56 protein-coding genes (1 of these 56 running past the window's edge) are annotated in these 57,671 nt (G+C 45.2%); 8 read left to right on the plus strand and 48 right to left on the minus strand.

What is annotated here, in order from left to right; all coding sequences use genetic code 11:
• Window positions 1-86 precede the first annotated feature (86 nt).
• The 5 genes from hypD to BKD12_RS02010 form a co-directional block, all read right to left on the minus strand.
• A complete protein-coding gene (gene hypD / locus BKD12_RS01990) occupies window positions 87-2,465 on the minus strand; it encodes a trans-4-hydroxy-L-proline dehydratase (RefSeq protein ID WP_070087659.1) in 2,379 nt (792 codons plus the stop codon).
• Window positions 2,466-2,469: 4 nt separating this feature from the next.
• Window positions 2,470-3,381 carry a trans-4-hydroxy-L-proline dehydratase activase gene (locus BKD12_RS01995; RefSeq protein ID WP_070087660.1) on the minus strand — a complete coding sequence of 304 codons (912 nt, stop codon included), beginning with the start codon at window positions 3,379-3,381 and terminating at the stop codon, window positions 2,470-2,472.
• A 257-nt stretch (window positions 3,382-3,638) separates the two neighbouring features.
• Window positions 3,639-5,420, minus strand: a complete 1,782-nt coding sequence (locus tag BKD12_RS02000) for a nuclear transport factor 2 family protein (protein WP_176730904.1) — start codon at window positions 5,418-5,420, stop codon at window positions 3,639-3,641.
• Window positions 5,371-5,952 (minus strand): hypothetical protein, encoded by a 582-nt coding sequence (locus tag BKD12_RS02005; RefSeq protein WP_141736922.1) that lies wholly within the window; start codon window positions 5,950-5,952, stop codon window positions 5,371-5,373. Before BKD12_RS02005 ends, BKD12_RS02000 begins: the two co-directional genes overlap by 50 nt.
• 10 nt (window positions 5,953-5,962) lie before the next feature.
• Entirely contained in the window at window positions 5,963-6,559 is a 597-nt protein-coding gene (locus tag BKD12_RS02010) for a zinc-ribbon domain-containing protein (RefSeq protein ID WP_070087663.1), read from the minus strand.
• Between the two features lie 157 nt (window positions 6,560-6,716).
• On the opposite strand from BKD12_RS02010, the gene BKD12_RS02015 reads away from it, so the two are divergent.
• Window positions 6,717-8,189, plus strand: a complete 1,473-nt coding sequence (locus tag BKD12_RS02015; RefSeq protein WP_083262791.1) for an IS1182 family transposase — start codon at window positions 6,717-6,719, stop codon at window positions 8,187-8,189.
• A gap of 140 nt (window positions 8,190-8,329) precedes the next feature.
• Here BKD12_RS02015 and BKD12_RS02020 read toward each other — a convergent pair whose 3' ends face one another.
• The 9 genes from BKD12_RS02020 to BKD12_RS02060 all read right to left on the minus strand — a co-directional run bounded on the left by BKD12_RS02020 (window position 8,330) and on the right by BKD12_RS02060 (window position 16,115).
• Entirely contained in the window at window positions 8,330-8,605 is a 276-nt protein-coding gene (locus tag BKD12_RS02020) for a metal-sensing transcriptional repressor (protein ID WP_070087664.1), read from the minus strand.
• A gap of 57 nt (window positions 8,606-8,662) precedes the next feature.
• Window positions 8,663-9,286, minus strand: a complete 624-nt coding sequence (locus BKD12_RS02025) for a YesL family protein (RefSeq protein ID WP_070087665.1) — start codon at window positions 9,284-9,286, stop codon at window positions 8,663-8,665.
• 83 nt (window positions 9,287-9,369) lie between these two features.
• Entirely contained in the window at window positions 9,370-10,350 is a 981-nt protein-coding gene (locus BKD12_RS02030; protein WP_070087666.1) for a sugar isomerase, read from the minus strand.
• A gap of 3 nt (window positions 10,351-10,353) precedes the next feature.
• Window positions 10,354-11,190, minus strand: coding sequence for a sugar phosphate isomerase/epimerase family protein (locus BKD12_RS02035; RefSeq protein ID WP_070087667.1), 837 nt, complete (start codon window positions 11,188-11,190; stop codon window positions 10,354-10,356).
• Between the two features lie 6 nt (window positions 11,191-11,196).
• Window positions 11,197-12,018 carry a carbohydrate ABC transporter permease gene (locus tag BKD12_RS02040; protein ID WP_070087668.1) on the minus strand — a complete coding sequence of 274 codons (822 nt, stop codon included), beginning with the start codon at window positions 12,016-12,018 and terminating at the stop codon, window positions 11,197-11,199.
• A 9-nt stretch (window positions 12,019-12,027) separates the two neighbouring features.
• Window positions 12,028-12,924, minus strand: a complete 897-nt coding sequence (locus BKD12_RS02045) for a carbohydrate ABC transporter permease (RefSeq protein ID WP_083262804.1) — start codon at window positions 12,922-12,924, stop codon at window positions 12,028-12,030.
• Between the two features lie 42 nt (window positions 12,925-12,966).
• Window positions 12,967-14,265 (minus strand): ABC transporter substrate-binding protein, encoded by a 1,299-nt coding sequence (locus tag BKD12_RS02050; RefSeq protein ID WP_070087669.1) that lies wholly within the window; start codon window positions 14,263-14,265, stop codon window positions 12,967-12,969.
• A gap of 19 nt (window positions 14,266-14,284) precedes the next feature.
• Window positions 14,285-15,175 (minus strand): PfkB family carbohydrate kinase, encoded by an 891-nt coding sequence (locus tag BKD12_RS02055; RefSeq protein WP_083262793.1) that lies wholly within the window; start codon window positions 15,173-15,175, stop codon window positions 14,285-14,287.
• Between the two features lie 211 nt (window positions 15,176-15,386).
• Window positions 15,387-16,115 (minus strand): GntR family transcriptional regulator, encoded by a 729-nt coding sequence (locus BKD12_RS02060; protein WP_070087670.1) that lies wholly within the window; start codon window positions 16,113-16,115, stop codon window positions 15,387-15,389.
• Between the two features lie 161 nt (window positions 16,116-16,276).
• Between BKD12_RS02060 and BKD12_RS02065 the strand changes: the two genes are divergently transcribed.
• On the plus strand, window positions 16,277-17,464 hold the full coding sequence (locus BKD12_RS02065; protein ID WP_070087671.1) for an MFS transporter: 1,188 nt from the start codon (window positions 16,277-16,279) through the stop codon (window positions 17,462-17,464).
• Window positions 17,465-17,505: 41 nt separating this feature from the next.
• Here BKD12_RS02065 and BKD12_RS02070 read toward each other — a convergent pair whose 3' ends face one another.
• The 15 genes from BKD12_RS02070 to BKD12_RS02140 form a co-directional block, all read right to left on the minus strand.
• Window positions 17,506-19,722 carry an InlB B-repeat-containing protein gene (locus BKD12_RS02070; protein WP_070087672.1) on the minus strand — a complete coding sequence of 739 codons (2,217 nt, stop codon included), beginning with the start codon at window positions 19,720-19,722 and terminating at the stop codon, window positions 17,506-17,508.
• Window positions 19,723-19,916: 194 nt separating this feature from the next.
• Window positions 19,917-20,762 (minus strand): nucleotidyl transferase AbiEii/AbiGii toxin family protein, encoded by an 846-nt coding sequence (locus tag BKD12_RS02075; RefSeq protein ID WP_070087673.1) that lies wholly within the window; start codon window positions 20,760-20,762, stop codon window positions 19,917-19,919.
• Window positions 20,759-21,349: a type IV toxin-antitoxin system AbiEi family antitoxin domain-containing protein gene (locus tag BKD12_RS02080; RefSeq protein ID WP_083262795.1), complete on the minus strand. Its 591-nt coding sequence runs from the start codon at window positions 21,347-21,349 to the stop codon at window positions 20,759-20,761. The genes BKD12_RS02075 and BKD12_RS02080 overlap by 4 nt, the downstream gene beginning before the upstream one ends.
• A gap of 162 nt (window positions 21,350-21,511) precedes the next feature.
• Complete coding sequence (gene lysS / locus BKD12_RS02085; protein WP_070087675.1) at window positions 21,512-23,446, minus strand: lysine--tRNA ligase; 1,935 nt, start codon at window positions 23,444-23,446, stop codon at window positions 21,512-21,514.
• Between the two features lie 65 nt (window positions 23,447-23,511).
• A complete protein-coding gene (gene greA / locus BKD12_RS02090) occupies window positions 23,512-23,994 on the minus strand; it encodes a transcription elongation factor GreA (RefSeq protein WP_070087676.1) in 483 nt (160 codons plus the stop codon).
• 210 nt (window positions 23,995-24,204) lie between these two features.
• The gene (gene dusB / locus BKD12_RS02095) at window positions 24,205-25,161 is read right to left on the minus strand and encodes a tRNA dihydrouridine synthase DusB (RefSeq protein WP_070087677.1); all 957 of its coding nucleotides are present in this window, start codon (window positions 25,159-25,161) and stop codon (window positions 24,205-24,207) included.
• Window positions 25,162-25,229: 68 nt separating this feature from the next.
• Window positions 25,230-26,000 carry a type III pantothenate kinase gene (locus BKD12_RS02100; protein ID WP_070087678.1) on the minus strand — a complete coding sequence of 257 codons (771 nt, stop codon included), beginning with the start codon at window positions 25,998-26,000 and terminating at the stop codon, window positions 25,230-25,232.
• Between the two features lie 7 nt (window positions 26,001-26,007).
• Window positions 26,008-26,337, minus strand: coding sequence for a DUF6145 family protein (locus BKD12_RS02105; RefSeq protein ID WP_070087679.1), 330 nt, complete (start codon window positions 26,335-26,337; stop codon window positions 26,008-26,010).
• A gap of 11 nt (window positions 26,338-26,348) precedes the next feature.
• Entirely contained in the window at window positions 26,349-27,350 is a 1,002-nt protein-coding gene (gene argF / locus BKD12_RS02110) for an ornithine carbamoyltransferase (RefSeq protein WP_070087680.1), read from the minus strand.
• A 14-nt stretch (window positions 27,351-27,364) separates the two neighbouring features.
• Window positions 27,365-28,303, minus strand: a complete 939-nt coding sequence (locus BKD12_RS02115) for an SPFH domain-containing protein (RefSeq protein WP_070087681.1) — start codon at window positions 28,301-28,303, stop codon at window positions 27,365-27,367.
• Complete coding sequence (locus BKD12_RS02120; RefSeq protein ID WP_070087682.1) at window positions 28,297-28,740, minus strand: NfeD family protein; 444 nt, start codon at window positions 28,738-28,740, stop codon at window positions 28,297-28,299. Before BKD12_RS02120 ends, BKD12_RS02115 begins: the two co-directional genes overlap by 7 nt.
• 103 nt (window positions 28,741-28,843) lie before the next feature.
• A complete protein-coding gene (locus BKD12_RS02125; RefSeq protein WP_070087683.1) occupies window positions 28,844-29,644 on the minus strand; it encodes a TrmH family RNA methyltransferase in 801 nt (266 codons plus the stop codon).
• Window positions 29,641-30,285 (minus strand): potassium channel family protein, encoded by a 645-nt coding sequence (locus BKD12_RS02130; protein WP_070087684.1) that lies wholly within the window; start codon window positions 30,283-30,285, stop codon window positions 29,641-29,643. The genes BKD12_RS02125 and BKD12_RS02130 overlap by 4 nt, the downstream gene beginning before the upstream one ends.
• Window positions 30,286-30,318: 33 nt before the next feature.
• Window positions 30,319-31,698, minus strand: coding sequence for a TrkH family potassium uptake protein (locus BKD12_RS02135; protein WP_070087685.1), 1,380 nt, complete (start codon window positions 31,696-31,698; stop codon window positions 30,319-30,321).
• A gap of 123 nt (window positions 31,699-31,821) precedes the next feature.
• The gene (locus BKD12_RS02140) at window positions 31,822-33,099 is read right to left on the minus strand and encodes a M18 family aminopeptidase (RefSeq protein WP_070087801.1); all 1,278 of its coding nucleotides are present in this window, start codon (window positions 33,097-33,099) and stop codon (window positions 31,822-31,824) included.
• A 222-nt stretch (window positions 33,100-33,321) separates the two neighbouring features.
• On the opposite strand from BKD12_RS02140, the gene BKD12_RS02145 reads away from it, so the two are divergent.
• Window positions 33,322-34,671, plus strand: coding sequence for an MATE family efflux transporter (locus BKD12_RS02145; protein WP_070087686.1), 1,350 nt, complete (start codon window positions 33,322-33,324; stop codon window positions 34,669-34,671).
• On the opposite strand, the gene BKD12_RS02150 is transcribed toward BKD12_RS02145, so the two are convergent.
• The 3 genes from BKD12_RS02150 to BKD12_RS02160 are packed head-to-tail and all read right to left on the minus strand — an operon-like array spanning window position 34,668 to window position 36,405.
• A complete protein-coding gene (locus BKD12_RS02150; protein ID WP_070087687.1) occupies window positions 34,668-34,904 on the minus strand; it encodes a hypothetical protein in 237 nt (78 codons plus the stop codon). The genes BKD12_RS02145 and BKD12_RS02150 overlap by 4 nt on opposite strands.
• A 10-nt stretch (window positions 34,905-34,914) precedes the next feature.
• Window positions 34,915-35,421 (minus strand): nitroreductase family protein, encoded by a 507-nt coding sequence (locus BKD12_RS02155; protein WP_070087688.1) that lies wholly within the window; start codon window positions 35,419-35,421, stop codon window positions 34,915-34,917.
• A gap of 48 nt (window positions 35,422-35,469) precedes the next feature.
• A complete protein-coding gene (locus BKD12_RS02160; protein ID WP_070087689.1) occupies window positions 35,470-36,405 on the minus strand; it encodes a LysR substrate-binding domain-containing protein in 936 nt (311 codons plus the stop codon).
• A 134-nt stretch (window positions 36,406-36,539) separates the two neighbouring features.
• On the opposite strand from BKD12_RS02160, the gene BKD12_RS02165 reads away from it, so the two are divergent.
• A complete protein-coding gene (locus BKD12_RS02165) occupies window positions 36,540-37,985 on the plus strand; it encodes a pyridoxal phosphate-dependent decarboxylase family protein (RefSeq protein ID WP_070087690.1) in 1,446 nt (481 codons plus the stop codon).
• On the opposite strand, the gene BKD12_RS02170 is transcribed toward BKD12_RS02165, so the two are convergent.
• The 5 genes from BKD12_RS02170 to BKD12_RS02190 are packed head-to-tail and all read right to left on the minus strand — an operon-like array spanning window position 37,970 to window position 40,543.
• Window positions 37,970-38,416: a cytidine deaminase family protein gene (locus BKD12_RS02170; protein ID WP_070087691.1), complete on the minus strand. Its 447-nt coding sequence runs from the start codon at window positions 38,414-38,416 to the stop codon at window positions 37,970-37,972. The two genes, BKD12_RS02165 and BKD12_RS02170, sit on opposite strands and share 16 nt — an antisense overlap.
• A gap of 17 nt (window positions 38,417-38,433) precedes the next feature.
• Window positions 38,434-39,093 carry a DNA-3-methyladenine glycosylase family protein gene (locus tag BKD12_RS02175; protein WP_070087692.1) on the minus strand — a complete coding sequence of 220 codons (660 nt, stop codon included), beginning with the start codon at window positions 39,091-39,093 and terminating at the stop codon, window positions 38,434-38,436.
• Between the two features lie 11 nt (window positions 39,094-39,104).
• On the minus strand, window positions 39,105-39,482 hold the full coding sequence (locus BKD12_RS02180) for a DUF6483 family protein (protein WP_070087693.1): 378 nt from the start codon (window positions 39,480-39,482) through the stop codon (window positions 39,105-39,107).
• Window positions 39,479-39,979 carry a P-loop NTPase family protein gene (locus BKD12_RS02185; RefSeq protein ID WP_070087694.1) on the minus strand — a complete coding sequence of 167 codons (501 nt, stop codon included), beginning with the start codon at window positions 39,977-39,979 and terminating at the stop codon, window positions 39,479-39,481. The genes BKD12_RS02180 and BKD12_RS02185 overlap by 4 nt, the downstream gene beginning before the upstream one ends.
• Before the next feature lie 33 nt (window positions 39,980-40,012).
• On the minus strand, window positions 40,013-40,543 hold the full coding sequence (locus BKD12_RS02190) for a flavodoxin domain-containing protein (protein ID WP_070087802.1): 531 nt from the start codon (window positions 40,541-40,543) through the stop codon (window positions 40,013-40,015).
• A 147-nt stretch (window positions 40,544-40,690) separates the two neighbouring features.
• Between BKD12_RS02190 and BKD12_RS02195 the strand changes: the two genes are divergently transcribed.
• A complete protein-coding gene (locus BKD12_RS02195; RefSeq protein WP_070087695.1) occupies window positions 40,691-41,764 on the plus strand; it encodes a M24 family metallopeptidase in 1,074 nt (357 codons plus the stop codon).
• A gap of 81 nt (window positions 41,765-41,845) precedes the next feature.
• Here BKD12_RS02195 and BKD12_RS02200 read toward each other — a convergent pair whose 3' ends face one another.
• Window positions 41,846-42,460: a MerR family transcriptional regulator gene (locus tag BKD12_RS02200; RefSeq protein WP_070087696.1), complete on the minus strand. Its 615-nt coding sequence runs from the start codon at window positions 42,458-42,460 to the stop codon at window positions 41,846-41,848.
• A gap of 165 nt (window positions 42,461-42,625) precedes the next feature.
• Window positions 42,626-43,798 (minus strand): NAD(P)-dependent malic enzyme, encoded by a 1,173-nt coding sequence (locus tag BKD12_RS02205; protein WP_070087697.1) that lies wholly within the window; start codon window positions 43,796-43,798, stop codon window positions 42,626-42,628.
• A 195-nt stretch (window positions 43,799-43,993) separates the two neighbouring features.
• Here BKD12_RS02205 and BKD12_RS02210 point away from each other — a divergent pair, with 195 nt between their 5' ends.
• Window positions 43,994-44,470 (plus strand): MarR family winged helix-turn-helix transcriptional regulator, encoded by a 477-nt coding sequence (locus BKD12_RS02210; protein WP_070087698.1) that lies wholly within the window; start codon window positions 43,994-43,996, stop codon window positions 44,468-44,470.
• Window positions 44,430-45,812, plus strand: a complete 1,383-nt coding sequence (locus BKD12_RS02215) for an MATE family efflux transporter (protein ID WP_070087699.1) — start codon at window positions 44,430-44,432, stop codon at window positions 45,810-45,812. The genes BKD12_RS02210 and BKD12_RS02215 overlap by 41 nt, the downstream gene beginning before the upstream one ends.
• A 35-nt stretch (window positions 45,813-45,847) precedes the next feature.
• On the opposite strand, the gene BKD12_RS02220 is transcribed toward BKD12_RS02215, so the two are convergent.
• The 4 genes from BKD12_RS02220 to BKD12_RS16810 all read right to left on the minus strand — a co-directional run bounded on the left by BKD12_RS02220 (window position 45,848) and on the right by BKD12_RS16810 (window position 50,215).
• On the minus strand, window positions 45,848-46,528 hold the full coding sequence (locus BKD12_RS02220; RefSeq protein ID WP_070087700.1) for a D-lyxose/D-mannose family sugar isomerase: 681 nt from the start codon (window positions 46,526-46,528) through the stop codon (window positions 45,848-45,850).
• A gap of 73 nt (window positions 46,529-46,601) precedes the next feature.
• Window positions 46,602-47,888: an MFS transporter gene (locus BKD12_RS02225; protein WP_070087701.1), complete on the minus strand. Its 1,287-nt coding sequence runs from the start codon at window positions 47,886-47,888 to the stop codon at window positions 46,602-46,604.
• 317 nt (window positions 47,889-48,205) lie between these two features.
• Entirely contained in the window at window positions 48,206-49,900 is a 1,695-nt protein-coding gene (locus tag BKD12_RS02230; RefSeq protein ID WP_242872683.1) for a recombinase family protein, read from the minus strand.
• A gap of 150 nt (window positions 49,901-50,050) precedes the next feature.
• Window positions 50,051-50,215 carry a hypothetical protein gene (locus tag BKD12_RS16810; RefSeq protein ID WP_176730905.1) on the minus strand — a complete coding sequence of 55 codons (165 nt, stop codon included), beginning with the start codon at window positions 50,213-50,215 and terminating at the stop codon, window positions 50,051-50,053.
• 419 nt (window positions 50,216-50,634) lie between these two features.
• Here BKD12_RS16810 and BKD12_RS02235 point away from each other — a divergent pair, with 419 nt between their 5' ends.
• Window positions 50,635-51,210 (plus strand): helix-turn-helix domain-containing protein, encoded by a 576-nt coding sequence (locus BKD12_RS02235; protein ID WP_070087702.1) that lies wholly within the window; start codon window positions 50,635-50,637, stop codon window positions 51,208-51,210.
• Window positions 51,211-51,360: 150 nt separating this feature from the next.
• On the opposite strand, the gene BKD12_RS02240 is transcribed toward BKD12_RS02235, so the two are convergent.
• The 5 genes from BKD12_RS02240 to BKD12_RS02260 all read right to left on the minus strand — a co-directional run.
• Entirely contained in the window at window positions 51,361-52,827 is a 1,467-nt protein-coding gene (locus BKD12_RS02240; RefSeq protein WP_070087703.1) for an RNA-binding domain-containing protein, read from the minus strand.
• Between the two features lie 15 nt (window positions 52,828-52,842).
• Window positions 52,843-54,729 carry a UvrD-helicase domain-containing protein gene (locus BKD12_RS02245; RefSeq protein ID WP_070087704.1) on the minus strand — a complete coding sequence of 629 codons (1,887 nt, stop codon included), beginning with the start codon at window positions 54,727-54,729 and terminating at the stop codon, window positions 52,843-52,845.
• Window positions 54,730-54,732: 3 nt separating this feature from the next.
• Window positions 54,733-56,613, minus strand: coding sequence for an ATP-dependent nuclease (locus BKD12_RS02250; protein WP_070087705.1), 1,881 nt, complete (start codon window positions 56,611-56,613; stop codon window positions 54,733-54,735).
• Between the two features lie 100 nt (window positions 56,614-56,713).
• Complete coding sequence (locus BKD12_RS02255) at window positions 56,714-56,950, minus strand: hypothetical protein (RefSeq protein WP_070087706.1); 237 nt, start codon at window positions 56,948-56,950, stop codon at window positions 56,714-56,716.
• A 21-nt stretch (window positions 56,951-56,971) separates the two neighbouring features.
• Window positions 56,972-57,671: the 3' portion of a restriction endonuclease subunit S gene (locus tag BKD12_RS02260; RefSeq protein ID WP_070087707.1), read on the minus strand. Its footprint extends 767 nt past the window's final position; only the last 700 of its 1,467 coding nucleotides appear in the window; its start codon lies off the right edge, out of view; the stop codon is at window positions 56,972-56,974.

Here is a 57,671-nt window from a genome sequence, read left to right on the forward strand (position 1 = left end):
GTGCGCCGCCAGGCGCACATCAAAAACAAGACCGGAACCCTTTTTAGAGTTCCGGTCTTATCTATATCATTTAAATATTCCCTCTCTTAGTTAAATGACTGCTCTGTACGGTTGATGATCTCATCCTGGAGCGGTTTGCTAAGATTGCGGAAGAAGTCGCTGTATCCAGCCACGCGGACGATCAGGTCTTTGTAATCTTCCGGATGTTTCTGCGCCTCGATCAGCGTCTGGCGGTCGATAACATTAAACTGAATGTGATGTCCGTCCATGGAGAAGTAGGAGCGGATCAGGCTTGCCATATTCTCCAGTCCTTCCTCACCGGCTACCACATCCGGAGTAAACTTCTGATTCAGAAGCGTTCCGGCTGTTGCCAGGTGATCCATCTTGGAGCAGGACTTAATCACGGCTGTCGGTCCGTTTGTATCTGCGGATTTCTCCGGAGAAATACCCTCGGATACCGGCTTATGTGCCTTTCTTCCGTTCGGTGTTGCAAGGATCACATCACCGAAATATACATGACAGGTAGTCGGCAGCATATCTACACCGTACTTTCCGCCTTTCATATTCGGACGGCCGGTGATCGTGCTTCTGTAAAGTTCAAAGATATCCTGCATGATGCTGTCTGCATAATCATCATCATTGCCGTATTTCGGGCTCTTGTCATGAACCATGCGGTAGATTGCATCGTATCCCTCATAGTCATGCTCCATTGCCTCGATCAGCTCTTCCATGGTGAAGTTCTTATTATCGTATACATTATATTTGATAGCGGCAGCACAGTCGGTAACAGTTCCGATACCTACACCCTGGATATAGTTGGTGTTGTATCTTGCTCCGCCGGCATTGTAATCCTTTGCATTGGAGATACAGTCATTTGTTACGACAGACAGGCACGGAGCCGGCATCTCCTGAGCATACAGCTGCTCGATTACGTTGTTTCCGCGGATCTTAATGTCTACGATATATTCAAGCTGTTTCTTAAATGCAGCCCACAGCTCGTCGAAGGTCTTAAAGTCTTTTGCATATCCCAGCTTCAGACCAATCTGCTTTCCGCTGTATTCATCATATCCGTTAAACAGTGTCAGCTGGAACACCTTCGGGATATTCAGATATCCTGTCAGAATGTAAGCTTCGCTTCCCCAGGCTCCAGTCTCCACACATCCGGAAGAACCGCCGCGTCTTGCATCCTCCAGAGCCTTTCCGGCATTTACCAGCTCCATGATCTGAGCCTCTGTGTTATAGAATGCAGGCTGTCCCCATCCTTTTCTGGAGATCTCGCATGCTCTCTTTAAGAACTTGGCCGGTGTCTTTCTGCTGATGGTTACGTTGGAGTTTGGCTGAACCAGCTTCATCTCATCCATGCAGTCCAGGATCAGGTAGCTGACATTGTTGACACCATTACGTCCGTCCGGAGTTACTCCACCGGTATTGATATTTGCAAAGTCTGTATAGGTTGCACTCTCTTTCAGTGTGATTCCGACTTTTACCGGAGCCGGCTGATTGTAGAATTTTACCCACAGACACTCCAGAAGCTCAAGCGCCTTCTCATCGTCAAGGATGCCGGCCTCTACGTCTCTTTCATAATATGGATACAGATGCTGATCCAGTCTTCCCGGGCTGAATGCATCCCACGGGTTCAGCTCTGTGGTTACTGCAAGGTGTGTAAACCAGTACAGCTGGATTGCCTGCCAGTAGGTCTGCGGTTTGTGTGCCGGAACGACTTCCAGGTTTGCAGCGATCTGAAGGAGTTCAGCCTTTCTGGTCTCGTCGGTTTCCTTTTCTGCCATCTCAAGCGCCAGTTTATGATAACGCTCGCCAAGGATGATCACGGCGTCACAGGAAATATCCATAGCCTTTAATTCTTCGCATTTATTTACTGCTTCCGGATCATTGATATAATCCAGTTCATCCATGGTCTTTTTGATCTTCTCTTTGTAGTCCATGTAACCGGTAGTGAATACCTGTTCTCCACCGCAGGTATGTCCCGGTCCTCTCTGCTCCATAAACTCAGTAAACATACCAGCCTCATAGCAGTCATGCCACTCCGGCGTCATTCTGGAAAGGATCTTCTCTCTCATGCTTCTTCCTGTCCAGTACGGAATGATCTCTTCTCTCTGAAGCTTTCTGTCTTCCTCTGTCGTCTTAAAGGACACCAGTTCTCTCTCGCTCATAACGACCATATCTTCTTCACTGTGGCAGCAAAGCTCCGGGAAGGTAGGAGATGCCTGCGGATCCCTTCCTTTTTCTCCGACGATCAGCTCTCCGTCGCCGAGATACAGTGTTTTTTTGGAGAAATACTCTTTCAGAGTCATCGCTCTCATAACCGGGATAGAATATTTCCCGTCATTTTCTTTGTAAAAATCTGTCTCGATCTTTGCCCTTTCCAGATCAATATGAACCGGTGTATTTACACTGATGTCTCTGAGCTTCTGAATTCTTTCATTCATGCCGCGTGATTTTCCCATTTTTTTACCCTCCTATTTTTGTGTTCGTAAAGCCTGCATTTACAAAGAGAGCGGCCAGCGCCTCCATCTCCTCTTTGTCCGGCGCATGCAGATCAGTACCTTTATATTCCATATCCAGCTTCGCATACTTTCCGCTCCCCGTATCGTGATACGGCAGCAGATTAACCCCGGCCGGATGAATATCATGTTGTTTCAGAAACGCTATGGTTTCCTTCATGTTCTCTTCATTTCCGTTTACTTCTTTAATCGTAGGAATCCGGATGTAGATCCTTGCCCCATCCTGAGAAAGGCGGATCAGATTCTCAAGGATCAGCTTGTTGTCTGTCCCCATATATTTTTTATGTAATTCCGGATCCATCACCTTTACATCATAAAGGAAGGTGTTTACATACGGAAGGATCTTCTCAAATCTCTCATAAGGAACATAGCCGCAGGTGTCTATGGTAAGCGTCACATCCTGCCGCTTCAGCTCTTTCGCCATGGCAAGGATAAAGTCCATATCCATGGACATGACCTCTCCGCCGGAAAATGTAACTCCCCCGCCGGATTCCTCATAGAACATCTGATCCTTCATAAGCTCTTTCGTTAATTCTTTCACCGTATATTCCCGTCCCACGATCTCCCGGACTCCTGCCGGGCAGAAATTCTCGCATTTTCCGCAGAATGTACATGCCTTCGGATCCCAGGACGGCCGGTGATCCTCTGTCATCCTGACCGCACCGTTCGGGCAGACGGATGCGCAGGTTCCGCATCCGGTACATTTTTCTCTGTCTACCTGCATCTCTTTTTCAAATCTCTGGGTCTCCGGGTTATGGCACCACTCACATTTCAGAGGACAGCCCTTGAAAAATACGGTAGTACGGATCCCGTCTCCGTCATGAATAGAAAATTTCTGTATATTGGTTATATTTTTCATCTCAATCTCCCGCAAGTTCTGCCGCATTTTATACTCAGGTTTGAACTTTAGTCTATTTCTTTGATAATTAATTTACAGCAATGTTATAAATTTGTCAATGGGCATCTCTACTATAAATTTCGGCAGGATTTTGTTCAATATGATAATTCATAATTTAGAGAGGCCCACGCTGGGCAAATAAAATAGAGGCAGGCTCTTCTTAATCTGAAAGAGACTGCCTCACTCTTGCATTCCCTGCATATAGAGTGGCGGATATCTTAGAATATTACATTTCCATCCAGATCGATATAATCATAATATCCTAACTCGTTCATTACCAACGCAATTTCTCCTACATATGGATACATCTTTTCATAAGACATCCCGTCAATAGGTTCCCCTGTTAACAAATCCATATATGCCATCCCCAGATTAGACGCAAAGGCATAAAATTGAGGCGCGATCGGACTAGTTATCAGGAATCGATCTCCTGTAATATATGCATATCCTCTGCCATATGACCCCCACTTTTTAGGTTCAAAAACACGTTTTCCTTCCTTATCAACAACAGTATAATATGTGTCTCCATCCGGATTTTGAACCAGCAAAAGTGCATATCCATTTGTAAAAACAGGAACATTATCTTCTACATGTGTATATTCAGAAAGATCAATAACCTTTTTCCTCTCCTTATCGACAAATGCATTCATTTCTGAATCGTAGACTAGCCCATCAGTATTCTCCTGCAGCGATTCTAACATCCAGCGTCTAAGAGGTATCTGACGGCTCTGATCATTTCCCCAGCCATCTGTTGCTGCAAATGATTCCTGTGTAAATTCTGTGTGAAAAAATGACGAATAGGCGCCTGTTAAATTATTCGAATGTGTCTCAGGCCCGGCGTCATATATTTCACCCGTATCCAGCTTCAGCGCCCGCTCGTTATCCTCTCTATCAACAATAACAGCCAACGGCCATTCCGGATACATCGTAATTTGCACTTCTTCCGGTTCCAAAAGCCAAGTACCATCAGGCTTTAAAATCCCCTGATAACAACCGCTTCCTTCATAAGTATTTACTTCCATCGTCACCTTAGAATAACCATTAAACAACTCCTCTTCACTATCACTTCGAAGAAGTTCAAAAGAATCCAGACTTCCTTCTCCAAATATCTCTTCACACTTTTTATAAATATCTTCATCCGTAAACACAACTTTTCCCTTGGTGTTTACGACAGCACTCCCATTCTCATCAGAGATAAAGCTAACCTCATTCGAAAAATTGGTCATACACGAAGGGGTTCCCGTTGATACTTTCCTCTGATATAACGATTTCCCTTTTTCATTGATGACCATAGACTGAAAGCTTTCTCCGTTGGACACAGTAAGCCACGCTGCTCCTTCACTGAAACTACGGGCGTCCGCCAAGTAGAGATTCTCTGTATCCTCCCCTTCGAAAGACTCCCAGAATTCAGCTTTTCTTTCCTGAGTGTCAGAGCTTTCTTCGCTGGTATTACTTTCAGACAATACATCCGCATCAATATACCATTCATCTTGATACTTTACGGTTGAAACCTTGATTTCCCGATCTAACTTATCATCAATATAAACTTCTACTGTTACGGTTGCCTTTGTCCCTTTATCATCCATAAATTTTACACCGGTTGCCTTGAATTCATAATTTTTATATTTCTCAGCAGCAGCGGCGCCCATAAAAGATTGTCCCAAATCAGTGACATCTCCCCCGAAAAGCTTGCCAGACAAAAGGCCAGAAAGATCCTTACCTGTTTCTATTGCCTGCTGCACTTCAGGAACATAACAGGACAATGCTTTGTCTACATCCCCCTTTTTCACTGCGTCAAAATAAGTCTGTGCTATTTCCCTGGGGCCTTCTTCAGGATTTCGTTGACATCCAGTCAGTACAACAACTATTAATACGCTCAGTAATATAGCTTTAAATAATATCCCTCGCCTCCTCATGTCATCCCTCTCCTTTCCTGTAACGCCATCGTGATTAATATGACTTTGAAAGATATTCATTTCCCAGTTCCAGAAGTTCTTCATTCGTTGGAAGCACCTGAGTCTTACTTCTGTCTTTCACTTCATTCCCCAAAATATGTATCTCATTAAGCGAACCATCCAATGCCCCCTTAAAACCCATCTTAATATCAGTATAAGAAGTAAAATCTTCTCCAAATTCCGGGGTCAGTTCAAATTCCATTGCGAGAGCGGCCTCTCCTTGTGTTTTCACCGCATCGTCATATGCAAATTTCACCACTTCATCTGTATATACTTTGCATATCAGTGAAAAAGAACCAGAATATTCCACTGTGCTCTGCTCTGAAAAGTTTTCCTGAAAATATTGTTCCAGCCCTTCTTTTGTCACAGTATACGGATCGCTGCCCTCTACGATATCCTTTTCCACTCCTTCCAAAAACTCTGCCAAGTTCAAACCACTAAAACGTACCGTATCCATATGTATCTCGGTCAAAAACCTATAAAGATGAAACGGTGTTTTTTCACCAGAAACACTTGAGCGGGCTGCCATAGAAAACGCTATCGCACATATTAGAATCAAGCTAATAAATCTCTTCATTTATATCTCCTTATTCTTCGCTATTTGATCCTTTATTTTCTCCTCTGTTCTTTTCAAACTCTTTAAACTCTTTCCAGTTTATTCCATACTTTTTCAAACTAAACAGGCATGCTCCTAGAATCCCGGCGCCTGACAGGAGCGCAAGATAAATACCTATCCCCATTTCACCTACACCAGCAACGGATGATATGACATAGTGCGTCCTCCAGGTATTGTAGATTGCATTAAGAAAATAAAGACCTCCAAAAATCAAGACATACCCAAGATACTGGTCACCAATCATTGCAAAAAGTATGCAGAGTGCTGTCACGAAAACTATAGCCCCTGTCCGCCCAAAATCTTCAAACGCAGTAAAGCTGTCGCTATAACCATACATTTCCATTTTGTAAACCGGTAAAAACTGTGCAATGACAGCTATCAGCGAAGTGATTGCTACGGGAATATTGATTTTTCCTTCTTTAATATTTTTTTGAATCGTCCCCTTCTGAATCTCATGTGCAACTTTGCTCAATGCTGTCAAAACCATATTCTTCTTAACAGGGGTATGACAATTCGGACATTCTGTTGCTTTTTCCGGAACCTGGGCTCCACATCTCTTGCAAATCACAAAAAATCCCTCCTCACAAAATTTTATCCTTTAGGCGTTTGCGAAACGCCACAAACCGTATAAATAAAAGGGCACTGAAAAAGTCTGATTCTAAAAAAGAATTGGGCTTTTTTTAGTATTTCCTTTATAATAGAAATATACGGAAGGAGCGGCTGCCATGTTAAAAGATCATTCACAGTTACAATTATCATTGTCACCATATCAGGGGCTTTACGATGCAATCATTCCTGCAGATCATCTTTTGCGGAGAATAAAAGAAAATATAGATTTCAGCTTTGTAAATCCAATGCTTCGTAAGCAATATTGTGAAAATTTCGGTCGCCCGGCGAAGGAGCCGGAGATGATGTTTAAACTGCTTTTTCTGAAAAAACTGTATGATCTTTCTGATGAAGCTCTGATTAGCAGCGCCCAGACGGACATGGCATTTAAATTTTTCCTTGATCTGGAACCGGAAGCAAAAATGATAGATCCCAGTCTTCTTACAAAATTCAGAAAAACTCGTATTACAGAAGATATCCTGGAAGAAATGCTGAAAGAAACTATTCAACAAGCGTTAGACAAAAAACTGATCAAATCGGGAACCATTATCGTTGATTCTACTCATACACTTGCGTCTGTTCGGGCAAAATCCCCAACGCAGATTCTGCGGGATATGAGCAAACAACTCCGGAAAGAGATTTATAAAACAGCTTTTGAATTATCAGAGCTATTTCCCGAGAAACCATCTTTGGAAGCAGGACTGGATGAAGAAATTGCCTACACTAAAGAACTACTCCAGACTCTGGAAGAAGGAATAGAAACCTGCGGAAATAAAAAAATACGGAAACTCTCGCAGGAGATGAAAAAACTACTAGAAGACGAACATCTCAAGGAAATCCGCTCCAAAGATGATAAAGATGCACGGTTTGGACACAAGACGGCAACCAGTACATTTTATGGGTATAAAAATCATCTTGCTATGACAGAAGAACGTTTCATTGCGGGGATCAGCGTAACAGACGGAGGAGCACCAGATGGACAGGAATTACCAAAATTGATAGAAAAAGCAAAGGAAAACGGAATACAAGTTGCAGAAGTGATAGGCGATATGGCATATGTCAGTGATGATAATCTGAAAACCTGCGGACAAGAAATAGCGCTGATAGCCCGAACGAACACAGCGGTAGCGGCTGCCGCAAATGGTGAACTTAAGGAAGGTTTCTGTTTCAATAAAGATGCAGGTATGTTGCAATGTCCTGCTGGAGAACTTTCTACACGTATAGAAAAAAGGTCGGCTTCAAATGGAAACACTTATTTAAGGTATATCCTTAGTAAAGTTAAATGCCGGAAATGTCCGCAAAAAGAGAATTGCTATGTGGGGAAATCAAAGGCAAAAATACGAAGTTACAGTATTACGCAGGCAAGCGAGAAAAACCTTGAAAGACTTAAATTTGAAGAAAGTGAATATTTCAAGGAGCGAATGAAGATCCGGCATAGAATAGAAGAAAAGAATGGAGAATTAAAAGAAGCTCACGGATTGCGCAGAGCAGATTCGAGAGGTCTATTTGCTATGCATCTGCAAATGTATTTTACGGCATTTACAGCAAATATAAAACGAATAGTAAGATTAGAGGAGCTGGCTATGGAGTAAACCATGGCTTTTTTTGTGATTTTTCTAAACAAAGAATTGAAAATAATCTAAAAGAAAAACTTCCACTTAAGAAAAAATGGAAGTTTTTCAGTGCCCTTAATAACAAGGGTTGTGGCACTTTGGTTTTCATAACCGTGCTTTTACTGCATATTGGCAAAGCGTTCCACCGCTTTGGTAAATTTCTCAATGGTCTCGTCTGCGTTGCCGTGTTCGATCCCATCGCGCACACAATGCTTGATGTGTCCTTCCAGAACAACCTGTCCTGCCTTATTGAGCGCGGATTTCGCAGCATTGATCTGAGAGAGAACATCCTCGCAGGGAACATCTTCATCGATCATCCGGTCAATGGCCTGCACCTGTCCGATGATCTTCGCAAGCCTGCGGTGCAGATTTGGGGCGTCCATACATTGTTTCATAATCCATCCTCCATACCATTAGGGGTATGTGTATTATAGCAACCAGGAGAAGAAAAGTCAATTTTCCTCCAACATAAAAGGCGCCAGCATCTTTACAAGAAGCAGTGAATTTGCATAAGAAAGAACAGAAACACCAATAGCACTCCATATAACCGCCCCTATCATGATCGTCCTCTGGTTGAGAAATGTGACTATGATCGCTGCTCCTGTCATAAAAAGAATCATCAACGCATATGGAAGGCGGGATACCGGAATCAGTAATGCATTTTTTATCATATTTCCTGTACTGTTTTCAAACTTCGCTATCAGCGGAAATACAAAGATACATTCCATAAAATAGAAGATAAGTACTGCCCCAAGAACAACTGTCCCAATCTGCCTGAATAAACCGGGGACCACACCAATAAGCGTAAGATCGAACCAAAGGCATGCTCCAAGGAACAGTAAAAGGATCCACACAACCGTGCTTTGTTTAAAATTTCGACAAAATGCTTTCCAATAGTCTTTGATAATATATCCTTCCTTCTTCTCAACAACAGACATCATCACCGAATACAGTGCAGCAGTTGCTGCGCCAAGTGTAACGATCGGAATCGAAGTTAACAGCCACAGGATATTTAGAAGAATAAAATCGAAAATATGCGTTAATATCCGAATTATAATATGTTGTTCTTGATACATCCTTGTTTTCTCCTTCCCTGGCGCGGCCAACTACGTAGAAAGGACTGCCCCTGCGAGAAGCAGTCCTTTCCGCCTCACCCATATTAATACTGGACTTTCCACATATATCTTCGGGTCAGATAGTCTATCTTCGTTGCCTCAGAAAGCTTCTTCATATATGTATTGTTGAGGATTGGTGAAAACAGCATATGATTAAAATATTCTGCCACCGAATCTTTAAACCGGTTGATTCCAAGCTCCTTCGCATCCAAAACATACACTTTGTCTCCGCCATACTCCTTAAGGAAACGCTCTGCCCTCTCATCTGCTTTTCTTGTACGCCCCTCCGCAACCAGGAGGAAGAAGGACTGATTTTTATCCAACACTTCGAACGGGCCATGGAAGAATTCACAACAGTTGATCGTCGGTGACTGAATTTGAAGCATTTCCATAATATTGCATATAGAAAAGATATATCCCGCCGCATACGCCGGTCCGCTGGCCAGAACAGATATGATATGTTCATCCTTATTCTGATATGCCCATTTTTCTGCCAATGGCATGCAATACGCTTTCGCATCATTATATACCTTATCCAGTATATCATATGCAGCCATTGCATCATCATAAAATTCATAGCCTTCCACTATGTCCACGATATCCATGGCAATCCGCATACCAAGAGCTGCGTTTGTCTGACTCTGATCCGACTCATCAAACATAATACTATCATATTTCACTTTGTAATCACATGTCTCTGTCAGTGCAGATTCCTGAACATACAAGGCAATGGTTGCAGCTCCCAGATCTTTTGCCACCTTTGCCGCCACACACGTTTCCGGGGTTCCTCTCATGGATGTCACAACCGCGATCGTATCCCGTCCAACAAATTTCGGTGGCGCATAAACAAACTCATTACTTGTGAACATCTGAGAACGGATTCCTTTCGCTTCTCTGTCCATGAAATACTGTGCAGGATAATTTCCTCCATTAGATCCGCCTGCCGCAATCCACACAACACTTTTGATTCCGCCGTCAGTTTCTCTTTCTTTTACAATTTTTTCAATAATCTCTCTAGTTCCCATTCCTTATATCTCCTTTATATATTTTTTTAACATCATCAGTGAAGTCTCCATAGCACGGTGAGGATCCCTGATATACCGGTCATTCAGGATCTCAAGGCTCAGAGGCCCATCATACTCTGCCTGCTCCAGCACCCGGAGCATCTCTGGGATATCAAGATTTCCCTCTCCCAGAATCAAATGCCCGTTTGGCACACCATCCGCCACATGTACATGTGCGAGATGCCCTTCCAGATCATGGACCGCTTCTTCCATCGTCTCTCCTGAAAATCCAAGTGTTGCTGTATCAATCATTCCTTTCACCGCCGAACAGTCAACTTCTCGGATCATCCGCAGGACATCTGCCGAATTATGAGTTGTTGTATACTCCCTTGGAGAAGTCTCCAAAACCAGTTTCACCCCACATTTCTCAGCCAATTCTCCCAGGATACCAAGAGCCTCCACGGATCTTGGCCACACATCTTTCTCCTCTTCATCCAAAGTTCCATATCCGGCAAGAACCACAACATAACGCGCTCCCAGCTCACTGCCATATAGAATAGACTTTTCAAACACTTGCAGACTTCTCTTCCGCGCAACAGGATCTTTCGCTGCGATATTAACCGGATACAAACATTGCTCTGGTGTGAAACACACTGTACAAAGATGGTGATCTTTTAATTTCCTTTTCAGCTGCCTGACATCCTTATACCCCACATCGTCCAGATGAAAATGCGGAAAACAACCATAAAACTCAATATTCTCATGCCTCATCCTCTCCAGAGAGTCAAGCGCATAGTCAAGCGAATATTTATAGTAAGGATAATTGGAAGTCAGAATCTGTTGTTCGTTCAAATGTTTCATGTTTTTCTATCCTTTCACACTTCCCGCAGTCAAGCCGCGCACAAACTGTTTCTGCAAGATCAAAAACGCTATAACAAGTGGCAGAGATGCAATAACCATACTGGCTACGACCAATGTCCAGTTTGTTGTTGTCATTCCCTGAAAATTCATCAGTCCCACCGGCACTGTCTTCTTATCCGTGCTCTGCAGCATTATATTGGCAAACATAAGCTCATTCCACACGGCCCGGAAACTGACAATGGCACTGGACGCAATGATCGGCTTGCTCAAAGGCGCTATGATCTTTCTAAAAATCTGCCATGTGGTCGCACCGTCTATGTAGGCCGATTCGTCCAGACTGTAACTGATACTTTTATAAAATGTCATGATCAAGAAAATTGCAAACGGGATTCGAAACGCTGCATTAATAAGGATCAGACTGGTTCTTGTATCGTACAGTCCCACCATCCGCACCATCTTGAAAAGAGAGATGACTGAGGACTGGGGTGCCAGCATAAGTCCTCCCATGATCAGATAGATCCAGAACTTCTTTGTTTTAAAAGGCAGTCTTGCCAATGGATAGGCCGCCAGACAGCTGACAAAGGTGGACAGAGCTGTTGCTACAACAGTAATAATGACACTGTTAGAAAGATAGACTCCCACCCCCTGATTCCAGGCGTCAATATAGTTCTGAAAATTCCACTGTTCCGGCAGCTTGAACGGCGACAGGAACAACTCCTGATTCGTCTTAAAACCGGTAATGATCATCCACAGCATTGGGAGGATAATGATCGCCGCAAAAAGAATGAATATAATATATGCAATAGCATGTATCGTTTTATTTTTCATATGCGCCTCCTACTGCTGGTCATCCAGCCGGTAACTCCTCATTTGCGCAAGCCCTATAATGAACGTAACAATGAAAATAAAGAAAGCAAGCGCAGAAGCATATCCCATCTGGTCGTTTGTGAATCCAACTTTATACAAATATGTTGCTAAAGTTTCCGATGCATTTCCGGGGCCGCCATTAGTTGTCACAAACACCTCATCATATTCCCGAATTGAACCGGTCACTGTAATGATCGTATTAATAATAATGGTATCCTTAAGCTCTGGAAGCGTGATATAAATAAATTTCTTCACTGCTCCGGCACCATCTATCTCCGCAGCCTCATATAGATCGGAAGGTATATTCTGAATCGCAACAACAAACAGAATTACTGTGTAGCCGATATACTGCCACTGAGACATCCCCGCAATAGCATAAGTTGCACTCCCGGCATTCCCCAGCAGATCGATGTTCGTCGTATCAATCCCCAGCATTTCCAGAAGAGGATTAACTATTCCGATGGATGGACTATAAATCATCTGAAAAGCAATACCGACAACCGTCACCATCAAAAGCGATGGAATAAAATATACTGTCCGGAAAAAAACTGCAGTTCGTCTTATAAACTTTGTTTCCAGGACATTCGCGATCAAAAGTGATATTCCGATCTGACAGATTACAGACATAACTGTAAAGATCAGATTATTCTTCATCGCAATATAGAAAATATCATCCTGGAACATCTTTATATAATTTTCAAATCCCACGAACTCATGCCGTGTGCTCATCGCTCCCCAGCTAAAAAAACTTTCGTACAGATTGATAAAAATCGGAAGATATAGGATGATCACTACCATGAGAACTGCAGGAAAAAGATAAAGCCATATTGTTTTTTTATTCTTTTTATTCACAATATCTTCCTCCATAAACGGGAGCGGAATATCTGCCGCTCCCGCTTTCAAATATTGCTATTCCGACGCCTCGGCTACTTCCTGAGCCGTAGCTCTCACATCTGCCATAATATCCTCGGCGGACTTACCGTCCAGTCCTTCCTGCAGACTTGTCATATAGGTGTTTACAAGGCTTCCATCAATACACTGATCCAGCCACTCTGCGATTGCCGTATAGTCCTCGGCTGTTACATACGCATCTGCAATAACAGGATCGGAATTCTCCTCGGTAATGCCATCGATCAACGCATTGGGAAGTCCTGTTTCACTGGTCTGCTTTTCTGCCTGCTCACGGGTCGTCATAAACTTCAGGAAAGCAACTGCTTCATCTGGATGCTCGCACTCTGCGGATACAGCATAGTTCTCAGATCCTCCTGTCACTGTAGTAGCCGCAGCATCTCCTTCTGCTCCGTTGGGAATCGGAATCTTGAAATAACCATATCCATCTTCTCCCATCCCATCGGTATAGAAAGAAAACTGACTTGTTGCATCCAAGATCATCCCATGCTGCCCGGCAATGAATTCCTCACGTACCTGATAGTAATCCTTGGAATTGACATTGCTCCCAAAATAACCATTGTCATTAATATCCAACAGCGTCTGTACTGACTGCTCATATCCGGGATCTGTGAATTCTCCGGAAGCCGGATTATAATCTTCGGTTCTCACTGCCTCATCTACAAAGTTGGCATTAAACTGCCCTACATACCACATGGTATACCACTTATCAGAATTCCCAAACGCAATCGGGTTTATATCCTTAGCTTTTAACGTCTCGCATACATCGATAAATTCATCCCAGGTGGTAGGAACTTCCAATCCATTGTCTGCAAAAATCTGCTTATTATAAAGCATGTACAGCACGGCACTCCGATAAGGAACAGCATAATTCTTTCCCTCATATACACTGCTGCTGAGGAAAGATGGAAGGAAACTGTCACGCCATTCCGGATCTTCATCCATGTAAGGTGTCAGGTCCAGTGTTCTTCCGGCCCTTGTAAACCGATTCAGGCATTCTCCGCCCCAGGCAAAGAAGATATCCGGCAAGTCACCGCCTGCTGCAAGTACACTAAGCTTTTCCTTGATCGCCTGGTCACTGATATTCTCATACTCAATCTCCACGCCAGGATTCTGTTCCTCAAAATCTGCAATTGCCTGCTCAAAATATCCTTTATATTCTTCCTCGGGATGTTTATCCAGGAAAGTGAGCGTAATCGTATCTCCGTCTGATCCGCTCTCTCCACCGCCCCCACAGCCCACTGCAAGCGAAGCTGTCATGGCCAGCGTCAGAATTACTGCCAGCATTCTTTTTTTCATAATCTGTTCCTCCTTTTCTCTACAATTGAAGATTGATAATTTCCGGCAGCCTGGAAGGATCGACGTCATATCCCACGCCAAGCGCGCCGTCTTTGACGATCACTGTAGCTGCAAATTGCGCAGCCTTCTGCAGCGAAATCGTTATCTTATCTCCACCGACATCCGGCTCGTCAGCCTCCGCCGCAAGATAATTCATTAAAAAAGCACTGATATAGGCATCCCCAGCCCCCATTGTATCCACAGGTTTCACCGGACAGATATCCTGCTTATAAAACCGCTTTCCGTCAAAAGCAACTGCCGGCTTACTTCCTCTTGTCCCCACAGCTATTGCACTCCCACTTGCTACACATTTTCTTAAAACCTCTTCTGTCTCGCTTTCCGTCAAATGACTGCATGAGAAGAAGCCAAAACTGATATAGGGAGAAATTTCCTTTATATCTTCTTCCAAGAAATTGTCATAAAAATCATAACAAATACGGACACCTGCAAGAGCCAGCTTCTTGATCTTCTCTCTGTTGACCCTGGCTCCCCAGCTGATACAAGCCACATCGAATTTTTTAATGTACTGTATTTCATCCTCCGTAAATACAAATGGATATAAATCTGTGACACCCTTTCGATTCCAGTCAATAAAAACCCGGTCTCCATCCTTTAGATCAACCAAGGCATATCCGCTGGAACCATGTTCGTGATGGGAATAACTAGTATCGACCCCAGCTTCTTTCAACGTCTCTTCGAGGATCTGTCCGACTCTGTCATCTGCAAAAACACCCATGAAGCCACTATCTGCACCCTGTAATTTTGCATTATAAGCAATATTGTACTCATTTCCTCCTGGATACATTCTGTTCATGTGACAATAAATATCCATTGTCGCTATTCCAATCCCTATAATTTTAATCTTTTTCATTTTCTCTCCCGATTTAACATGTATTAATACGTCTTATATTTATACTAATCCGCACTCACCTTTTTGTCAATATATTTATCCTATAATCATCTTTTTTATGCAGATTTCACAATTTACAGCTCCTTTTTTTGACAAAAATAAAAAGGAACCCGTCTGTTGTCAGACTCGTTCCTTTTGAAAATCAATCATAATTTGTATCTAGTTGTATTATCTATACATACCACCTGATATAACGGTCGTTGTCCCCCCTTACCCAGTCCTTCACCGTGTGGATAGGCTCGCCACTCATATCAAACACACACATTTCACTCTCTATCACTGGCGTACCACGAGATAAGCCCAGCGCTTCTGCAATCTCCTCATCTGCGAACGTAATCTTAATACTTCTCCTTCCTTTGTTGGAAGGCACCATGTGATATTTATTGATCAATATATCATACAAGGATCCTGTCAGATCTTCTTCCTCCAGAGTAACCAGTTCTGGCGGCAAATGATTTTCTTCCACTGTGACAGGAACCCCATCTGCTTTACGCACCCGCTTCAGCACAAAAACTTTTCCTCCTGTCTTGCTTCCAAAAAACCTGCGATCCAACTCCGACTGGATCTCCTCGACTCCTGTCTTCAGGATTGTTGATGTCAGACTTACTCCTTGCATCCTTGCATCTTCAGAAAAACTGGTAACTCCTATTGGCAGTCTAAGCATGTCTGAATTTGCAACAAAACTACCTTTTCCCTGGACTTTTATGATATAGCCTTCTGCTGCCAGTTCCTCCATCGCATTACGTACTGTAACACGGCTCATCCCATACTCCTTCTGAAGTTGCGCTTCCGATGGAAGCTTATCTCCTGCTTTTAGAAGTCCGGTTCGGATTTCCTTTTTTATCTGATTCTTCAACTGAAGATAAAGCGGCATAGGATTCACTTTCTCAATTACAGCCATAGTCCATTCTCCCGACAACATATATTATGACTTGTATTATCATAGTCTAATCATATCCCATAAATATCGGTTTTGCAACTGTCTTTTTATTGACATGCACTCTGCTTCATATTAATATGTCTTATAACGTATTATTTTTTTGTTTATGAGGAGACTATACTATGAAATTCAGGATTTTCTTCCGATTTACAACTGTTATGATCCTATATTATATTTCCTGCTGTGCAATAATGGGCTTTGCTGCTCTTTTTATGCAATCCAGAGGATTCACCAATACAGAGACCGGCTTATTCTTCACTTGCTCTTCCTTTCTGTGTATCGTTCAGCAGATGCTCTATGGGGTCGCCCTGGATCGTTTCCCCCGCCTGTCAGCCAGGCATTTTCTTCTTGGCTTTGGCGTAATTTCTATCCTACTTGGCATACTTCTCAGTTTCACAACAAAAAAAACGGTTCTTTTTATATGTTATACATTACTTAATTCCTGCATACTTACATCCTCATCCCTTATCAACACTTTTGGCATTGAATTTGTCAATGCCGGGATCCCTCTCAATTTTGGTTTGGCACGAGGCCTTGGTTCTCTTTCCTATGCCTGCTCCTCCCTGTTTCTCGGCAATATAATCAGCCACTATTCTGTATCTGTGATCCTGCCCGTACATATTGCAACGCAGTGTGTGCTTTTACTCCTTCTGTGCCTTCATACGGTCAATACTCCCGGATCATCAACTATGCCAACAGAGCTTCCTTCCGAATCATCTCATAACATGCTCTCGTTTCTGCGGGCAAATCCATTTCTTCTTCTTTTATTTACTGGAATGCTGCTTCTCTATTTCAGTTACACAGTGATCAATAATTTTCATATTAATATTATTGAAGCAACTGGTGGCGGCAGCCGCGAACTCGGCATATCCACTTCTATCGCCGCATTGTTGGAACTTCCTGCAATGGCTGCCTTCACCCCACTCTCCCGGAAAATACTTCCCCGGACTCTTCTATTAATCTCCTGTGTCTTCTTCTTTCTTAAAATATCTATGCTTTTCTTTGCCGGGAATATTATTGATGTATATGCTTCACAGATCCTCCAGTTTTTTTCTTACGGAATTTTCGTCCCTGCATCTACATATTACATCAATTCCATTCTCCCGCCATGCGACAAAATGAAAGGGCAAAGTGCATTGGGAATCTTTACTTTTGGTCTAAGCGGTTTAATTTCCAGCCTTTTATGCGGCGCGTTACTAGATCTTTTCTCAGTAAAAATCATGTTAGGCTGCTTCAGTCTGCTTGCATTAGCAGGCTTGATAATAACCATCATAGCCTGTCGAAAGTTACACGCCTATGAAACTCTTTAATTTAAGCAACAGGATAATGATTGTAATACCGTTCCCCCCTGTTAACACCTCTGCCGGCCTGCCAGCACCACCCCGCCAAGGCCCATTGCCGCCATAACAAACCACCCGGCAGCCTGCGCCCGGTCGCCTGTGTCAGGGGCCTCTCCCGAGCCATCCGGGCTACTCGAGCTGTCCGGCAAGACAGCCGCCTTTCTCTCCTTATATCGGATGGTGTAGACATTTCCACTTTTTTCTCTCACCAGCCTGACCATCTGCTGCTGATCCGGCTCTGGTTCCCCGTCTGCAGGATAGGCCGGGTCTGAGGGATCCAGCGGCTGTACGATGATCTGATCTCCTCTGGTTCCGGTTCCTCTTTCCTCATAAAACAAACTGCCGCTTTCATCTTCCACATGGCGTATGGTGTATTCTGTATCCTCCACCGGGATCCAGCCTGCATACAAGATCAGGTCCTCCTCCACCGGCTTCCCAAAGTCCCACGCAGTCATTGTATCCTCCCCGCCGGAGGGTTCTTCGAACCATCCCAGGAAAATGTATCCGGCACGGATGGGAGCCTCCGGCTCCCGGGCACATTCCCCGGCCCGGACGGATTGCTCCGCAGGAACTTTGGACACTTCTTCTTGATCCGCCTGCACATCGAACCTTACCGTCCGGTCTGCCGGCGTCCGTCCGGCATACACACGGACGTGATCCGAGGGCATAAGGAACCCCTGAAGAGGTTCGCCTGCGGACGTTAACGCCGGACTGAGATACCAGCCGGTAAACTTCTGATTTTTATGCTCCGCTTCATTCTCCGGAACATATGCCAGGGTCACCTCATCCCGGTAGGTCACTTCTTCCGTATAGAGAACCCGGCTTTCCCCCTGATCGCTGACGTCCACATAATCCAGCCGGAAGGTGTCCCGCTTCATATAAATGTAAATGTGAGAACTCACTCCACGGAACACGCATTTCCCGTCCGCCTGGATCTGAAGGGGGCTGATAGGGATACGATTTCCCTGTTCGCAGGCCTCCGGCGAAGCGCCGGTGGTATACCAGCTCTCCTCACAGGTCAGCCCCTTGGGGTGCAGGACCGTAACCTCCGCGCCGTACACAGTCGGATCCTTGTCCACCTGAACACTTTCCTGGCGGACTTTCCGGTAAGTCCCGTCACTTCGCTCCTTAAAATAAGTCAGGTAAACTGTGTAAGAATCCCGCTCCAGCCAGGGATAAGCATCGAAGGTATGATTACCAAGAGCCAGGTCCTGGAAATAAAAGCTGTCCAGATGGCGCCCGCTGGCCTCAAACTCATCCCGCACTCCCAGGAATTCCATATCCTGGTGCTGTGTCCTCTCCATGTAATGCTTCTCCATCTCATCATAGGAGGGGAAATCTTCCGGCAGCGGCGCGCCGTATTTCCCCTGCGCCGTATACCAGACCTCTTTGTTGGGGATCAGAGAATCACTGGAGTCTGATTCGTGGGCCGCTTCCTCGTGGAGACGAATGGTCCAGATCTCCCGGTCATAATACAGGTTCAGAACGGCTTTCCCATCCGCCGTCACCACCGTGTCGTCACAGCGGGCATAGTCAAACCCATAGTAATCTCCGTAATATTCCGAATCCGGGAACCAGTCCGCCATCTCCCCGGCCCGCTCCACATCCTCCCTGGAAGCCGTTACCCTGCTGCCCGTTCTGGCCGTCCGCACCTCAGTCTCCCCCAGCAGCGAGTATCTCTCGTCCTCTGCGTTTTCCATCCACCGCAGCACAGTATACTGGCTCTCCCCCGGCTCCCAGAGGGCCTTCAGTACCGTCTCCCCTTCCGGCATCACCTCCGGCAGCTCCTGATCCCATCCCTGGAAAATGTATCCTTGCCGGACCGGTTCCTCCACTGCTCCAATCTGGTCACGGATATCCTGTCCCGCCCAGCCGTACAGAGGTGGGATATAAGTCCCCTCCGTCTGAAATGTAACCCGGTCATAAAAAAGCCTTGTATAGTAGATCTTCTTCGTCCCTTTTCCATCTGCCGCTACCAGGATCGTCATATCCTGCCCCGGTTCTTTCTTACAATGATCAAAATCCCTGTGAGGAACATTTACCCTTCTTCCCGCCGGTGCCCGGTAAGTCTCCCTTGCCAGCAGGGTCTCCGCCCCCTGATCCCGCGCAATGTATTCCACTGTATACTCTGCCTGCCCGCCCCCAGCCTCCGCGCTTACATGCATAGCGGGAACGCACAGCGACAACAGAAGAAGTGCAAAAGCCGCCCGTCTTCTCATCCCTCTCATCTGCCCTTTATTCCTTTCTCTTTTGCAAAATGGCCGTATCACTACCGTTCCGCATTATACCATTTCAGGAAGGAAAAAACTGCAAGTAATATTTTCCAGAGAAGAGGTGCTGCTCTAAGTATGATTTTATTGTTCCCTTTACTTCTCCATAAGAAAGAGGTTTATTTCACAAGAGGCCAACTTAATTTTTTAATTCATTTTGAAATGTTATCCTTTATGTAAGCACATACAGCTTCGCAGACTACAGTCCATTTTATATCACCCACATAGAAATTATCATTCTTATATAGATCCCACAAATTCAATAATCCTTCATCTGTTGATATTTCATTCACGATTTTTTCTACTTGCTCCGAACCAAATGTAGTCTTTCGTTTCATGCAGGTTGCTGTAAATGCTTCTGCCAGCACCTTCTTATCGATACTGACTTTATTTCCTACTACAATCTCATACACATCATAATAATCTCGCATCCGCGTTGTTGTAATTCCCCTTGCCAGAATGGTCTGGATCTTTTCTGCAAGAAGAGTTTCCGGCGTGTAAGTCATCAGTTCGATATTCCTGTCTTCAAACATAAGAGGATAACTATAACGAATTGCTGAAGGTGTAATGACATCATCAGTAGAGAGATCTATCTTAATCCTCTGTTTCAAACGGTCAAGTCTGGCTTCCAGCACCAACCGGACCCCTGGATATTCAAAGTCGGTCATGATTTCAGATACTTTTACGATTTCAAAACTGATCCCGTCCTCAATCTGAATGTGAATGATCTCACTGACAATCTTCACAGCTTCATCTTCATTCAGGGGCAGCGCCCTGATCGTTGTATCAATATCCATGGTTGCTCTTGTGTCAATTCCAACTAACGAAGCGACAAGCATGCCGCCTTTTAATATAAAATTATTTCGATAAGGGGATATCGAAACTCTTTCCAGAAAGCGCTCCATAATAAAATTACGGATCAGCATCTGTGCAGTCTGATTATCGCCATGAGAAATATTTCTCACTTTATCTTTTAACTGTTTTGATGTATGGATCATGCCAGCACCTCCACATATTTCATAACCTCGTCACGTATTTTCAGCTTTTCTGCATAGCGAACCAGAACCTGTAACCTTTTTCCTGAGTCTGACATATATTCTTTCATTACAATCTGAAACGTCTGCACATCCATCTTTTTCCGATTAATTACCGCATCACAGATGGCGCGTTCCTTATCATAGACTACAATCTGATTCCCATATCCCGATTCAGCTACAGTTTCTCCCAATTCATACAAGTCTTCCTTTAGCGATCTTACCTGGATTTTCTTTTTTCTCAAATGAACTGCATTATACCCCTGAGGAACAGTCACTTCAATCCTACTGTATTCCCGATCTGTAAGCCCGTGGATATAAAGTGCTGTTTCCCCGGAAAAAATAATCTTAGGATTCATTTTCTGCAACAAATACAGTTCATCCGGCCAGATATCCGGCGCTGCATAGATTCCATGAGCTACTCTTTCATATCCATTTTCCTTTACAAATTTTGACAGATAAGTTTTTGAAATCTTATGGCTGAGCACCTCTGCCGTAAATAAATATCCATTATTCTCATCTGACAATTTCCATAAAATATCTTTTTTCATAATACCGCCTTGTTTACTTTTTTGTCCTAATTATATATTATTTAGACACAAAAGTAAACTTCAAATAATACGAAAAATATTTTTCCAAAAAGGGCACTTTTCTAAAATTCTCTTTTAGAAAAGTGCCCTTTTTTCGCGCATATTAACAGACTTATTATAAAACTAGTACAGCTTCGCCCCTGCCGGGATACTGTCATCCACCATCAGAAGGTTCAGCCCCTCATGGCCGTCGTACTCATACACGGCGCTGATCAGCATACCGCAGGAATCAATGCCCATCATCTTCCTGGGCGGCAGATTTGTGATGGCGATACAGGTCTTGCCCACCAGTTCCTCCGGCTCATAGTAATCGTGGATCCCGCTTAAGATCACCCGGTCCTCGCCGGATCCGTCGTCCAGAAGGAACTTCAGAAGCTTCTTGGACTTGGGAACCGCCTCACATTCTTTCACCTTCACAACCCGGAAATCCGACTTACTGAAGGTATCAAAATCAACAAACTCCTCAAACAGCGGCTCAACCTTCACCTTGGACAGGTCGATCTTCACCGCCGGCGCCTCCGCTGCCCGGACTGTGGTCTGGGCTGCGTTGTTTGCCTCGTTCTTTGCAGCGCCCTGTGACTTCATTGTGGGGAACAAAAGCACGTCACGGATCGCAGCGCTGTCTGTCAACAGCATACACATCCGGTCGATACCAAATCCGATTCCGCCTGTAGGCGGCATACCGATTTCCAATGCATTTAAGAAATCCTCATCTGTGGTATTGGCTTCCTCGTCTCCCTGTGCCAGGAGTTCTTCCTGTGCCTTAAAACGCTCTCTCTGATCGATAGGATCGTTCAGCTCGGAGTACGCGTTTGCCATCTCCCAGCCGTTCATGAAGAACTCGAAACGCTCCACGTATTCCGGATTCTCCGGTTTCTTCTTGGTCAGCGGAGAGATTTCGATCGGATGATCTGTTACAAATGTCGGCTGGATCAGGTGCTCTTCCGCAAACTCCTCGAAGAAGAGGCTTAAGATATCACCTTTCTTATGACGCTCCTCATACTCTACATGATGCTCGTCCGCCAGCTTCTTTGCATCTTCCGTGGTCTTGACTTCATTCCAGTCCACACCGACATATTTCTTTACAGCATCCACCATAGTGATCCGTTCAAACGGTTTCCCCAGATCCATTTCCACACCATTGTAGGTAATGGTGGTGGTTCCCAGAACTTCCTGCGCTACATGGCGGTACAGATTTTCGGTAAGATCCATCATTCCGTTATAGTCTGTGTATGCCTGGTACAGCTCCATCAGGGTAAATTCTGGATTATGTCTGGTATCCAGACCCTCGTTACGGAATACACGGCCGATTTCATAGACTCTTTCCAGTCCGCCTACGATCAGTCTCTTTAAGTACAGCTCCAGAGAAATACGGAGTTTAAAGTCCTCATTTAATGCATTAAAATGTGTCTCAAACGGTCTTGCGGCAGCTCCTCCTGCATTGCTTACCAGCATCGGAGTCTCTACCTCTAAGAATCCCTGCCCGTCCAGATATCTGCGGATAGAGCTTAAAATCTTTGAACGTTTGATAAAGGTATCTCTTGCATCCGGATTCATGATCAGGTCCACATATCTCTGACGGTAGCGCATATCAGTATTGGTCAGTCCGTGATATTTTTCCGGCAGGATCTGAAGACTCTTGGACAAAAGCTTCACTGCAGAGGCATGGATGGAAATCTCACCGGTCTTAGTCTTGAAAACTTCACCCTCGATTCCCACGATATCTCCGATATCCAGTTTTTTGAAATCCTTGTATGCTTCTTCGCCTACGCTGTCTCTTGCCACGTAGGACTGGATGTTTCCACTCTGATCCAGAATATTACAGAAGGAAGCCTTTCCCATCACACGCTTCTGCATGACACGTCCGGCCAGGGACACCTGCTTCCCTTCCATTTCCTCGTAATTCTCTTTCACATCCATTGCATGACAGGTCACATCATATTTCGTGATCTCAAATGGATTTTTCCCGTTTGCCTGCAGGTCTGCCAGCTTTTCCCGGCGAACCTTGCGGAGCTGATTTACATCCTGCTCCTGTCCTTTTTTCTGCTGCTCTCCCATGAATCCTCATCCTTCCTGTGCCAGCGGCCAAAAAGGCGGCGGCTGACCCTTTTACTTTTTACCTTTTACGCTGAACGGCTGATCTCCAGCACTTTATACTGGATATCTCCTGCCTGTGTCTCTACATCTACTACATCGCCCACAGATTTCCCGATCAGGGCCTGTCCTACCGGAGATTCGTTGGAAATTTTTCCTTCCAGGCTGTTGGCCTCTGTGGAGCCTACAATCTTAAATTCCATTTCCTCGTCAAAAGTCACATCAAATACCTTGACGGTACATCCTACGTTGATCTTATCGTAGTCTACTTCATCCTCTACGACAACCTCTGCATTTTTCAGGATGCCTTCCAGCTCTTCAATCCGGGCCTCTATATCACGCTGCTCGTCTTTTGCAGCATCATATTCTGCATTTTCAGACAAGTCGCCCTGCTCTCTTGCTTCTTTGATTTTGCCGGCGACTTCTTTTCGCTTTACAACCTTCAGATGCTCCAGCTCGTCCTCCAAAGCCTGTAAGCCTGCATAAGTCAATAATTTTTTCTTTGCTTCCATCGTCTTTCCCTTCCCTTTTCACACTTTCTTTTTATATGTTAACCGAAAGAAATTGGTTTTTTGTATGCTCAGACATGCATAAAATTATTGAAATTAAAGATACTTTCACAATTTCATTATTATACAGAAACACATCTGCCATGTCAACATTTTTGTGCCGATCAGCATGATAAAGTATATGTCGGACTTGCTTCTTTTATTATCGGTTCTCTAGGTTATTTTTTCATCCAGAAGCGCTTCCAGCTCTTCGTAGGATTCCACCTGGTTGATCTCATCACGCAGCTTCGCAGAACCCGGCAGGCCTTTCGTATACCAGGCCACATGCTTGCGCATTTCCCGGATTCCTAAGTAACCGCCTTTGAACTCGATCTGGAGCCTGGCGTGACGCAGCATCGTCTCCTTCAGCTCCTTTGCCGAAGGGCGGCCCGGCATCTGCCCGGTCCGTTCATATTCCAGAAGATCCCGGAATATCCAGGGATTTCCCTGGGCGCCGCGGCCGATCATAATCCCGTCGCAGCCGGTCTCCTCTTTCATTTTTAATGCCTTCTCTCCGGAGGTCACATCACCGTTGCCGATCACCGGGATGGAGACGGCCTCTTTCACCTTGCGGATAATCTCCCAGTCCGCCTGGCCCGAATAATACTGCTCTCTGGTCCGTCCATGCACCGCCACAGCCGCGCCCCCGGCTTCCTCGATCACCCGGGCGATCTCCACCGCATTGACGCAAGTTTCGTCAAAGCCCTTCCGGATCTTTACCGTCACCGGCTTTTCAATGGCCCGCGCCGTCTGGTACACGATCTCATACACCAGCTTCGGATTCTTCATCAGCGCAGATCCCTCGCCGTTTTTCACAACCTTCGGCACCGGGCAGCCCATATTGATATCCAGGATCTGGAACGGCAATTCCTCGATCGCCTTCGCCTGCTCGCTGATGATCTTAGGATCCGAGCCAAACAGCTGCAGCGACACCGGATACTCTCTGGGATCAATGGACAACAGCGCCTTTGTATTTCTATTTTTATATTGCAGTGCCTTCGCACTGATCATCTCCATACACAAAAGTCCCGCTCCCTGCTCCTTGCAGAGCAGCCGGAACGGGCGGTCAGTCACTCCCGCCATCGGGGCGAGAATGTATGGATTCGCAAGTTTTACGTTTCCTATCTTCATTTGGGGACACCCTTAGTGACGATTGGGGACGTACTCCAACGCCAAAGGTGTACGTCCCCCGTCACTTTTTACTTTCTATTTTTCTCAAATATGATCCGCAGCCCTTTCAGTGTCAGCTGTGGATCGTACACATCTACTACATCAGTTTCTGCCACGATCATCTTGCCCAGGCCTCCGGTTGCCACTACTTTTGCGTCTGTGTAGCCGGATTCCTCTTTCAGGCGCCGGATGATATACTCGGTCTGCCCCACCTGGCCGTACAAAAGGCCGCCCTGCATGCTGGCGACAGTCTCTTTTGCCAGGATGGACGATGGCTTTTTGATCTCAATGGCCGGCAGCATATCGGCCTCGCCCCACAGCGCCTGGGCTGAGGTCCGAAGGCCGGGGGCGATAAGCCCTGCCTCAAAGGTGCCGTCCGGTCCGATGATGTCATAGGTTGTGGCAGTGCCAAAGTCTACCACGATCACCGGTCCACCGTGCAGCGTGTAAGCGCCTACGGCGTCCACGATCCGGTCCGGCCCTACCTGCCTGGGATTTTCCGTGACGATCCGGATTCCGGTCCGGATCCCTGCCGATACTACGACCGGCTTGATATGAAAATATTTGATAATAGCGCTTCCCAGGGAATGCATGATATCCGGCACTACTGATGCGATGATCACATGATGGATCTCACTGCTTGGGATCCCGTGCCGCTCCACCAACTCCTGCAGCGTAATGCCGTATTCATCGGACGTGCGTGGCTGCTTGGACTTCATGCGGAAGGTGCCAAGAATCTCCTCGCCCCGGAATACGCCAAGCGTAATATTGGTATTTCCTACGTCTATGACAAGCAACATAATCTTTCTATAACTCCTCCCCCAGGAAAAATACCCGGTAATATAACTGCAGGGACTCCAGAAGATCCTGCTTCTCCGTCTGGAGCTTTTTGATCTTCAGCGCACTGCCGATATCATCGAACATGGGATCGCCTTCCTCCGAAGCCACCTCGAAGCACAGACTCCCATCCTCTTCATATACCAGCGTCAGGATTCCCCCCACATCATGGACATACAGCACGCACATGATCTTCAGCTCATTTTTAATATCATCCGGAAGCTGTTCAAAATCCGGGTTCAGATAATATTTCTCTGTATAAGAATTGGCGCCGCAGAGCACCACCTTTTCTTCATACATGCCAGTTCCTCCTAAGCTTTCCTGCTCTTTTCCAGCGTTGCCGCCATCACGGCCTTGATCGTATGCATCCGGTTCTCCGCCTCATCGAAGACCTTGGACTGTTCCGATTCGAAAACCTCATCGGTGACTTCCATATCCTGGATGCCGTATTTCTCATAGATTTCTTTTCCAATCGTGGTCTTCAGGTCGTGGAACGCCGGCAGACAGTGAAGGAAGATTGCCTTCTCTCCTGCATTCTGCATAACTTCTTTTGTCACCTTATACGGACTGAGCTCCCGGATACGCTCTTCCCATACCTCGTCCGGCTCACCCATGGATACCCACACGTCTGTATAGATCACGTCTGCATCCTTTGTGCCTGCCATGGCGTCCTCCGTCAGCGTGATCGTCCCGCCGCTCTCTTTAGCATAGCCTTTACAGGTCTCCACCAGTTCTTCATTCGGGAAATATTTTCCTGTCGTACAGGCCACAAAATGCATCCCCATTTTGGCACAGGCGATCATCAGGGAATTGCCCATGTTATACCGTGCGTCTCCCATGTAAACCAGTTTGATACCCTTAAGCTTTCCAAAATGCTCCCGGATCGTCAGAAGATCCGCCAGCATCTGGGTGGGATGATATTCGTTGGTCAGTCCGTTCCACACCGGAACACCTGCATATTTTGCCAGCTCTTCTACGATCTCCTGGCCAAATCCTCTGTATTCAATACCGTCATACATCCTTCCCAGAACTCTGGCGGTATCCTTGATACTTTCCTTTTTCCCGATCTGAGATCCTTTGGGATCTAAATATGTAGTACCCATTCCCATATCATGGGCCGCGACTTCGAAGGAACACCTGGTGCGGGTGCTGGTCTTTTCAAAGATCAGAGCAACGTTCTTCCCGCGGTAATCATCCACGGGAATCCCCTGCTTCTTTTTCTCCTTCAGGTCAGCTGCCAGATCCAGAAGATAGGTGATCTCCTCCGGAGTAAAATCCTTGAGTGTCAAAAAGTTTCTTCCTATTAAATTCATTGCCTATCGCTCCCTTATTTCGTGTCTTCTTCCTTCGCGCCCACTTCTGTCAGAGACTTTACCAGCCCTGCAATGCCCTGGATCTCGGATGGAATAATGATCTTCGTTGCCTTTCCATCCGCCGCCTTTTCAAAAGCTTCCAGGCTCTTCATCGTCAATACCGCATCGTCCGCACCAGCTTCTTTCAGGAAACGGATACCATCCGCCGTTGCCTGCTGCACCTTCAGGATTGCCTCGGCCTGACCTTCCGCCTCACGGATGGTAGCCTCTTTTTCCGCTTCAGCCCGGAGGATTGCCGCCTGCTTATCGGCCTCTGCATTCAGGATCGCAGATTCCTTATGTCCTTCTGCTACCAGAACGGTAGATTTCTTCTCACCTTCGGCCCGAAGGATCGCCTCACGTCTCTCACGCTCTGCCTTCATCTGCTTCTCCATTGCATCCTGGATTGCCGCCGGAGGAATGATATTTTTAAGCTCTACACGAGTAACCTTGATACCCCATGGATCCGTTGCTACGTCCAGAGACGCCCGCATTTTCGTATTGATCGTTTCTCTGGATGTCAGTGTCTGATCCAGTTCCAGATCACCGATGATATTCCGGAGGGTGGTCGCCGTCAGGTTTTCAATAGCCATGATCGGGTTTGCCACTCCATAACAGAACATCTTCGGATCCGTGATCTGATAAAAGACAACCGTATCAATCCGCATGGTAACATTATCCTTTGTGATTACCGGCTGTGGCGCAAAATCTACCACCTGCTCTTTTAAATCTACTCTTCTTGCCACCCGGTCGATGATCGGAATCTTAAAATGAAGACCGGTCCCCCAGGTCGCCTGATAAGCTCCCAGTCTTTCCACTACCAGCGCCTGCGCCTGTTTTACAATCTTTACACAGGAAATCAGAATTGCTATCACAATGCCCAGTAAAATGATTCCTAAAATGCTTCCTAACATGTCTTTTCCTCCCTCGCTCTCACTATAAGATGTACGCCTTGAATCCCGTCAATAACGACTACTGTATTCTTAGCGATCCTTCCATCTGGTTCGTCTGTTTTTGCCGACCACTCCTGACCTTTGACTTCCACAACACCTTTGGCATGGATGGTGTCTACCTCTTCCACCACAAGGCCCTGCTGCCCGATCAGACTCTCCGCATTGGTCTTTTGCCTCTCCTGGTTAAAATACTTTACCGCGATCGGCCTGGTCAGCAAAAGCAGTACTACCGACACCACAAGAAATACCACTATCTGAACAGCAAGCCCAAATCCCAGCCATCCGGCCAGAAAGGCCGCCAGCGCTCCCGCTGCAAACCAGATCGTCGTAAGCCCCATGGTAAGGATCTCAATGATCAGAAGGATCACGAACAGTACCAGCCAATAAATTGTCTGCATAGGCATCTCTCCTTACGCATTATAGTATAGTATTACTTTCTCCTTATCTTACTATACTTTATGGCAGAAAGCAATTCATTCCCTTGTCATCCTCCTGCTTTCCTCATTCCGCAGTCCTGCTTCTTCGCTGCCGCCCCGCCTCAAACATCAGGACCGCTGAAGCGATAGCCGCATTTAAGGACTCTACCTCTCCCGCCATAGGAATCCGGATGTAGGTATCCGCAAGGTCTGCGATTTCCGGTCTCAGGCCATTGCCCTCATTTCCTATTAGAAAGGCGCACGGCTTCCGGTAATCCTCCTCGTCATATGCCCGTTTTCCCTCCAGGTGCGCCGCATAGGTACAGATTCCCCGTTTTTTCAGGTAGCGGATCCCTTCTTCCAGGTCCTGGATGTAATAAAACGGCATCCGGAAGATGGATCCCATCGTAGACCGTATCGTCTTGGGATTATAAATATCCGCACACTCGCCATCCAGCAGGATGCCTGTAACGCCTGCGCCTTCCGCAGTCCGAAGGATCGTTCCCACATTGCCCGGGTCCTGCAGACGGTCCAGCACCAGCATATGCGGGCACGAGGCGTCAGCAACCTCTTCCAGACTGTAGGAAAGCTGCCCCACCACGCACAGGATCCCCTGCGGCGTCTGTGTATCGGAAAGATAGGCAAATACTCCGTCCGATACCAGCTCCGGCCGGATCCCGCATGCTGATGCGCGCCGGCGGATCTCTTTCCCCTCTTTTCCTTCACAGCTTTCTGATATATAAATTTCCTGAAGAAGCTTCTCCGGGATTTCCCGAAACATACGGATCCCTTCTACCAGAAACACGCCTTCCGCATCCCGCGCCTTTTTCTTCTTTCTCAGCTGCACGATCCGTTTGATTTTTGCATTTGATGTACTTGTGATCATTTTATCCTCTCCAGATCCTCATTATGCCCTACCAGGATCAGAACTGTCCCCGCTTCCAGCGCTTTTGCCGGATCCGGATTGACCTCTACCTCATCTCCCAGCTTCGTTCCTACCACATTCACCCCATAATGCTTCCGCACATCCAGTTTTTGCAGAGACTGGCCTACCCAGTGCTTCGGAATCATAGTCTCCATAATGCTGTAGTCATCCGACAGCGTAATCCAATCCGCAAAATTCGCAGACATCAGGTTTTTCGCAACTCTGGCGCCCATCTCCATCTCCGGAAATATCACCGCGTCCGCCCCGATCTTCTGCAGGACTTTCGCATGCAGCTCTGTCTTTGCCTTTGCAAGCACATACGGGACACCCAGGTCTTTGGAAACCAGCGTAGCCATCACACTGGCCTCCATATCGTCTGCAACAGCTACCACGACTCCATCCAGATTTCTGGTCCCAAGAGATCTGATCACCTCCGGATCTCCTACATCCGCCTTTATCGCATAGGAAACTTTACTCGCAATCTCCTCGATCCGCTCCATATGATTATCTACAGCCACAACCTCACATCCCAGGCTCTGCAAAGTTATTGCCACGCTTTCCCCAAAGCTTCCCAAACCAAAAACCGCATATTGCTTTTTCATTATATTCACTCCTCCTATCTTCTCACTCTGTGATTATCCGACCATGATCCTTTCCTTAGGCAGCTCGCGGATCTTATCCCGCGGATTCATCTTCCCGGCAAATACCAGCATCAAAGTTACAGGTCCAATCCGTCCGATATACATCAATATCATCAGCACTGCCTGGCTCAGCCTCGTCAGATTCGGCGTCAGATCCGCCGTCAGCCCCACGGTTCCGATTGCTGATGACGCTTCATAGATCACATCAATCGCAGCAATCTGGTCCGATTCAAAAGTCAGGATCAGAAAGATTCCGACCAGATATGCGGAAACTGCCAGAACAGTAACAGCAAACCCACTCCTGAAGTTTTCCGTAGATATCTTTCTCCCCAGACATTCAATGTCGTTACCGCCCTTGACAAAGGTCATACAGCCTAAAAACAGCATAACAAAGGTCGTTGTTTTTACGCCCCCGGCAGTTCCTCCCGGCGACCCTCCGATAAACATCAGAATACTGTTCACCAGCTTTGTTTCTGTATGAAGTCCTGACTGCGAGATGGTAGCATACCCGGCGGTTCTGTTCGTAACAGACTGGAAAAAGGATGCCATTACTTTTTCTCCCAGAGACATTCCGCCCAGCGTATCTGGATTCCGGTACTCCAGTACAAATACCAAAACAGCTCCCAGCACGATCAGGGAAACCGTCGCAAGAAGGACCAGCCTCGACTGCAGCTTTAACCGGGTGAACCACCATTTACGCGGCACTTCATGCTTATAGATTTTCTTTCCGTTTCCTATTACATCAAACCATACTGTAAATCCAAGGCCCCCCAGGATGATCAAAAGCATTGTTGTAATGTTGATCAGCGGATTCCCGGCATATTTTGTGAAGCTTCCAGACCCCAGGATGTCAATGCCCGCATTACAGAAGGCAGAAATCGAATGAAACACAGAATACCAGATTCCGCGGATCACTCCATACTCCGGCACAAACTGAAAGGAATAGAACAATGCTCCCGCTCCCTCTACTACAAATGTGCCGATAATGACCTTTTTTACCATACCGACCATTCCGCCCAGCTTATCCATATTATAGGTTTCCTGGAGAACCACCCGCTCCTTTACTGTGATTTTTTTTCGCAGTATCAGAAAAAATGCAGTAGCACATCCTATGACTCCCAGACCGCCGACCTGGATCAGGATCAGAAGGATCACCTTCCCAAGAAGCGTAAACTGTACTGCCGGTGTAATAGTTACCAGCCCTGTCACGCAAACCGCCGTCACAGAAGTAAACAAAGCATCCATAAACGCAATCGGCTGTCTGTTACATACCGGAAGCCATAAAAGAAAGCCTCCCAGAAATATAACTCCCAAAAAACCAAAGACAAGTATCTTCATGGTATCCCATCGGATACTCCATTTTTTGCGATGCATATATTTTGTCTCCTTTTCTATGCTTTGTGGTATGCCCCAAAGAAGCAGGGCTGATACCTGCATACATTTTGGTACTGCCCCCTGCATTTGTCAATTGCTTATCCGCTCAGAAACTGTTTAGATTTACCCGTCTGTTCTGCATTGAAAAAACTCTTTCATCATCCGGATCATATATGCAGTATCCTCCGATCCGGCTGTTTCATAAGAAGAGTGCATGGCAAGCTGCGCAAGCCCCACATCCGCTGTCCTGACCGCCACCTGATTTGCAGAGATATTCCCAAGCGTAGACCCTCCCGGGACATCTGAATGATTTACATAAGTCTGACAGGGGACTCCTGCCTTATGGCAGAGTTCCCGAACCAGTGCCGCCGACACAGCATCTGTAGTATATTTCTGGTTGGCACTGAACTTCAGGACTACGCCCCCATTCAGATAGGGACGGTTGGTAGGACATGCCTTTTCCGGATAGTTCGGGTGCACTCCATGTGCATTGTCCGCAGACAGCATAAAGCTTCCCGCCACCGCCTGCCGGTATTGTCCGGGCGTACGTCCCAGCGCCTCATTGATGCGCAGCAGCGTGTCCAGAAGCAGCGTAGACGCGGCCCCTTGTCTGGTAGTGCTTCCCACCTCTTCATTATCATATACGCAAAGCACCGGAATCTGATCGTCCGCTTCCGCTGCCAGAAATGCCTGGAAACCAGCAAAGACACACTGCAGGTCATCCAGTCTGCCACTGGAAATATATTCTCCGGACGCTCCCCAGACCCGGCCTTTCATCCGGTTATACAGGAACAGATCATTTCCCAGGATATCCTCCGGCCGCACCCCGGCGCAGTCTGCAATTTCCTTTAGAAGACTGCCGTCCGCCGTTTTACTTCCATATAATGGGAGCATCTCTTTCTGGATCTTTGTTTTCTGATTCTGCTCCCCGTCTCTGTTCATGTGGATCGCAAGACTTGGGATCATGCAGACGTCCCGCTTAAAATCTACCAGACGAGTCTTAAGCTTTCCTTCCTCTCTTACCACTACGCGGCCGGCCACTGACAGCGGGCGATCCATCCAGGAAGAAATGATCATTCCTCCATACCGCTCCACATTTAATTTCACGTACTGCCCTTCCACATCTATCTCCGGACGTTCCTTGAGTTTAAAACATGGCGAATCACTGTGCCCCGCCACGATCCGAAATCCTCCGGCCTCTGTTTCCGGAATCCGGAATGTGATCAGCGAGGATCCGTTCCTGGTCACATAGTATTTTCCTCCGGCCTTTAACTGCCAGCACTCCTGTTCCTTCAGTTCCTGAAATCCCTCTTCCAGGAGCGTCCGGCTGATCGTCCGGACTGCATGATAGGGCGAAGGACTCTCTTCTATAAATGTAAACAGCTGCTCGTTTCTGTCCATAATGCCTCCTGCTATTTTTTTTAGATAAAGGGCCCGCAGAGACTCTGCCTGGCCCATTTAGTGTCAGTATAATATATCCATCCTCATTTGTCCACGGCTCATTGTATTCCTTGTCTCCCGCAGGCACTTGTGCTATACTGCTCCTGCGCCGATTCTCAAAATAAGTATCATTTTATCAATATAGGGGAAGTTAAGTTAGGAAGAGAGGTATAGAAAGGACCTATGGATTCTGTAGAATTATTTTCAAAAACACCGCCGCTGAAGCTGTTTTTCCTTGCTTCAGTTCCAGGCGCCGTCAGCATGCTGGCAAGCGCGCTGTATCTGACCATTGACGGGGTATTCATCGGACAGTTTCTGGGGGCTACTGCGTTCGCCGCAATTAATCTGGCCATGCCCTTTGTCGTCATCAATTTTTCTCTGGCGGACCTAATCGGCGTAGGCTCGGCAGTGCCGATCTCTATCGCTCTTGGCGCCGGAAAAGAAAAAGAGGCAAATAATATTTTCACCTGTGCCTGTATCCTGATCTTTGCCGCAGGGATCCTGATCGGAGGCATTTTATTTCTGCTGGCGCCGCTCCTGATCCGCCTGATGGGTGCGGACGGCGAATTTGCCGGACTGGCGATTGAATATCTCCGGGTGTATGCCCTGTGCTCGCCGCTTACCACCGCAGTGTTCGCCCTTGACAATTATCTTCGGATCTGCGGATATATCCGGGGCAGCATGCTTTTAAATATCCTGATGTCTGTCTTAAGCATGGTACTGGAATTTCTGTTCCTTGCTGTTTTCCACTGGGGCGTCTGGGCAGCTGCGCTGGCGGTGTCTGCCGCAATGATGATCTGTGCCGTGATTGCTTTTATTCCCTTTCTGCGCGGGAAGGCGCTTCTTCGTTTTTGCCGCCCCCGCTTTTCCAAAGGTATCTTCCGTCAGATCATTGCCTGCGGAAGCCCTAACTTTTTAAATAATATCGCCGGAAGGATCACCTCTATCCTTATGAATGCGATCCTGGTCCGCCTCGGCGGAGAAACTGCCGTATCTGTCTACGGCGTTCTGATGTTTGCAGAGGGCTTCATTCAGCCGCTTCTCTACGGCATGTGCGATTCTCTGCAGCCGGCAGTGGGCTACAACTGGGGCGCCCGGAAATTTTCCCGGGTCCGTGCCATCGAGAAATGCTGCTTTGCGGCAAGCTCTGTGGTTTCCATCCTGTCCGTATTTGTGATCGCCGGTTTCCCGGATCAGATCATCCGTTTGTTTGTGACCGATGCAGCTTCCGATATTATAGAGCTTTCAAACACAGCACTGAAACTTTTTGCCCTCACTTACGTGACCCGCTGGTTTTCCTTTGCCACTCAAAGCTATATGCTGGCCATCGAAAAGCCAGTACCAGCATCAATGATCTCCGTATCCACCGCCCTGGTATTTCCGGTGCTGCTGGTCTTTCTCTTATGGCCGCTCGGATTGAACGGCATCTGGCTGAACATGGCAGGAACCGCTGTCCTGGCTGCCGTCCTGTCCGCGATCATCCTCCGGAAAGTATGGAGGGAGCTTCATCAGGCTGACAGCGCCGAAGCTTAATCCCTTTTGGCTCCCCGAAGCTTCTCCACCTCTTCCGCCGTCATGCCTTCAATAATCTCCAGAATCTCTGCTGTTGAAAACCCTTTTTTCAGCAGTTTTGCCGCTGTATTTCTCTTTTCTTTTTCGGTTGCTTCCTCAGCTTCTTTCCTCACCTCAAGTACTGCTTCCTCTACCGCCTTTTTCGCGTACTCCAGCTTTTCTTCTTCGAATAACTGTCCTACTTTCGTCAACATGATCCACTCCCTATTTAATGTACTTCACCCGGCTCTTATCATAATATCCCCTGGCCTCCGGAGCTTCCTCTGCAATGCCCACGGCCACTGCTCCCACCGGGATACTTTCCACCCCAAGCAGTTCCTGGAAGCCTTTTACCCGATCTTCCACCGGATAAAACCCGCACCAACAGGTTCCATACCCCAGTTCCAGCGCCTGAAGCAGGATATTTTCAATGGCGGCTCCACAGTCCTGGGGCCAGAACTCGTTTCCGCCTTCCTGGAGTTCCGGACGTCCACACACTACGATGGCCAGAGAAGCCGTCTTCATCATCCCGGTATAGGGCTGGATATCCCGGAATTTTTCCAGGATCTCCCGGTTTTCCACCACCACGAACTCCCAGGGTCTTGTATTACGTGCGCTGGGCGCCATCATAGCAGCCTCCAGTATCAGGTCCAGGTCCTCCTGGGGAATCTGGACGCCCTGCTGAAGCTTCCGGATACTTCTTCTGTTTCTGATTGCTTCTGTTACATTCATGTTTACGTCTCCTTTCCTTCCATTTCTGTTTCATTTCCATACGGAATGTCATTCACACACATTCTGCTGAAAATACTTTTCTGCCACTGCAAGGAACGCCTCCATCTGGGGCGTGATCCACTTATTTTTATGATAATACATCTGTATCCACATTGACAACGTCAAAAGCTCCGTTTTCACCTGTCTTACAGTTCCCTTTTCAATGGCATGCCTGGCCGAGAAAAAGGGCAGGAAAGAGGCGCCAAACCCGGCCTCCACCATGTGCACGATAGTCTCTGTATTCCCAATCTCCAGCTGTGCCTCCACCCGCAGATCTCTCTCTGCCAGAATCCGTTCCAGCTCATACCGGTAACTCTCCCCCCGTTCTGTCAGCACGAAGGGCAGACGCACCAGATCCTCCAGCGGAAGCAGCCCCTCCTCTGAGACATACTTCTCCATTCCGGGCAGGGGCTTCCCTGGACGGATAAAAATGATCTCCTCTCTGTGCAGGATTTTCCTCACCAGCCCCGGATAATCCGCCTTCTTTTCCAGCGTCAGAAAAAGATCCAGACTGTTGCCGCGGATTTCTTCAATCAGCACATCTCTTTTGGATGTGTGCACCACGATTTCTACCTGCGGGCATATCCTGTGAAATTCCATCAAAATCTCCGGCAGGAGTGCCGTGGAAACAGACTCCACGCTCCCCACCCGCAACACACCGGTGATTTCTCGTTCACTCTGCTTTTTTTCGCTTCCCCTTACTGCATCCACGGCCTGCTTTGCCGTATTCAGAATTTCATTGGCATGAAAAACAAAGTCCTGCCCGCTCTCAGTCAGTACAGCGCCTTTCCCCACTCTCTCAAACAGCCGGGTCCCCAGCTCCTTTTCCAGCTGCTTTATCTGGACAGTGACTGCAGACTGAGAGTATCCAAGCTTCTCTGCCGCTTTTGAAAAATTTTTTAGTTCCGCCACCTTCAGGAACGTAATAATATTTCGGAATTCCATACTTCCTCCTATTAAATATTTTCATATATGTATGAAATCTATGAATTTAACAAATATCTGAGAGAATGATACTATAAGAACCGAAAGAAAACAAGAATTCAATCATAAATATATCAGTAAAGGAGTCGTACACGATGAACACAACAAAAGAAAAGACATTAGAACAGGTGACCGAAGAATTCATCCATGATTTCTTTGCCCGCAGCAAGAATCCGGAAAAACAGGATGTGATCGCAGATGCAACTTCCTCGCATCTTAAGCATCTGAAGGAAATCGGAATTCCGGAGAAAGGACGATTGCCTGAAGAGGTGGTGACAGAAATGGCAGAACAGGTCTACGCTTACGGCTATCGTTCTGAGCATCCCCGCTTCTTGGGATTTGTACCGAGCACCGCTTCAAAGCTTTCCTGGCTCGGAGATATTATGACCTCCGCTTTTAACCGCCACGCCGGAAGTATGGCGAATTTCCCGGCGGGCTGTACGATAGAAAATGAGCTGCTTGCATGGCTCTGCCAGAAAGCAGGCTTTTCCTCACAGGCGGGCGGCCTCTTTGTTTCCGGCGGATCCATGGCCAACCTGACAGCGCTTACCATCGCACGGGACAAGATCCTTGGCGAAAACCGCTGGCATTTAGGCACCGCCTATGTATCGGAACAGACACACAGCTCTGTTGCAAAAGGCCTCCACATCATCGGAATCCCTGACAGCCATATCCGAAAGATTGCCGTAGACGAAGAGTTCCGTATGGATGTCCGGCATCTTGAACAGGCCATCCAGAAAGATTTAGAAAACGGACTTCTTCCTTTCGCTGTCATCGCCAGCGCCGGAACCATCAATACCGGAAGTGTGGATCCTTTTGTGGAGATTTCTGCTATCTGCAAAAAGCACCACATCTGGATGCATGTAGATGGAGCATTCGGTGCTTCCGTACTCCTGTGCCGGCAGTACCGTCATCTGCTGAAAGGAATTGAGCTGGCAGACAGCTTAAGCTGGGATGCCCACAAATGGCTGTTCCAGACCTATGGCTGCGGTATGGTCCTGGTGAATGATAAAAGCAATATGGTGAAAACCTTCCACTCCCATCCGGAATATTTAAAGGATCTGGATACTGAGGAAGAATATTTAAATCCCTGGAACTTAGGTGTCGAGCTGACCCGTCCGGCAAGAGGGCTGAAGCTGTGGATCACGTTGCAGGTCATGGGCAGCAGCGCCGTCAGCGACGCCATTGCCCACGGATTCCACCTTGCGGAATGTGCCCAGCAGGAACTTTTGAAAAACCGGGATGTAGAGATCGTATCCCCGGCAAGACTTGCTACCCTTAATTTCCGCTATGCCCCGGCAGGACTTACCGAAAAGCAGAAAGATGAACTGAACCTCCGGATTTCGAGAGAGATCATCGCCAGCGGCTTTGCCGGTATATTCACCACAGAGCTAAATGGCAAAAAGGTACTCCGTATCTGCGCCATCCACCCGGATACGACCCAGGCGGATATGCGGCAGATCGTCCGCCGCCTGAATGACTACTACTATGAACAGCGGTCTAAGATACAGCCTTCCGCCATGGATCAGTTTGCATCCTGATCCTGGCCGGATTCACGGTATCTTTTCCAGCCCCACCAGTCAGGCACCAGCTCTTCCAGTCGTTTTACCTTTCTTTCAGGGTAGTCTGTCATAATCTCTATATCCTTATTTCTAGGAGACAACTGAAGGAGGAACTCCCGGCATGCGAGACACGGGATGTCATCTCCTCCTTCACGGGGCTCCTGGTCCCGGAATACGATCAGCCGCTTGATCACGGTCTGTCCGCTGTTTACATACATATTGAGAGCTGCCACACGCTCCGCGCAAAGATCCATGACCCCGCAGCAGCTTTCCACACAGAATCCCGTGTAGATTTCCCCGTTTTCACTTTCCAGCGCACATACCACATGATGTGCATACAAAAACGGCGTCACCTCCTGGGGACGGTATTCCTCTTTTGCCTTCAAATACATTTTTTCCCAGATATCCATGCTTCTTTTCCTCTTCCCTATTTTTTCCCGCCACCGTACAGGTGAAATTCCTGCTTTGTAAACCCCAGATCCAGCGCCTGGTACATATACCGGGCGGCTATAGATGCATAGGGGCTCCACTTTTTACACTTTTTCCGGACAGCGGCAGGTGAAACATCATCGGTCTTATACGTCCACTGATATCCCTGCAGAAACGCCACGTCCTCCACCGGCAGTACATCCGGACGGTCCAGAGAAAAGATCAGATACATTTTTGCCGTCCAGCGTCCGATGCCCGGAAGCTTTGTCAGCTGCTTTATAATTTCTTCATCAGACATCTGTGAAAACCCTGCGAAGTCAATTTCTCCACTTTTCATACTTTCTGTGAATCTCCGTATGTACCGGACTTTCGCACCCGAGATCCCGATAGAACGGATTTCCTCATCTGTCAGTCTCCCCACAGTCTCCATGCGAACCTCTCCGCCGCAGCGGTCTATCAGCCTTCCATAGATCACATCTCTCACTTTATTGGACAACATCTGCCCGATGATCTGATTCACGATAAAAGAATAGCTGTCCTGATACGGGGTATATGTAAGAGGCCCCACCATCTCGATCACCCTGGCAAGCCTTTTGTCCTTCCCGCACAGGTACCGGATCGCATCTGAATCTATATCCAATCTGATCATTTCCGCCATATGCCCCTCCTCTATCTGCTGATGGTATCCCAGAGATCTCCATATCCGTAGCAGTCCACAAAGTATTTCAGCCCTTCCACTACTTCATCCTGCGTATAATTATGGCTTTCCAGGAATTCCTCTGTCTGCGCTCCCAGCTTCTCATAAAATAAAAGCCCCAGTTCAAAATAAGCCGGGTTGTCCGGATCCATCTCATCCAGCAGAAGATTTTCCGCCTCATTGACCTGCCCGTCTTTTATCATGGCAAGGAGCTCCCTGTACCGGACCGCCATCTCAGCGGAGACACCTGCTTCTTCGTCCTTGTCTATATCTTTCTGAAACAAAAGGCGGATCAATGTCCGGACCACTTCATGGGTCAGTCTCATAATATAGTCTTTATCTTCAATCATCTTTCTTCTCTCCCCTGCAAAAATTCTTCGGCTTCCTCTCTTTTTCGGAAAATCATAATTTCCTTTCCCCGGCCACTGTACTTTTCCAGCAATTCATATATTTTCGGGAGCTGCTCTTTCGGGGAATCCAGAATCCACTGCCGGAACTCTTCATCAAACTCCGTTTCCACCCAGGGCATATCCGTCCGTGGCTTCCCAATCCTTTCTTCCACTCCCTCTAGACAAAGCTCCACAGGATAATCAAGCAGAAAAATCGTGTCACAGGCCGCGATCCTTGCTTCCATTGTCCTCAGATAGTTGCCGTCTATGATCCATCGGTCTTTTGCGAGGATCTCCTGAAGCCGCATATCAAATTCTTCCCGGGAAACATTGGTCCGGTCCGGCAGATGCCATATCATGTCCAGATAATAGAGCGGAATTTGGGATGCATCCCTTAATCTCCTTGCGAATGTACTCTTTCCGGCTCCAGGACTCCCGATGACTATAGCTCTCTCCATTCTGTCTCTCCTTATCCTGCCATTTTTCCATTCTTATTCCTGTCTTAGATACAAAAGCAGTGGCTCCAGATATTTCCGGTCCGTCCAGTCGCAGGTTTCTCCTGCGGCACACATCAGGGCGGACATCCATGGCTCATATTCTGACGGGTCCTTCTTTGCCACCGCCTTTTGCAGCATCCGGCACATGGTACGGTCCGGCAGCGTCATCGACGCCTCATCCCAGGCTCCTCTTCCATAGAAGACCGGGATGTCTTTCAGATCTTCCTTCAGATTATGCGCCTTAATCTCAGCCAGCGCTTTTTCGTCATAAGGTGACGCTCCGACGCAGAAAACGGCGATCTTTTTCCCTTGCAGAGCCTTTTTATTTTTTCGCAGAAAAGAAAGCCCTGCGATTCCAGACGCATAGATGCCTCCGCATAAAATCACCACATCATAACCAGCTGCAGTCTCTGCTCTTGCCTTCTTTGTCTCGGCTATATCATAGGTCGTACACTCCTGCAGCCACTTTGCATACTTCGCCGTTGCTCCATACTTTGACTGATAAAGAATGATCCCTCTGCCCATATCCGGTCCCTCCATACTTTTCCTGTTACGAGCATATTTTATCATATCTATATCTTGGAGTCGACCTCCACATTGTGCTATAATATATTCATACGCTACAGTGCCGGTTCAGACCGGCACTGATATTACGAAAGGAGCATTTTCAAAATGAACGAAAGAATCTCACGCGTATTAAAAAAAATGGAGGAAAAAGGTATCACTCAGCTGATCGTTTCTGATCCGCTCAGTATACGCTTCCTGACAGGAATCATGGTAAATCCGGGGGAAAGATTATATGCCCTGATCCTTCGTACAAGCGGAAAGCACACAATGCTTTTAAACTATCTGTACTTTGTAAAAGATACCGGCTTTGAAGAGGTTTGGTTCTCCGATATGGAAGATCAGATTTCAATCATTGCTGACCAGATCGATCCATCCGTACCTCTTGGCATCGACAAAACCTGGCCGGCACGCTTCCTCATCCCGCTTCAGGAGAAACTGCCAGAGCTTAAGACTGTATGGGGCTCTGACTGTGTAGACGGTGTACGTGCCGTAAAGAACGAGGAAGAAATCGCCATCATGAAGAAGGCTTCTGAAATCAATGACGCCGTTATGGAAAAAGTCATTGATTTCATCAAAGAAGGCATGACCGAAAAAGAGATCGCCGACTTCATCGATTCCGAATACCTGAAGGCCGGAGCAAGCGGAACAAGCTTTGACACCATCGTATGCTTTGGACCAAATGCTGCTGATCAGCATCATATCCCAAGCGAAACACGCACACTGAAGGCAGGAGAATGTATCCTGATCGATATGGGCTGTGTATGGCAGGGATACTGCTCTGATATGACCCGTACCTTCTACTGCAAATCTGCAGATCCGGAGCAGACCGAGATCCACGACATCGTCCACGAAGCAGTATTAAGGGCTGAGTCTGTGATCAAACCGGGCGTACGCTTCTGCGATATCGATGCACAGGCAAGAGATTACATCGATGAAAAGGGTTACAGCGAATACTGGAAGATCCGTCTGGGCCACTTCATCGGCCAGGAAGACCATGAATACGGCGATGTCAGCCCGATCAACAAGAATGTGGCTGAGCCTGGCATGATCTTCTCCATCGAGCCTGGTATCTATCTGGAAGGAAAACACGGTGTCCGCATTGAGGACCTGGTACTCGTAACCGAGGACGGCTGCGAGCTTCTGAACAAAGTAGATAAGAAATGGCGCATCGTAGGATAATGTGAACAAACTGTGAACGGGGACGTACACCTATTGCATAGGTGTACGTCCCCGTTCGCAATATCCCCTGTCCCCTTTTGCTCATTTCTGCAGCCCGTGAATCTTACTGCGGATCCGGCAACGCACCGCATGGGCGCCAATCATCACGGCCGCCGCCCCTATTGTGAGCCAAACCGGCCACCGGTATCCCGAGCCCAGCAGGACAATGGACAATCCTAAAAATACTGCGCTTATCGTCTCAATGAAGTCTACAATTTTTTTATCTTTTTCCTGCAATTTGCTGATCTGTCTGATCCGGTCAGTTCTCATAATATCTCCTCCTTTTGCTTTCCAGATATCCTCCGCACAAACGGCAGCGGGGTCCAGGCTAAGGAAAGTCTGGTCTGATCGGGAGAGTTCCTGACAGAGATCTATTGACTTTTCTTTTTCTTCTTTTTCTTTCTGTAGTTTTTCGACATATTGATCCATCAGTTCTTTAAAAGAAACCTTTTCTTGTTCCAGCCGGCGGATGTCTTCGACAGAGATTCCAAGGCTGCGTAAAAATTTGATCTTCTCCAGAATGTCCACATCCGCCTGAGAATAGATCCGGTAATTATTTTCTTTGCTGCGCTCTGGCCTCAGGAGTCCGGCTTCTTCGTAAAATCGGATGTTCGTCTTCTTGATGCCGACCTTTTCTTCTACTTCTTTGATTGTCATAGATACTCTCCTTTTCCTTTCCTGCCTTTATCTAACACCTTCCAGCTGCTGGAAGGTCAAGCAAAAAGAGTACTTTTTTTCAAAAAAGCACCGCAAGATCACCCATCGGATGATGTTGCGGTACTGTATCACCTCATATATTCTATACAGACATGGCTCCGATGCTTAAATCCTTGCCACTCCGCTCTTCACCGCTGCCTCTGCTGTTGCTTTCGCAACCGCATCTTTTACACGCGGATCAAAGGCTGCCGGCAGGATATAGTCTGCATTCAGTTCTTCATCACTGACAAGTCCGGCAATGGCATATGCCGCCGCTACCTTCATCTCATCATTGATATCGGTGGCACGTACATCCAGCGCTCCGCGGAAAATTCCCGGGAAGCAGAGCACGTTGTTGACCTGATTCGGGAAATCGGAACGTCCGGTGGATACGACTGCTGCCCCGGCAGCCTTCGCCTCATCCGGGAAAATCTCCGGTGTCGGATTCGCGCAGGCGAAGATTACCGGCTTGTCCGCCATAGAGCGGACCATATCCTGCGTCAGCGTTCCAGGTGCAGATACGCCGATAAACACATCCGCTCCTTTGATCACATCTTCCAGAGTTCCCTTCTGATGCTCAAAGTTTGTGATCTTCGCCATCTCTTCCTTGATCGGGTTCAGCCCTTCACGTCCCTCGTAAATTGCGCCCTTGCGGTCAGTCATGATCACATTTTTCAGTCCCATGGACATCAAAAGCTTGATAATTGCGATTCCTGCGGCGCCGGCGCCGGAGGTCACGATCTTTACGTCCTCAATCTTCTTATCTACTAATTTCAGTGCGTTGATCAGCCCCGCCAGTGTGATGACGGCTGTTCCGTGCTGATCATCATGGAAAATCGGAATATCACAGCACTCTTTCAGCCGTTTCTCGATCTCAAAGCACCGTGGTGCGGAAATATCCTCCAGGTTGATTCCGCCAAAGCTTCCTGCGAAAAGGCTGACTGCTTTTACGATCTCATCCACGTCTTTGGATCTTACGCAGAGCGGGATCGCATCTACGCCGCCAAACTCCTTGAACAGCACACACTTTCCTTCCATAACCGGCATACCTGCCTCCGGTCCGATATCTCCAAGACCAAGGACCGCTGTTCCGTCTGTAATGACTGCTACTGTATTCCAGCGTCTGGTCAGATCATAGCTTTTGCTCGGATCCTTCTGGATCTCCAGACACGGCTCGGCAACTCCCGGCGTATAGGCAAGACTCAATGCCTCTTTAGAATCCACCGCTGCCCGGCTGGTAACTTCAATCTTACCCTTTAATTCATAGTGCATTTTTAATGATTCTTTTCCGTAGTCCATGATTCCCTCCTGATGATTGCTTAAATATTGTACTTCCCTATTTTAGCACAACCCTCCGCATTTTTCACTGTTTATCTCAGAAAAATACGTCCTCTGTCCCCTTCACTTTCTCTTTCCCCGCCTTTTTATTGCGCGCGCAAATATTTTGTGGTACACTTATTTTCGGAAAACAGACAACCAATCAGGAGGAATTACATGATTCTTGTAAAATGGCTTTCGATTGCGGAACGCTATTCCAAAATATATCTGGACCGTCTGCTTGCTCCTCTGGGGCTCAACAGCAGTCAACATATGTATATTACCGTCATCTGCCGAAATCCCGGCATCACTCAGGAAGAGTTCACTGAATTGACCTACCTAAATCCCAGCAATATTACCCGGGCTCTAAATTCTCTGATCCGCTCCGGGTTTATTTCCAAGGAAACGGATCCGAAAGACAGGCGGAAAAACTGCCTGTATCCAACCGCCAAGGCATATGAGGCCAACCGACAGATTCTGGATGCCCTCGACTATATTAAAGATACATTACTCGACGGCTACTCACCGTCCGAAAAAGAGCTTTTTCTGAAAATACTAAAAGAAACCGCTTTGAGAGCCGTTGCTCTCACCAGCCAGAAAGGAGACCCGCATCATGGAACAAATACAGACATCTCAAAATCCATTGGGACATAAAAGCATCCCTTCTCTTCTTACTACCTTTGCAATCCCCAGTATCATCGCTACGCTGGTCAGCTCCCTTTACAATATCGTCGACCAGATCTTCATCGGACAGGGCGTCGGCTATCTGGGAAATGCCGCCACAAATGTTTCTTATCCGCTTACCACGATCTGCCTTGCTCTCTCGCTGCTGATCGGTATCGGAAGCGCCTCCCGCTTCTCGTTAAGTCTTGGCGCCGGCGAAGAAGAAAAAGCATGCCGGGTCGTTGGAAACGGTGTCTGCATGATGATCCTTTTTGGCCTCGTCTATGCAGTACTGATCGAACTCTTTCTTTATCCTATGCTGAACGCTTTTGGAGCTACAGCGGAGAATCTGCCCTATGCCGCCTCCTATTCCCGCATTATTGCCCTTGGTATGCCTTTTCAGATCATCACTACCGGTATGAGCAGCCTCATCCGTGCAGACGGCAGTCCCAGGTATTCCATGACCTGTATGCTGATCGGCGCCATCCTCAACACCATCCTGGATCCCATTTTTATTTTCGTGTTCCAGCTTGGCGTTGCCGGCGCTGCCTGGGCAACCATCATCGGACAGTTCTTCTCTTTCCTGGCAGCCATCCTTTACCTCCGGAAATTCCAGAGTGTCCGGCTCCGCAGGGAACATTTCCGGCTGCGCCTGAAAGACTGTACCGCCACGGCCACTCTCGGCATGAGCAACAGTCTGAATCAGGTAGCTATCACTCTGGTCCAGGTGGTCATGAATAACTCTCTGACCTATTATGGCGCCATGACTGTTTATGGAAAAGATATCCCACTGGCCGCATGCGGCATCGTCATGAAGACAAATGCAATCCTGCTGGCTTTCTTCATCGGACTGTCCCAGGGCTCCCAGCCGATCATCGGGTTTAACTACGGCGCCCGGCAGTATCCAAGGGTGCGGCACACTTACAAGCTGGCCATTACATGCAGCTTTGTGATCTCCACCATCGGGTTTATCCTGTTCCAATTTTTCCCGTATCAGATCATTTCACTGTTTGGAAAGGGAGACGAGCTTTACTACGAATTTGCCATTCATTTTATGCGTACCTTCTTATTTATGGTTATCGTAAATGGTGTACAGCTGATCTCCTCCAATTTCTTTTCTGCTATTGGGAAGCCGCTGAAGGGCCTGCTGCTTTCCATGACCAGGCAGGTGTTTTTCCTGATTCCGCTGGTACTGATTCTACCACTGTTTTTCGGGATCGACGGAATCCTCTTTGCTGGACCTATCGCAGACGGTATCGCATTCCTTGTCTCCGTTGTCCTGGTTTCTCTGGAGATGAAGAAGATGCGGCGGGCGGAAGCCGAAGAAGGCTAAATGAAAAAGCGGATCCCCCCCTGGATCCGCTTTCATTACTGTGCCGCTGGATATTCATTACACAACAGCCGGTACGCCGGCTCATCCTCTTCAATCTTTGGAAACCTTCCCACCGCCTCAAAAAACCGATTATCACTCTTATCATCATTACACATAGATACCTCGCCTAAAAGAACTGCTCCCGTTCCTTTTTCCACGTGAAAATCATGATACAGATATGGTGAGATCGTAATACTTTCTCCCGGCGTCAGACGTATCCTTGTCCCTGCCGGGACTGTGTATCTCCTGCCATCACTGCACACTGTAACATCCGTCCCGGCAAGTCCTTCATTCTTATCAGAATTATATACAGTAATCAATACATTTCCGCCGCCCCTGTTGATAATATCCTCCATTTTATTCCAATGAAAATGCATTGGCGCCATCTGATCTTCCTTTACCATAAGAAGCTTTTCAGCATAGGTCTTTGGATATTTCCTATCCTTTATGTTCCCATTACGAAGTGTGATCAGCGCAAACCCTACCTCATCGAATCTGCCAAGGCCATAATCTGTAATATCCCACCCCAGCATATTATCTCTGATTTCATCGTATTCGTGCCCTTTCCGCTGCCAGTCCTCCGGAGTCCAGCTGCAAAACGGCGGCAGTTCAACTCCGTGTGCCTTTATGAGTGTTTCCATATCCCGGATCACTGCATTTATTTTTGAACGTTTCATTTCTGTTCATCCTTTCTTTGCAACAATACCACACTCTCTACATGTGCTGATAATTTCTTCTTAATACGCCCTTTTACCGCTCTTGATACCGGTACTTCTTCAACACCTTCCCGAACACCAGGCAAACCGTCATTCCCGTCAATCCAAGCAGAAAGATCATCATTGCCGCGCCGGAACCTTTTCCCTGTCCAAACAACATTGCCGCAATACTATCTGCTCCTGCTCTTGCCATAAACGGTTCACAGACCTGATCTACCATCCCCCCGCCAAGAAGAAATCCTACGGGAATCGTGAAAAACTGCAGGGTATTCCGACAGGCATAAACTCTGCCCTGCATTTCTATTGGAATTGTAGATCTTACGATCACATCCAGGCTGGCGTTCATGAAAGGTACGGGTGTATAGCCTAATATTTGTCCGATACACCAGATAAGCGGTGTTCTCGTCAATGACATCAGGAAATTATCCGTAGTCAGGGATATCATCATTGTAACCACAATAAGACGGATCCTGTCTTTTGGAGCCGGCAGTACAGACACCAGAAGGCTTCCTGCCAGCATGGCAATCCCGCCAAAGGATGTAACAATCCCCAAGACCCGCTCTCCTCCATTTTCTCTTGGCAGGATAAACGCAGGAAGCACCGCATCAAATGCCGAAGCCACCAGATTCACACCTGCCAAAAATAGGATCAGTACAAGTACCAACCTGTGTTCGTTCAGGCAATTTAGTCCTGCTTTCACAGACTCCAGCAGTTTTTCTTCTTCTTTGCGATTTCTATCTGCTTCTGGAATCTTCACTCCAAACACCAGCGCCAGAAATGCTATTAAGAACGTACACAAATCCACCATAATCACAAAATCCATACCGCCAAACGCATAGAAGGATGTTGCCAGCATCGGATGAAGAATCGTGATCAGAGAATTAGAAAATGATCTCAGTCCGCTGGTCTTTTGATAATATTTCCTAGGAGTGATCAAGGTCACTGCCACATCACTGGCCGGACTCTGTACCGTATTCATAAGTCCGTTGATTCCATTTAACAGGTACAGATGCCAGGGACACAATATGCCTGCCTTCAGCAATCCAAATACTAAAAGTGTACAGCAGGCTGCCAGTGTGTCGCATACCAGCATCGTTTTCTTTTTATCCCACTTATCGCTGAACGCTCCTGCGAAAATGCTCATCAGGACATACGGCGTATAAGAGCAGACGGATAAAAGCGCCGTCTGAAGCGCTGATCCGGTAGCCTGATACAGCCAAAGAGTCAGCGCAAAATTTGTCATCGTACTTCCAAGCTGTGACAATCCCTGTGTACTCCACAGAATGTAAAAATCTTTCAATTCGTATATTCTATTTTTCATTTTGACTTTGCTCCTTTGATTTATTTTTTGATTCATCAAATTGCAAAGTCCGAGGATTTGGGCTCTATTTCAGCCACATCGCCCCATGCAGTATCCTCAAACCTTGCATGGAGCTTCTCCGATTCCCAAAATCATTTTGCTCTCTCCCTTCTATATAAATATTATTTGCAAAAACAATCCTTTCGTGACAACAGCACCACTGTCTCGACATGTGTCGGCAGTCCCTGGGGAACATATTTCCCCAGCCTCATTACTGCCTGATGAACACATTTTTTCTGATACATTTCTTTCCAAAATATCTTTATTTTCCAGCTCCATTATGACACCTTTTTCCCTTTCTGATTTGCTTTATAGTCTGCTTTTGCATCGTCTACTTTCAAGTTCTGATTACATTTCAGAACAAAAGTCAGTTTATATGGAGAATGATTGCCGTTTTCATCATAGCCGCCGACAATTACCTTTTCCACGATGCTTTCAAACACGATACGGTCAAATTCATCCAGGATATCTTCGTTTTCCAGTGTCTTCCGAAGCTGTTCCATACGCTTGCTTATATTCTTCTGCTGTCCGATATTTTCTTCCAGATAAGTCTTTTCTTCCGTCATCTGATGAAGTTTCCGCTGAAAACTCAGCTTCTTTTCATCATAGTCTTCCTGCTCTATTTTACCATCAATCAATAAATCTGTTAACCTGCTTTTTTTCGTTTCAATACTGGCTATATCCTTCTCCAGCTGTTTTACCCGTTTTAATTCAGTATCATCTTTCAATACATCTTCAATGGTACTCAATACGGAATCCAGAACATCATCAAAGTTATCTGCCAGTAACCGGAATGCATCCAGAAATGCATTTTCAATAATTACTTCATCAATCGCTTTACAATTCGGACAATTACTGATTCCATTCTTGGTTGCATTCATACACTGCCAGACTGGTTTTTTCGTTGTGGTCGTCTGGTGTCTTGTTCTGCGGGAAAGTTTATGACCGCAATACCCACACTCCAGCATACTGCTGAACGTAAATTGTCTGGTGTATCGTTCTCTGTTCCCGGTTGTCTCCATCAACCTTGGTCTTACGCGCTTCAGACGTATTTGTTCTGCTTTATCCCAGATTTCTCTTGAAACAATTGGTTCATGGTGGTCCCTGATATAATACCGCTCCTCTTCCCCCATATTGGCAAGCCGTCTCTTCGATATGGGATCAACCGTAAATGTTTTACCAAGAAGAACATCTCCCTTATATTTCTCATTTTTGATAATGCCCATCACACCATGCGTATGCCACTCTACAGTTCCACGCTTATTTTTGATTCCTAATTCCATCAACCTTCTTGCAATACTTGAGGTACCATATCCCTGCAGATACAAATCATAAATAAAACGTACCGTTTCAGCTTCCTGCTCGTTCACAGTAATTGTTTTAGTCTCCCTGTCGTAATCATACCCCAAGCATCCATTGAATCCAATCAGTTCGCCCCGCTTCATTTTCATTCGTAATCCCATCTTCACATTCTCCGAAAGAGATTCTACTTCTCCCTGTGAAAGAGAACTAAGAATGGTAAGGAGCATTTCACCATTCATGTCCAGTGTATTAATATTTTCTTTTTCAAATATAACGGCTATATTCCGGTCACGGAGCATCCGCACATATTTCAACGTATCCTGTGTATTTCTGGAAAACCGGGAAATAGATTTTGTAAGGATCATATCAATTTTCCCATTCTGACACTCCCTTATCATTTCCTGAAATCCTTCCCGTTTGTCCACTTTCGTTCCAGTGATTGCTTCATCTGCAAAAATGCCTGCCAGCACCCATTCCTTATTTTGACGTATTTTTTCTTCATAATAAGATTTCTGAGATACAAAGCTGCCAAGCTGTTCATCTCCGTCCGTAGACACACGGCAGTATGCCGCAACACGGATACGCTGAACCGGTATCCCCATACTTCGTCTTCCCACACTATTTGTTGTTGTTTTCGTTGCTTCTAAAATCTCAACTTGTCTCATACCCATAAACTACCTCCATTTCTTTTACCTGCCACATTTTTCTTCTTTTCCATCTGGCTTGTTTCTTATTTTGCAATATGATTTTATCTAAAATAATAAATGTGAACGAATGTTGCATTACTGTGTCTTCCATTGTCTTTCTCAACTTTCTACTTTTTATGCGATTTCCTTCCTTGGATCATCGCTGCGTTCCCCTGCAATCAGATAACTGTCCATCAGCTTCCGTCCGATTCTTTCATATTCTTTTTCTGTCAGAAGTTCCAAACGGAATAACTTTGCAAGCAAAGCTATTTTCTTTACATACTCCAGTTCTTTCCTCATTTCTTCTCCCCCCTTTCCTCATGATTTTTCGGCATCACTCCCTTCGATTAAAAATCTTGCACTTATTTTGGCTTCCATTTGTACTATCTGCTGTCAGTGTTACAACTGACCTCTATCAGATCTGAATCTGAAAACTGGCAGCTTCCTCTAAGGCATACCAGCCGTTGCCGGAGTATCTTCAACGCTCGCCTGAATATAAAATACTACAGGGTCGTGGCATCTGTGTTGGCAGATCATACAGCTCATTTCATTTTCAAAGTCCAAACATTCGCTTTTATGCGAATCATATTATACTGTCATTATATTTCGCTTTTCTGTTAATGTCAAGCTTGTTATTCGCTTTTTAGCGAATGTTTCTGTTTACAAAATCGCATTATGAGGTTAAAATATTAATATCAATAAGAAAGCAGGGATCTGATATGACGATTGGAGATAAAATAAAAAAAATCCGGACATTCCGGAAAATGACACAGGCTGAACTTGGTGCAGCCCTTGGGTGGGGTGAAAAAGGGGCGAATCGTCTTGCTCAATACGAAACCAATTACCGGGTTCCCAAAAAAGAACTGGTGACAGAAATGGCTAAAATCCTGGATGTAAATCCATGGACACTATATGATACCACAACAATGGATGCTACCGAATTCATGGAGCTTCTGTTCTGGATAGACGAATTCAATCCGTCTGCAATCAACTTATTCCACATGGAAACTTATCCCGGAGAAAAATGCAATTCTTCCGAAGATACCGCTGTCCGTTATCACGATAACGATAGCTGGCCTGCACATCCACCTGTGGGATTATGGATTAATTATGGGCTTGTTAATGATTTTATGAAAGAATGGGTAATCCGGAAAGAAGAACTCAAATCCGGTAAAATTACACAAGACGAGTATTTTGAATGGAAAATCAACTGGCCGCAGACCTGTGATGATTGTGGGAAACATGAACCGATGAAGCAGTGGAAAAATTTTTCTGCAGAACTTAGCGAAACTTAGCAGAACTTAAAAATTATTATGTATTTAACCATTATGGCGTTAAAAAGCACTGAAAATCCTAAAATATTAGTTTTTCAGTGCTTTTTTGTATCATTTTTTTCAAAATCACTACACACACAAATACTCAAACAAAACTTAGCAGAACTTAGATTATGCCCAATAAGGAATATATTTTTTGTATCTAGGTGCTGTATCAGGATCCATTACCTTAATATAACCACTGTCAACAGCATTAGCAATAATTCTTGAAGCTTTTGACTTTTCTTTTTCCCCTAATCCAAAAATCTTACGTATATCAGCATTTGAAATTCCTTCAAAATTGACATATGCCAAACATGCCTGCATATAGCATGTCCTCATACGATCTTCCTTTGTAGTTAACTCAAAGGGTACCTTTGCAAACAATACTGCTTTTGTAAATTGATTATTCTGATTTTCAATTCTGGGAGCAAGCAACTCATTTTTACCTGTAGACTCAACTATCTTATCGTAGCCACTACCACGTTCTTCGCATATACCACATTTATGCATAAATCCAGCAATATTTTCATTTCGGGATATAGGAACAGAATCAACAATTCTTTCAATTGCTACCAAAGGTGCTCCGGCATTCGAAAACTCAATTCTGTTCTTAAATACTTCAACCATAGGATTTGTCCCTCGTTGTTGAAGATCCTGATGAATCATTGCATTAGCTAGCATTTCACGAATCGCAATCTCTGGAAAACTGACAACGGATTTTCTGGTAGCTTCTACTATCACCTCTTCCTGTGGAATAATTGTCATAATGTATTGGACTATTTCTTCATGTGAAAATGCATAACCGGTACAAAATTCCTTTTCCCTAATTGCATCCAGCCTGGAATTTTCTTTGTACCAAATAACTCGAACAGATCTTCTATGCAAAGATTCGAATTTCTTCAAATCTTTTGCAATCATCAAAGCACCCATATTAGTAATATCCCATGTCCCGGCATCGTTTCTTTTTATAAATTTTTCATGCTGTAAGTCTTCCAATACTTTATCCCTGTTTCTTGGAATTGGCATTTCGAGTTTATCATAATACCTAGAATAATCCAGTAATGATATCATCTCATCCTCATCTAAACTTCCCATTGCAATTCTTAATTCATATGGTGTGCAATCAAAAGTCCTCCATAATTCCCGTTCTTTATCAGGATATTCTTTCAAATTCTTCTTATTTGTTCCAATTCGTATATATTCTACTCCTGAAAATTGAACCGGTTGTTTCTCAGCACATGGAATCTCCAATATAACAACTATTCCTTCATCCATAGGAACCTCAAAAAAGCGAAAGTTAATCCTTGGCGAAAGCATTCTGGAAAGCCACGCTTCTAATTCCTCATTTCCTTTTTTCATTTTTCGATACTGAAATTCAGTTCCCACAATTTTATGTGTCTCATCATCTATGCCCCAAATCAAATACGCTTTTGGCCGTTCGCATAGTGCAGCCGAATTGCTGAGGGCAGAAATATATTCACCAATCATTTGTGGTTGTTTATTATTGCATTTAAACTCTATCCACTCCGTCTCATCCGGTAGCTTTGCAAGTTCCCGTACAAGACTTTGCAGGTATTCAATTGACCGTGTTGCCATAAATCATTTCCTTTCTCATTTTACCATTTCCAGCTTCCATCCAAATTTTTCTAATTCTCTCCGATCTTGAACAGATACATTTTTACTGGGTATCGCTAAGCAAAGCAACCCTTTTGCACGTGTCATCGCTACGTAATGACATTTGAGCCTTTTTGTATTTCTCACCCCTAATTTTTTTGATTTCCCCGATAGCCATGGTAATATAGATGTAAGATTATATTCATAATATTTTGTTTCTACAACCAAAGTTGCTAAATGTGTTCTTCCCTTTGACGAATGTATACTTCCAAATTTTAAGCTTATTTTATCACCCGAAGTATTTTCATATTCTTTTGTATTTACTAAGCTGTTGTTATTCTCATATTCTTCTGTTTTCTCACTGCCATTCCATTGCAGGAATTCATCATTTCTCGCTTCAATTTTTTTAATATATTCTGATAAAAGCTCTAAAATTTTAGTAATAATAATTTCCCATTCATTTTGGGTTTTCCAGTCCATATGCATAATTTCCAACAGCCCAGTTCTTATTTTTTTTCTGTTTTCCGGCTGCACTGTTTTAAGAATAGAATTAAATGCCGAAGAAGATCTATTAATTTCTTTCAAAGGATACTTTCTCATTAATTTGTAAATTCCTTTAGCTATGTACTCTACCTTTATGGAAAATTCTCCTTTTTGTCTCATCTGTTCCTCAGCAATCCAAAAATAATCAATCAACTTATTTGGCATTTGTTTCTTTGCTTCAGGATTATAATCTGCAAAATAATTACTCACACCCATTGTGTTCTCTGATTTATGAACCATTCCTAATACATGGCAGCCATATTTTCTATACTTTACTAATTCCTTGTGTGTAAAACTTTCAAAGATCAAATCTGCAAACTTATCTATAACAACACTTTCTGCTCCCTCTTCAAATAAAAAAATCGTATGTTTTATATCCCTTTTGGTAAAAGGTAAGCACTCTCCTATCATTTTGCTTTCATTCAAGGCAACACCATTGGCCAATTTCGCTATTTCAGGAACAAATCTTTTACTGTTTAACATTTGTAACGCATTTGCTCTTGGGAAATGCTTCACATCTTCCATTTTTTCATATGAATTAAAAATTGCCTGATTGCTATCTCCATACGCCTGATAAAAACTATTATAGAATGGCTTTTCATAAATTTTATCAAATAATTCCCATATTTGTCTTTTTGTATCCTGAGCCTCATCTATAAAAATAATAGGAAATCTCATCTGAATTAGTTTTGAAAGTATTGCTTTGCATTCTAGTCCTCTTGTTGCATACAGTTCCATTTCATTGAAAGTAAATTCCCCTCTACGTCTTGATTCCGTAATAGATTTTACTACATTCTTATAGGTAGTTGTCTCTTCACCCAATTTAACATCTAATTTATAAGGTAACTCCAGCGGATCACACACATACTTATCTTTTCCGTGTGCCTCTAACCATGTTTTTGTCCATATGTTACCCCATCTCCGCTCAACCACATAATCTGTATCAACAATATTTACAGGACATCCACAACTCCTCAAAAAAGGCATTGCAAAAAATGTATCAAAAAATGATTGAATTGTCCCTATAAAATGCGGGTAAGATAATAATCTTTTTCCAACGCTCAAACTTCCTAAACGTTCTTCTATTTCTTCCCGTGCAACATTCGTGTGAGACAATACACAGATTCCACGGTTTGACCATTTCCATCTTCGAGATAATATTGCCAATTTAGCCACTAAGATCGTAGTTTTTCCACTTCCCGGACATGCATGAATATCTACCGATTCCATATTCTTTAAAATCCGGATTCTACACTCGTCCAGTTGAATATCTGGCATTATTGTTTTGACCCATTCAATATCCTCATCTGTGATTTGAATTTCGAACATTTCTTTATCCATACCCTAGATTCCTTCTATATCAGCTGTCACATATTCTATCGCTTTTACTAAATAATTTGGTAATATTTTCACTATATCTTCAACTGGTTTTTCCTTAAATTTGCATTCCAAATCGAGCCCAAATTGCTGAGCAAACTCTGCCTTAGATACAAGCTTATGCGAAAAAAATGAGTAAATATATGATGCTTTTGCTTCTTTGCTATCATATTCATTATATTTTTCTTTATAGTCTTTTAACAATTCCTCGTTTTTCTTACTCTTTAACTCTGCTGCACGTAAAGTTGCAATTGTCTCCAGCATTTCTTCACCTAATCCATTTGCAGCCATCTCATATTCTAACGTCCACTGTTCTGGAATAAATGTTTTGACTTTCTGCCCATTTGCTTTTTCTTCAATCTCATGTATATACTTCTCTTTATCTGTTATCTCAGATTCCACTTTCCATTTACGATTTTTCTTTGGCCAATTCTCTTCTTTGTCATATGTTTCATCAATACAAATGGCAGGCGCACAATCCGGCATTACATCTCTATCTGTAATACATGATACAGGAATGTTTATCTCATCCCCATTTTTTCTCTGGAAAATCCTTGCATATCTTCTAAGTCCTGTGCTCTTAACATCAACAATAGATACTCCATAGTCTGTCAAATTTCTGTGCAATAAATTTGCAAGTGTTGGCAGTAGCAGTGCTTCTCCTGGACCTTCTACAATAATCACACCCCTTGCGAAAAAAAGATTTGCTTTCGTAGCATCTAAATAGCGCTCCAAATACTTATAATCTGAAGCATCCAAAAGTGTTTCTCCTGCTCTCATAGAGAATGCTTTTCGATTTTGAATCAAAAGTAAATTATTAAGTTCCACTACTGAAGCCAATAGTGGAGAATGGGTTGTCAATATTATCTGTTGATTTTTCCCTTTGTTTTGCATAGATTGAATGAGTTTTAATTGTCTTTGGGCATGGATGTGCGCCTCTGGTTCTTCAATAAGCATAAATGTACTTAATTCCTTATCATCCTGATTCAGCAACATCTCACAAGCCATACTCATCAAATTACTTGTTCCTAGCCCTACATGGCCATAATTCGATTCAGAATCCCTCTGAATATTCAAATCTAATTTTTCTAACAAAGAATGTATTTTTTTCTCATCCGTATTACCATCTCCAGAAACTGTAATTTCAGTTTGTACAGCATCACTACTTAACATCAATTCAGCATTCAAAATATCGCTAATTCCTTGATTTACCCCCTTTATCTTTTCATGGTTAGCAAGCAAATGATTAGACAAATCAAAAATGCCAGCAAGCGATAATTTGTTGATATCAATTCCTTCCCTATATTCTCTTTCACCTGTATTCAAATCTGGTACACTACTTAATATTTGAGCTAAGCGAGAACTCCTTCCAGATCTCATTTGTGCTTGTGCATCTCTTAATGGTTTTAAATACGTTACTCGCAGCAATTCACGAGCTTCTGCTGATGGTGCAGATACATCGCCATTCCTGCCACAGTTTATACTCACAAACGTCCTATGTGGCTTTACATTCGTCATATACTTGGCAGTCCAATTAAGTATTAAAATTTCTTCACTTTTTGTATATGTTAAGCACTCCATAAAAGCAGCTTTTTCTTGAATCGTAAGATCAGAGAATACCACTGTAATATGTATTTCATTCTGCGTATTTTCTTGATAATAATCGGACAGTTCCACACGTTGCCACGTCTGATCTGTTGTTCCTAATACATACCGAATTGCATCTATAACAGTTGATTTTCCACAATCATTTTCTCCAATAAGTACAGTTACTCCTGGATTAAAATGAAATATTGTCTTTTCCTTAAAAGCTCTAACATTTTCAACTATAACAGTAGAAATATACATAATTCGCCCCCGTATCGTATATGAAATATACCAAATTAATCCATTGGACTTAAATATTGTTTAGTACAATGTGGTATCCATGATTGCCATTTTCTAAAGATCATCCTTTATCATAATTCTTTTCTATCTCTTTGGACAACAGTTCTTTTAGTATTTCTAACTCCCGTTTCATTTCCAATTTTTTCATTTCACTCTGATTACTATTATCCACAAGATTCTCGCAGAATTTATGCAGAATTTCATTTCCTTGTTTTAACGAATAAGAACTTTCTTTTGCCAACATTCCCCATTGGATTGCAGATATATAACTATTTTTTAGATTATTGAATTCTATCATTACTACACCTTTTTCTAAAATTTATTTTAATCGTTCACACAGTGGCAGCAACAGTTCTAACTTTTCGACGATACGTCTTTGTTCGGCAAGAGGTGGGAGAGGAATAAGTAATGTCTTATATTTATTTTGAGAAATATTTACTTGTTGCTTATCCATTCCAGACATTAAATCAATAATTAGTGATCGAATAGGAGGAGAATTTATAGCCATGACAATATAATTTTTATATACAAAATCATTAGTCATATTAATACGCAATGTTTTATCAGAAAGAATCAAGTTATGCTTAATTTTTTTGACCAAACATGCAACACCTGTACGATTGGTTGGACCTGCTCTCGTAATTAAAATATCTCCTATATGCACTTGCATCAAAGGATTGATAACAAAATCTTGTGGAAGTACCTTATTTTGTTTTTCATCAAAGAATCCCTTTTGAATTGCTGTAGTAGTTATTACTCCCCACTCTTTATCACATACAGGTTGTTTATTGCATTTGGGACTTTTACCTGCATCTATAAACCAAGATATGTCCTGTATCCTTACCCATTTCCAACTCTCTGGAATATCAAAAGGCTTTTCATCATCAGTAATTTCTGGAAGAGGCTTTTCCTTTTTGATCTTCTTTTCTTTAATCAGCCTATGTTTTTCCTTCTGAATTTGTTCAAAAAGTTCCTCCGCTGTTCCTTCTTCGGAGCGTTGTTCCACCAACTTTCCCTGA

Origin of the sequence: Merdimonas faecis, assembly GCF_001754075.1 — a bacterium.
GTDB classification, from domain to species: Bacteria; Bacillota; Clostridia; order Lachnospirales; family Lachnospiraceae; genus Merdimonas; species Merdimonas faecis.

Excerpts from the sequence above, each read along its gene's own strand:
- hypD (WP_070087659.1), bottom strand. The coding sequence starts at position 2,465 with ATGGGAAAATCACGCGGCATGAATGAAAGAATTCAGAAGCTCAGAGAC.
- BKD12_RS01995 (WP_070087660.1), bottom strand. The coding sequence starts at position 3,381 with ATGAAAAATATAACCAATATACAGAAATTTTCTATTCATGACGGAGAC.
- BKD12_RS02000 (WP_176730904.1), bottom strand. The coding sequence starts at position 5,420 with ATGAAGAACTTCTGGAACTGGGAAATGAATATCTTTCAAAGTCATATT.
- BKD12_RS02005 (WP_141736922.1), bottom strand. The coding sequence starts at position 5,952 with ATGAAGAGATTTATTAGCTTGATTCTAATATGTGCGATAGCGTTTTCT.
- BKD12_RS02015 (WP_083262791.1), top strand. The coding sequence starts at position 6,717 with ATGTTAAAAGATCATTCACAGTTACAATTATCATTGTCACCATATCAG.
- BKD12_RS02020 (WP_070087664.1), bottom strand. The coding sequence starts at position 8,605 with ATGAAACAATGTATGGACGCCCCAAATCTGCACCGCAGGCTTGCGAAG.
- BKD12_RS02025 (WP_070087665.1), bottom strand. The coding sequence starts at position 9,286 with ATGTATCAAGAACAACATATTATAATTCGGATATTAACGCATATTTTC.
- BKD12_RS02030 (WP_070087666.1), bottom strand. The coding sequence starts at position 10,350 with ATGGGAACTAGAGAGATTATTGAAAAAATTGTAAAAGAAAGAGAAACT.
- BKD12_RS02035 (WP_070087667.1), bottom strand. The coding sequence starts at position 11,190 with ATGAAACATTTGAACGAACAACAGATTCTGACTTCCAATTATCCTTAC.
- BKD12_RS02040 (WP_070087668.1), bottom strand. The coding sequence starts at position 12,018 with ATGAAAAATAAAACGATACATGCTATTGCATATATTATATTCATTCTT.
- BKD12_RS02045 (WP_083262804.1), bottom strand. The coding sequence starts at position 12,924 with ATGGAGGAAGATATTGTGAATAAAAAGAATAAAAAAACAATATGGCTT.
- BKD12_RS02050 (WP_070087669.1), bottom strand. The coding sequence starts at position 14,265 with ATGAAAAAAAGAATGCTGGCAGTAATTCTGACGCTGGCCATGACAGCT.
- BKD12_RS02055 (WP_083262793.1), bottom strand. The coding sequence starts at position 15,175 with ATGAAAAAGATTAAAATTATAGGGATTGGAATAGCGACAATGGATATT.
- BKD12_RS02060 (WP_070087670.1), bottom strand. The coding sequence starts at position 16,115 with ATGGCTGTAATTGAGAAAGTGAATCCTATGCCGCTTTATCTTCAGTTG.
- BKD12_RS02065 (WP_070087671.1), top strand. The coding sequence starts at position 16,277 with ATGAAATTCAGGATTTTCTTCCGATTTACAACTGTTATGATCCTATAT.
- BKD12_RS02070 (WP_070087672.1), bottom strand. The coding sequence starts at position 19,722 with ATGAGAGGGATGAGAAGACGGGCGGCTTTTGCACTTCTTCTGTTGTCG.
- BKD12_RS02075 (WP_070087673.1), bottom strand. The coding sequence starts at position 20,762 with ATGATCCATACATCAAAACAGTTAAAAGATAAAGTGAGAAATATTTCT.
- BKD12_RS02080 (WP_083262795.1), bottom strand. The coding sequence starts at position 21,349 with ATGAAAAAAGATATTTTATGGAAATTGTCAGATGAGAATAATGGATAT.
- lysS (WP_070087675.1), bottom strand. The coding sequence starts at position 23,446 with ATGGGAGAGCAGCAGAAAAAAGGACAGGAGCAGGATGTAAATCAGCTC.
- greA (WP_070087676.1), bottom strand. The coding sequence starts at position 23,994 with ATGGAAGCAAAGAAAAAATTATTGACTTATGCAGGCTTACAGGCTTTG.
- dusB (WP_070087677.1), bottom strand. The coding sequence starts at position 25,161 with ATGAAGATAGGAAACGTAAAACTTGCGAATCCATACATTCTCGCCCCG.
- BKD12_RS02100 (WP_070087678.1), bottom strand. The coding sequence starts at position 26,000 with ATGTTGCTTGTCATAGACGTAGGAAATACCAATATTACGCTTGGCGTA.
- BKD12_RS02105 (WP_070087679.1), bottom strand. The coding sequence starts at position 26,337 with ATGTATGAAGAAAAGGTGGTGCTCTGCGGCGCCAATTCTTATACAGAG.
- argF (WP_070087680.1), bottom strand. The coding sequence starts at position 27,350 with ATGAATTTAATAGGAAGAAACTTTTTGACACTCAAGGATTTTACTCCG.
- BKD12_RS02115 (WP_070087681.1), bottom strand. The coding sequence starts at position 28,303 with ATGTTAGGAAGCATTTTAGGAATCATTTTACTGGGCATTGTGATAGCA.
- BKD12_RS02120 (WP_070087682.1), bottom strand. The coding sequence starts at position 28,740 with ATGCAGACAATTTATTGGCTGGTACTGTTCGTGATCCTTCTGATCATT.
- BKD12_RS02125 (WP_070087683.1), bottom strand. The coding sequence starts at position 29,644 with ATGATCACAAGTACATCAAATGCAAAAATCAAACGGATCGTGCAGCTG.
- BKD12_RS02130 (WP_070087684.1), bottom strand. The coding sequence starts at position 30,285 with ATGAAAAAGCAATATGCGGTTTTTGGTTTGGGAAGCTTTGGGGAAAGC.
- BKD12_RS02135 (WP_070087685.1), bottom strand. The coding sequence starts at position 31,698 with ATGCATCGCAAAAAATGGAGTATCCGATGGGATACCATGAAGATACTT.
- BKD12_RS02140 (WP_070087801.1), bottom strand. The coding sequence starts at position 33,099 with ATGGACAGAAACGAGCAGCTGTTTACATTTATAGAAGAGAGTCCTTCG.
- BKD12_RS02145 (WP_070087686.1), top strand. The coding sequence starts at position 33,322 with ATGGATTCTGTAGAATTATTTTCAAAAACACCGCCGCTGAAGCTGTTT.
- BKD12_RS02150 (WP_070087687.1), bottom strand. The coding sequence starts at position 34,904 with ATGTTGACGAAAGTAGGACAGTTATTCGAAGAAGAAAAGCTGGAGTAC.
- BKD12_RS02155 (WP_070087688.1), bottom strand. The coding sequence starts at position 35,421 with ATGAATGTAACAGAAGCAATCAGAAACAGAAGAAGTATCCGGAAGCTT.
- BKD12_RS02160 (WP_070087689.1), bottom strand. The coding sequence starts at position 36,405 with ATGGAATTCCGAAATATTATTACGTTCCTGAAGGTGGCGGAACTAAAA.
- BKD12_RS02165 (WP_070087690.1), top strand. The coding sequence starts at position 36,540 with ATGAACACAACAAAAGAAAAGACATTAGAACAGGTGACCGAAGAATTC.
- BKD12_RS02170 (WP_070087691.1), bottom strand. The coding sequence starts at position 38,416 with ATGGATATCTGGGAAAAAATGTATTTGAAGGCAAAAGAGGAATACCGT.
- BKD12_RS02175 (WP_070087692.1), bottom strand. The coding sequence starts at position 39,093 with ATGGCGGAAATGATCAGATTGGATATAGATTCAGATGCGATCCGGTAC.
- BKD12_RS02180 (WP_070087693.1), bottom strand. The coding sequence starts at position 39,482 with ATGATTGAAGATAAAGACTATATTATGAGACTGACCCATGAAGTGGTC.
- BKD12_RS02185 (WP_070087694.1), bottom strand. The coding sequence starts at position 39,979 with ATGGAGAGAGCTATAGTCATCGGGAGTCCTGGAGCCGGAAAGAGTACA.
- BKD12_RS02190 (WP_070087802.1), bottom strand. The coding sequence starts at position 40,543 with ATGGGCAGAGGGATCATTCTTTATCAGTCAAAGTATGGAGCAACGGCG.
- BKD12_RS02195 (WP_070087695.1), top strand. The coding sequence starts at position 40,691 with ATGAACGAAAGAATCTCACGCGTATTAAAAAAAATGGAGGAAAAAGGT.
- BKD12_RS02200 (WP_070087696.1), bottom strand. The coding sequence starts at position 42,460 with ATGACAATCAAAGAAGTAGAAGAAAAGGTCGGCATCAAGAAGACGAAC.
- BKD12_RS02205 (WP_070087697.1), bottom strand. The coding sequence starts at position 43,798 with ATGGACTACGGAAAAGAATCATTAAAAATGCACTATGAATTAAAGGGT.
- BKD12_RS02210 (WP_070087698.1), top strand. The coding sequence starts at position 43,994 with ATGATTCTTGTAAAATGGCTTTCGATTGCGGAACGCTATTCCAAAATA.
- BKD12_RS02215 (WP_070087699.1), top strand. The coding sequence starts at position 44,430 with ATGGAACAAATACAGACATCTCAAAATCCATTGGGACATAAAAGCATC.
- BKD12_RS02220 (WP_070087700.1), bottom strand. The coding sequence starts at position 46,528 with ATGAAACGTTCAAAAATAAATGCAGTGATCCGGGATATGGAAACACTC.
- BKD12_RS02225 (WP_070087701.1), bottom strand. The coding sequence starts at position 47,888 with ATGAAAAATAGAATATACGAATTGAAAGATTTTTACATTCTGTGGAGT.
- BKD12_RS02230 (WP_242872683.1), bottom strand. The coding sequence starts at position 49,900 with ATGGGTATGAGACAAGTTGAGATTTTAGAAGCAACGAAAACAACAACA.
- BKD12_RS16810 (WP_176730905.1), bottom strand. The coding sequence starts at position 50,215 with ATGAGGAAAGAACTGGAGTATGTAAAGAAAATAGCTTTGCTTGCAAAG.
- BKD12_RS02235 (WP_070087702.1), top strand. The coding sequence starts at position 50,635 with ATGACGATTGGAGATAAAATAAAAAAAATCCGGACATTCCGGAAAATG.
- BKD12_RS02240 (WP_070087703.1), bottom strand. The coding sequence starts at position 52,827 with ATGGCAACACGGTCAATTGAATACCTGCAAAGTCTTGTACGGGAACTT.
- BKD12_RS02245 (WP_070087704.1), bottom strand. The coding sequence starts at position 54,729 with ATGGATAAAGAAATGTTCGAAATTCAAATCACAGATGAGGATATTGAA.
- BKD12_RS02250 (WP_070087705.1), bottom strand. The coding sequence starts at position 56,613 with ATGTATATTTCTACTGTTATAGTTGAAAATGTTAGAGCTTTTAAGGAA.
- BKD12_RS02255 (WP_070087706.1), bottom strand. The coding sequence starts at position 56,950 with ATGATAGAATTCAATAATCTAAAAAATAGTTATATATCTGCAATCCAA.